Here is a 57,671-nt window from a genome sequence, read left to right as displayed (position 1 = left end):
GTCGATGACTACTGCTGCATTCGCCACCAAAGCTCACGGGAGAGTGTCAGCGTACAACCTCTATTGCCTCGCACCAACCGGCAACTCTCTGAAAGCAGGACCTGTAAACCTTTATACCCATTCATAGCTCGTTTTAAGATATAAAGGTATTATACGGCATTCTATAGAACTGTGTCAACAGGATGGACATGTGAGTTTTGTGAAAACACAGTTTTATCGTTACAATTTGACATTCCCCATGATTTCACGCATAATGTAAATACTCAGTATCAATGATTGGAGGAATTATTATGAGTGGTTCAAGCAAATTTTTCTTTATTTTATCGGGTATTGTAAGCATTATCCTGGGGATATTCTTACTATTAAACCCCTTTACAAATCTCATAGCTTTTGCCTGGCTATTTTCTATTATCTTTTTTGTTAATGCAGTCAGCTCCATTATAAATTATTTTATGTTACCGGCTGAATTACGTAGCGGCTGGTATCTTATCGACGGCATGATCAATGCACTATTCGGTATCTATTTAATATGCGGCGGATTTGCATTCCTACCATTAGTACTCCCAATCACAATCGGCATCTGGATGGTAATTGAAGCCATCTTTATTTTCATTAAATCAAGAAAGTCCGACAGCATGGTATCACTCATGGGACGTAATGCAAAATGGCTTGCACTAATTCTTTTACTATTAGGCCTATTACTTATATTCGAGCCGATCGCTTTTGGTGAAGCATTTATCTATTTCATCGCCTTCGGTTTCTTATTTGACGGAATTTATTCCATCGGTGAGGCTTTTAAAAAATAGAATATAACTAAATAATTACACTATAAGATTGACCATGTACTGCCAAAACAGCTGTCATAAATTACGATGTCTATTTCGTATTTGTGGCAGCTATTTTATTTGAAAGTATCTATCCAAAAGCATACCTCTACGCAATCAATCTAAAAAGCTTATCCACTCTAAATGCTCAAAATTATTTAGTATTCTCTTATCCATTTTTACAACTTGATTAGTAAGTTCTATTCGATTATTAACAAATGAAATATCTGTATACCATTCCTTTAAACTAGCATACACATCATTCTCTAAATCAATAATGATGGTTTCAATAGGATCCCAGGTCTTGCATCTTACAGACTCTACCATAACCATACTACTACCTATGAAAGTAACATCCCTACCATAAATCCAAAACGGCAATGCTTTCCCCTTTATAGAAATAGAATATATAGCATCTCCATGAGGCGGTTCTGTTTCATATTGCGCTTTTATATTGTACTTTTCCATTATCTCATTGCTAGCATTTTCTATATATGGCAACGTTGAAATCTTATAATTATCTGCGTTCATATAAGCTCCGTTATTTTTAATATGAAGCACACCAAAGAGGACTGTATATCGCTATTTGTGTAAAGAGTATTTTGCTATACTTATTACGAAGAGAGTCTGTTGACGTGAGTTAGGTTCATCTCCGCGAGGAGGTGATACTATGACAAATCATGAAGTTACCTATGTAATTATCATAGTTCTGTTATCAGTAGTCACTATCATTGCACTAGTTAAGTAGTACAACGATAAACGCCTAACGTATAGAGGAGTGCAGTCCTCTAACACGTTAGGCGTCATCATAATTTTGTTCAGTTTTAGATGAGCCTAACGCCCTAATCACGTTAATGGGCTCTCTTTATATGTATATTATAAGCTAATCAGGCTTAAAAAGATAGTACAGCAATAAACTTAATTAGTACCTACACTGTTAATCATTTCTCTAGCACGCTCAACAGAAACTGGCTCATTAAATAAGAACACATGATTTTGTCCTTCATGTTCCCAAGATGCTAAGTAAACAGCGTCATCTACCATTCGATAGGTTATCGTCATCCCATTTATAATCTCTGTTTTCTGAGGTACATAATCCTTATAGTCACCTGCGATATTACCTGATACGGTAGATACTCGGTATTTAATATACTGCGGCATATCATCTACACGGTCAAAATATGTTCCTTTTAAAAGCTCATGATAGGCATACACCACCTGTAGCACATCATAATCCACAATGGCTACATGTATAGGGCGGAGTCCCTCTACCCCCATCGGCAACTGAGGATTAAAGTTCAAATGCTGTTTAGCCTCATACACAGTATCAAACACCTCTATTGCCTGCCCCTTACGAATACTTTTATAATCTATATCAGTCATAGTACAACTACCAAGCCCATCGGGACATGGAAACTCATTTCGATCGCCATAAGGCTGATCATAAATAGAATTGCCATTAAGTCGAAACCGTATCAAGTCATCTGCGGAGACAATATTAATAGAACCTATGAAAGCTAACGTGGCCAGTGCACATATAATCTTTTTCATGATACATTCCCCTATAAACAAACAACATGTATTAAGTAAATTATATCAATAAAAGAACAAATGCCTATATAATACTAGTTACAGCATGATTCTAAGTCTATAATAAGCTGATGCCGAAGACACGCCTGAGCAAGATTAACTACTAAAATTTCAATAATCCCTTTTCATCAAACTTAAAGTTTGGACCCCATGCAACTTCCCAGTAATATCCATCTGGATCAGCAAAATATGCATGATAACCACCCCAAAAAATATCTTGTGGTTCTTTTACAATTCTTCCCCCAGCATTTCGTACTAATTCAATGACACTATCAACATCTTCTTTATGTTCAACATTATAAGCTAATGTAATTCCAGCAAATCCATTTCCCGTTGGAGGATTGCTTTCATCAATATCTTTTGCTAATTGTTCCAAAGGAAATAGTTCAAATTTTGTCCCTGCTGTATTGAAAAATATTACTGGCGGATTATTTTCTTTACAGTCAGTCTTATATCCCAAACCGTCTCTATAAAACTTTATTGATCGTTCCATGTCTCTAACGCCTAAGCATATGCAAGTGATCTTATTCATTACTACCTCCATAGTTTACAATTGCATTAATCAGATAAACTTAAATTTGTCAGCTAATAAATTTACTCGCCAATTTGTACACTTGATTTATTTCTTTGCTGTCTAATTTCCAATTATTGAGTTCAGCTCTAATTAATTCAGGAAATTTTTTGCTAATATCCCTTAAAGCATTGCCTACCGATTTTCTGACATATTCACTGGTATCTTCTTTTAGTGCAGCAATTCGTCTAATAGCTTCATTAGGGTTGTCTTTGAAATATGGCCTACTTGTCCATATTCTTAATCCCTCTGTAACGGCTCTCCTCGTATTTGGATTATGATTATCTAACCATTCATCAATAATTGGAAGAGCTTTTTCATACCCTGTCTTTCTGCAAAATTCATCAAATGCCTTTGCTAATACTTCCTGAACTCTCCAATTATCATCTTCAGACACTTCATCTCTCATAAATACCAAAATATCTTTTTGATCTGATAAGTATCCAAAAAGAAATACACCGTACATTCTTACTTGATAGATATCAGATTTATAGGCTAAAAATGCTAACTCCTTGATATATTCAGTATCATTAGATTTATAATCGACCAAGGCTCGTCTTTCTTCCTCTTTGAAGCCATTTTCTATCAAGGAAAACTCTGTTTCTAAACGCCTAATATACGCTTTCAAAGAAACTCACCTCACTTACAAATTCCAATTTGTTTATAACTATCTGATTCTAGCTTTTACAAAATCAATAAAACTATGTTTTCAATACAGCTACATTGCGCCAATTATTGGTATTCGGCTTTCATTATTAAATTGTATCAAAAAATTTATTCTGTAATCATCACAAATCTATCCTATTTGATAGTATCTATCGCAAATCATTCTACTATTCAAAATTATTGTAGGTGCTATAATGAACTCAAGAAAAGGAACATGTGCTCATATAATACTAGTTAGCGCACTGTTCTTATAGTTAGTAGTTTATAAAAGGAGACCATCATGACACATACACAATTAAAAAAACTCGTTCAAGCTTTATTAGATGCACCTACAAGCAATCCAACATTAAAAGAATTCGCTCAATCTTGGATCAATGCAGAAGGCAAACCTGAACAAGAAGCACTTACAAAACAACTCGTATCCGTTGCGGAGCAAAACATTGCACTCATCGATGAAACAATCGGCTTTGCAGGCTCTGAACTTGGTACACAAATTCTTGGTGCAGAAGGCGCAGCTAATCTATTACAACACGCTAAAGACATTAAGGCAAAAGGCGCTGAATTCTGCGACTGCCCGGGATGCACGGCATGTAAACACGTTATCGATTTGAAAGCGGAAATTGAATAGTAATATATTACTTATCGAAAGGTCATCAACACACCGTTGATGACCTTTTTATATACAAAAAAACGGCCCCTCATGGAGGAGCTGTTTTATTTAACAGTATGTCTGTATATCTGTGAAAGCTTTCCATTCACAGTCTAATCAGATGGGTTTTGTAACGTCTGTAATATTTTAAAACTCACCGCAATGTTTACAAGAATAAGCAGCAATGTTATAAACGAATACGCTAAAAGCCAATAGTTTGCCGATACCGCATCATAGATCCGGCAAGCACAATAACTGGCCGTGATGATGCCACTAAGAACACCTGGTACATACTGTCGCAGGAAAATACTTTGGAATATATGCCCAATCACATGGTATATATACGCTATGATAACAGTGATATAAATGTCGAAGCTTTCAAAATATATACTCAAGCCCAGTACAATCAACAGGAGTATGAATTCCTGACAGACGATAGCATTAAATCTGAACGGTGTAAAAGCGCCCTCTAAGAATTGCTGTTGTAGTTTTGGATTTCTTCGCATAAATTTCGGAAATAAAAGAATCTCCTCAAATTCGTGCAACATAAAAATGCTCGGGAATAATAAGAAAAAACTATTCAGATCCATAAGGCGCCTCCTTCATAAATCCGATTAAGTTTAATATGACAGCTTTATACTATCCCTTTTTCACTTGCACGCGCAGCACCGTTTTCAATTTTGCGGGCTCCACCTTTCGTACATCGGACAGGTATATTTCCCGATGCCACTCGTCGTTAACACGTTGCAAGTTATGAGCAGTACATAATTCATCTACTTTCATAAACGATTCCGGTTCATTATCATAAGGCCCGATATGCAATATCTGTACGCAATCCCCATCCTCTATCGATTCGAGCCGCACATCCTTAAATCGAGGCAACGATTTTTTCTTGGACACATTAATAATAGCCGCCTCCAACACGTCAGGGGTCACAAAATCAGGTTGTCTGATCATCACCCGATATTGCAGATTATTCTTATCAAACTGCTCCGTATGCTCAATCTGCTTCCAGAGCGCCTCCAACGGATACACGGTGTAATCAAAGTACCCATCCGGCGTCACACCCTTTTTCGGCAGCATCTTTATCCCATAGGACAACGAATATAGCGTCTCTATATCATCGGCAAAAGCCGCATGATTAGGATTTCCCACGCCATCCAGCACGAGGAACTTCATGCTCGGCACCGTAATCTGCACCGCCTGCTGCTTTGGACAATACAATTCCTTTTCGTGCTTACGCCATTCATGCTTTACTGCTGTCATAAATACCCCCTCTTTCTGAAAGAAAACATGTGATTTCTTTTATCGTAAGGGAGGATTATGAAAGATAATTAAAGAGCCCCTGTTCCAAACAGGGGCTCTTTCGTTTTTACACACTCGCTTCCACCAGTGCTCGTGTATACGGGTGTACCGCTTCTTTCAGTCGGGTTGACTCGATGTTTTCCACGATTTGTCCGTCTTTCATCACCAGGATTCGATCTGTTACGGCTTGTAGCAGTCCGATGTCATGGCTCACAAATACATAGGCGAAGGGTTGTTCTGTATGTAGTTTTTGCAATAGGTCGAGTACGAGTTTCTGGTTCACCGCATCAAGGGCCGATGTAGGTTCATCAAAGAGTACCAGTTTCGGCTTCATCAGCATGATTCGTGCCAGTACAACACGTTGCAACTGACCTCCGCTGACTTCGTGAGGGTATTTCTGGATAATCGATCCCGGTAAGTCCACATGTTGAATCCATTTACGAATATCTTCTTTCGCCTCAGCCATGTCCATAAGACCATAGTTAATGTACGGCTCTAGCAGAAAGGCTTCCAAGTTCATCCGCGGCGGAATGATCGCCAACGGATTTTGAAACATCATCTGCAGCGAGCGATATATTTCCGTATGGTTTTGAATCTGTGATATATCTTCGTCGAAGAGTCGCAATGTACCCGATGTAGGTTTTTCTAGCATCGCCATGAGTCTAAGGAGTGTACTTTTACCGGAACCGCTACCGCCGGCGATGCCTACCCGCTCATATTCAGCAATGGTAAAGAATACATCCTCAACAGCATGCACCGTGTGATTATGGTTCATATAATATTTACATATATGCTCAGCTTGTATCATATTACACCACTTTCATCACGGAATCCAACAATATACGTGTATAGTCATCTTTAGGATGCGCCATTACCTCTTCGGTAACGCCCATTTCAACGAGGCAGCCCTTATTCATCACACCGATGCGGTCCGCGATGCGAGCAGCTGCCTTGATGTTATGGGTCACCAGAATCACGGTTGCTCCGAGGGCCTGTGTTACTTCTTTCAGCAAGTCCAATACCGACGATTGCACCAGCATATCTAAAGCACTGGTCGGCTCATCAGCAAATACAATGTCCGGTTTCAGAATCAGACTCAATGCAATTGCCAAGCGTTGTTGCATACCGCCGCTCAGTTGGAACGGATAGGATTGTAGAATACGTTCCCCTTCCGTCAAGTGGACGAGCTGTAACATATGCAGTACGCGATTCACATCATACGGTTCATCATGGGCGCGCAACAAGTCTTTGAAATGGTTCTCCACGGTACGAGCCGGATTCAAATAGGTACCGGGATTCTGAAAGATCATCGACATACTCATGCCACGCATTTGTCGCCAGTCCTTATCGCTCAACGTCGTAATATCCGCACCGTTCAGCAAAATTTGACCACTTATGGTAGCATTCTTCAGCATACCGAAGGCGGCGCGAATCAACGTCGATTTTCCTGAACCGCTTTCACCAACGATGGCAAATACCTCACCGGTGCACACGGAAAAGGATACATCGCGCACGGCCTGTTCCGCACCGTATGTAATTGATACATTGTCAAATACTATGCAATCAGATTTATTCAATAGTAGAATCCTTTGTTAATAAGTAGTAATCGATTGGATGCACCGGCACATTTTTAACCTTGGATGTGGAAACCACATTCGCAGCAGGGTACAACAAATAGATGTCAGCCACATCATCGAGCAAAATGGACTGTACTTGTTTAGCCACGTTCGTCCGTTCATTTTGATCAAATGTAACTGCCAACTTGTCTATTAATGCATCCACTTGAGGATTGTTATAGCCGCCCACATTGGCTTTAGAACCGGATTTATAGAACAAGCTGAGGAACCAGTACGGATCGTTTGTGGACATGGTTACCACATTGCGTTCCACCAAATCAAATGCGTCTACACCAAGGGTATCCACTTCATTAGGGCTTTGCAATTTTCTGAGTTCTACCGCGATGCCCGCCTGTTTCAATTCTTGTTGAATTTCTTCATACATGCTAGTATCTTTGCCCCAAATAGCGAGGGTCAATTTCAATTCCTTACCATCTTTTGCATAGATACCGTTGCCATTCTTCGCATAGCCCGCTTGGGTCAATAATTCATTTGCTTTTGCAAGGTCAGTAACTGCCTTATTTGAAAGCCCATCATAGCCCAAATTTGCGGAAGGAGGGAATGGAGCACCACCCGCCAATGCACCGCCGCCGATAACTTTTGCCATCGTATCGTAGTTGATGATATGGGCCACAGCGGAACGTACATTTTTATCATGTAGCGGAGATGCTTCCGTATGATTAATTTTTAGCATCATTACACGAACACCGGACACGTCTTGCATGTTGAATCCGTCTTTAAACAAGCTGCGATTAGCGGAGTCCACCTTTTGAATGACATCCACATCTTTAGATTGCAACGCCATGGCGCGTTTATTATTGTCTTCAATATCTTTTACAGTCACAGAATCTAGGCCCGGTTTGCCGCCCCAATAGTCGGCGAACGCCGTTAACTCGATGCTTTCACCCTTTGTGAAAGAAGTGATTTTGTACGGTCCTGTAAGAACCGGTTTAGATGCCACATCTTTGAGATCCGCTGTATCCATGATAACGAAGGCAGGTTCAGTTAAACTGGACAATAAGGAGCCGTTAGGTTCCGTAGTTTTAATGATCAAGTTTTGACCATCGACGGTAATAGATTCGATTTTAACGGCCTTCGCAGAGCGAGGACTTTGTTTCATGGTATACTCGATGGACTCTTTTACCTTTTGGGGTGTCATCGCGGTACCGTTATGGAATTTTACATTTTCTCTGATATGGAATTTCCATGTGGTGGGATCGATGTTTTCCCAAGAATCGGCTAACTGTCCGGTAAATTTCATATCCGGTGTCACCGTAGCCAAGGTTTCACCTGCTCCGATACGTGTCAAGGTCCACGCATCCCATTCATGCGTCGGATCTAATGTTTCACCGAACCAATATAGGCCGACATTCAGATGCTTGCCTTGTTTAGCCGTATCATTGCCGCAGCCCACCAAGAGAGCCACCATACACAGCATGGATACACATGCTAATAACCAACGTTTCATAAATACTCCTTTTCACACCTCATTGTGATGAGGCTTTCACTAAAAACATTCATATTGTATGCGGTCATCGTGATACATCGAGGGCATCACGCAACGCATCGCCAATATAGTTAAAGAGAACAACGGTAATAAAAATCGCAAGCCCCGGATAGATTAATAGCCAAGGCGCGGTTTGCAGAAAATCGCGGGAGCTCAATAGGATTGAGCCCCATTCGGGATCAGGCGGTTGCACGCCGATACCGATAAGCGAGAAACTGGCCACCAGAATGATGGCATCCCCTAAATGTTGAATAATGACAATTAATAGCGGCGGCAGCACATTCGGCAGAATGTAACGCCATAAAATACGAATCCTCGAAGCGCCGGACATGCGAGCAAAGGTAATATACTCGGCATGGCGTTCGATATGAACGAGGCCCCTCGTGATGCGCGCATATTCCGCCCATTTAGTAATGCACAGCGAAATGATCACATTCGTTATGCTTGGCCCCATGATGCCGATGAAAGCAATGGCGATAACCATATTCGGAAATCCCAGTACCAAATCGATCAATCGAGACAGCCAACGGTCGACGCGTGGCGTAGAGAATCCCGCCAGTCCACCGATAACGATGCCTATCGCTCCGCTGATGCCGATGATGGTGAAAGCAATCCACAGCGATGCCTTCCCGCCATAAAGAATGCGAGACCACACATCGCGGCCCAACTGATCAGTTCCGAGCCAATGAGTGCTGCTGATATCCTGCAACCTATCGGCTACATTCGTCGCCTCCGGATTATAAGGCGCTATGTACGGAGCGCAGAGGAAAAATACGATCCACAATGCCGCCAGTACAAGCATGATATATAGGCCGTAAGGCTTTCGTCTATTCATAAGAGCCTCCTTGTATAGCGGCCCTTCGTTTTGGATTAAGCCAAATACTCAATACATCGATGATGATGTTAATCACGATGAACACCAATGTAATCCAGATGATATAGCCCTGCATCAATACATAATCACGAGCGGTTATGCCCTGTACCATCATATAGCCGATGCCTTTGATGGAGAACACCGTTTCAATAACCGCGGAGCCGCCTAACATGGCCCCCATCGTAACGCCCATCATAGGTAATAACATAAGACCTACATGAGGGAAGATATAGCGACAATATACCATCCACTCCGGCAGACCGAGAGCTCTGGCCCCCTGTACAAAGGGCTGTTTCTCAACCTCCAGAATAGCATTGCGCAGACGGCGAATGTATAAGCCGCAAATCCAAAGAGCAATCGTCAAGGCCGGCAGTATATACACGGTAAATCCCTTGGTATTCGTTACCGATACAAGCTGTAGCTTCACGCCGAATAAATATAATAGCAGGAGACCTACCCAGAACCCCGGAATCGCCAAGGCGAAGAACGTAAATAGCCGAATCACATGATCGCCCCAGGAGTCTTGATACCGTGCCGACAACATGCCAAGCGGTATCGTTACGACTACGCCCATCAAAAGCGCCAGTGATACGAGTCCCAATGTATTCGGTAGCGCTCCACCAAGAAGCGTAGCAACAGGCAGGGAATATAATATAGATTCACCGAAGTCGCCTCGCACCAGTTGTCCTAGCCAGCGTATATATTGCTGCCACCAAGGGTCATTGAGGCCCAACTGTTCTCGTATCTGTTCTACTAATACAGGATCAGGTGTAGCCCCTACTAAATTAAACTTCATCGCCACGGGATCAATGGGAGATAGTTTAATCAATACAAATGTACCGATGGTTACGACCAGTAAAATACCAATAATACTCGCCAAACGCTGTAATATTAATCGATACAATACATCACCTGCCTTCTTTTATCATAAATTAGCTATATTTCTATTTTATCAATAGTCTTTATATATATGTATACCCGCAGCGGTATATTAGAGTGGTTCTCATTATGAAAGTTTTGCATACCAACAAAAACGGCCCCTCATATGAGGAGCCGTTCTATATAAAACCCTTACAGTGTCCATGCGAGCGCTTCACCACAACTCGCATGCCTATCCCATTAGGCCTGGACTTGTATATTAATTTGTATATTATTTTGTATGTTGTTTTGGAGCTACTGTATTAGCAACGATTGCTTTCGCCATGTCGCGAGTTATAGGGCGTTCGAAATACATCCCATGAGTTTGGCCGTCTTTGGTCCAACCTATGAGATATACCATTTTATTGCCACCTTTGAAAATAACCTTTGTGCCGTTTACTTTTTCATTAGCTGTTACACGAAAATCGCTATAATCGCCGCTAATATCTTCTTTTATTTCATTAGATACGCGATACACGATGCGTTTGCCTGCAGCTTGATTACGAGTAGCATCTTCACCAGCTTGGTAAACATAAACCACTTGCAATACATCCTTATCAATAGTACTTACAGATTCAATGTTAAAACCTACAGGCAATACCTTAGGCATTTGAGGTGTAATGTTCATATATTTAGCCGCTTCATCTACAGTAGAAAACTCATGAAACGGGCTTGGCATGCCAACCATTGGCGCTTCATGTTCAACTACCACAGACTTAGGTTGATTCGGTTTTACAGCAAGAGTACCTTGAGCACCGGCAACAGTATAAGAACCTACACAAGCACAAGCAACAGCCATCAATACAAATTTCTTCAACATGATTATAATCTCCGCTCTCTTAAAAAAGATCTGTACAAACACAACACACGTATTAAGAATATTATAATTTATAAATATATTTTACAAAATATTCTTTATCAAAACTTATTTTATAATTATACCCTAAATGATAGGGAATTTCAAGTAGTTATTTCCTGTATAAAACCCTGAGTCCTATATTAGCACTATGTAAACACATATATTCAAAATAGATGCTAAGACGCTCATTAAGAGTATCTATTTCTATATATAATCCATCCCTATCTACTATTTGGCAGCAGCTAGGTAATTAAATTTTGGCCCGCTGAGCTTAAACTCAAAGCTAGTTAAATCCACCTCGCCAACACATGCATCGCTATCATAAAGGGTGAGCAAAAAATCTGCGGTCTGTTCACTGCTATGATACTTTTCAAATGAAGCATCGTAATCAAATCCGCTTTTACCTGAAGCTACATCGCAGAACTCGCTTTTAGTAGCAGCAGGCGCTAAGATTTTAGCCTGCATTTTAGCATCTACATCCTGTGCAAGCTCATGATATAAGCCCTCTGTGAAAGCACTTACAAAAAATTTTGTGCCACAATATGGTACTACTCCGGGCGCTAAAAAATATCCACCCACGGAGGAAACATTTATCAACTGTGTTTGTTTACATTTATAATCTCGCACGAATAAACTGGAAAGTATCGCAAGTGCAGTTACATTTAAATCTATCATTTTTACCATTTTTTGAATATCATGATTGCCCATGAATCCAAAATCACCAAAGCCTGCATTATTAATAAGTGCCTTTAACTCATAGCTTTTAAGGTCATCCCAAAGCGCTAAAACGTTTTCGCTACGCGACAGATCACAAGGTTTTACAATAACGTCTGAATCAGGCGAAATGTTAGCAATCTCGCCTTTCAAATTTTCTAATAGTTCTGCTCTACGTGCAATAACGATCAAATTTTCTCCACGGCGTGCAAAAGCTTTTGCCGTAGCTGCTCCTATGCCTGAACTTGCTCCTGTAATAACGATATATTTTTTCATTTTTTATGCCTTTCCTTTATAAATAAGAGTATCCGGCTTTATTGCACTTGCTTTGCCTCCTTAGTTAACATACGAGTCCTTTACTCAGCTTCACATTAAATCATAGGATGTCTTATTTCTTATGCACCATAAACCCAGCTGCTTGTTGGTTCGCCATGATTGTGACATCAGAAATTTGCAAGCGTTTAGGTTGGTTTGTTACGTATAGTACAACATCCGCCACATCCTCAGGTTGGATCGCATCGATGCCTACATAGACAGCTTTAGCTCTTTCAGCATCACCGTGAAAGCGGACTTCACTAAACGGAGTCTCTACGATGCCCGGTTGAATGGTTGTGACCTTAATATCCGTAGCAATCGTATCCATTCGAATACCATCGCTCAACATCTTAACGGCCGCCTTTGTAGCACAGTAAACAGCACCACCAGGATATGCATAAATACCAGCAGTAGAGCCCATATTCACAATATGACCTGCATTTTTATCAATCATATAAGGTAGTACGGCTTTTGTTACATATAAAAGACCTTTCACATTCGTATCGATCATAGTCACCGCATCATCGACAGTACTATCTTGGAAAGGATCTAAGCCTTGTGCAAGACCTGCGTTATTTACGAGGACATCAACGCCACCAAAAGCCTCAATTGCTGCTGGGACCTTACTTTCAACATCCTCACGACTACGCACATCAAGAACCAAAGTCTCAACGCGCACGCCATACTCCTTAGACAAACGAGCCTGCACCTCAGCCAACACCTCAGCACGACGGCCAGAAATCAAAACATTATCACCATACTTTGCATACGCCTCAGCAATACAAAGACCAATACCAGACGTTGCACCAGTAACAAAAACATTACGAGCCATAAAAACCTCCTTATCAATCCGAACTAAATCTATACCCTAATTATACCACTTTAACATATAATGGACTCTAAGCCACTACGCATGCCACGCTCTCCCGCTCCCCAAAATGACATATTGACGCATCTGAAGGTAAAACACATAGAAATGAAAAAGGATTACCGTTCTGGAAGCGACTTTCCCTTTGTATAAATAATATGTCGGAGCATTTGTTTATAATACACTAATATTTGAGCTCTACAGCAGCAGTAAGCCAAATAGGGATACCTATTCGAAACCGCCTTGGGCGCTACGCGTGCCACGCTCTCCTACTCCCCAAAATGACATATTGACGCATTTGAAAGTAAAACGCATAGAAATGAAAAAGGATTACCGTTCTGGAAGCGACTTAGGTCACTATGGAGTCTTTCGGAACGGTAATCCTTTGTAATCAGTTATATAGTTTTATTTCAAATGCGCCAACATATCATTTAACACTTCCATGCAATCCCCCACTATCCCATAGTTAGCGTGTTGGAAGATTTCTGCATTTGGATCATTGTTGATAGCCACGATTGTGTCAGCCCCAGAGATACCGCTCACGTGTTGAATAGCACCGGAGATACCGAATGCCAAGTATAATTTAGGGCTTACAGTTTTACCTGTTTGGCCTACTTGGTATGGCAATTCAATCCAACCCTTTTCAACGAGAGGACGTGTAGCACCTACAACGCCGCCGATAGCATCAGCAAGTTCGTAAAGCTTATCAAAGTTTTCTTTGGACCCCATGCCGCAACCGCCCGCTACGATGATATCCGCTTCTTGAATGTTGTACCCAGCTTTGCTGAACGGAATGAAGTCAAGACGCTTCATGCGAATGTCTTCAGGTTTAAGGTCAAATGGTTCAATTTGAATGCGGCCCCAGCTATCTGCAATGCGTTCAGGCTTTTTAAATACATTAGGACGGACAGAACCCATTTGTGGACGATGATTTGGGGAAATAATTTCAGCTAAAATATTTCCCCCCAAGGCAGGGCGTGTCCATTCTACAAGGCCTTCCTCAGTATCTACTGTCAAAATAGTACAGTCAGCTACGACGCCGTTTTTCATGCGACCAGACATACGAGGTGCTAGGTCACGACCATTATTTGTTGCACCAATCAAAAGAATATTAGGCTTATGATCTTCAAAGAAGTCCGTCAAAACCTTTGTATAGCCGTCTGTTGTATAGTATTTCAAAAGAGGGCTTTCAAAAACGTGAACAATATCGGCACCATGTGCCACAAGTTCCTCCGCTTCAGATTGAACATTCTCACCAAGCAGCATAACTTGAACGAGTTGGCCCAATTCCTTGGCAATACGACGGGCTTGACCGATAAGTTCGTACGTAACCGGATGCACTACGTCATCGATGGTATCCGCTACGACAAAGACGTCTCTATATTCATCAAAATTTGTCACTCCCATTATCGATCACCTCCTTTGGAACCTTCTTCACCTTTAACAGCTGCTAAAACCTTAAACTCACTGGAGGATACACTTTCAACTGTGGCAGCCCGCTGCACAGGATCTTTTACATCTACTCCCTCATCATGGGTATCTACAGGCTCTTCAACCAGTTCTTCGCTGGGCACTAATAGATGAGAAAACTTTTCTGGCTTGATATTATAAGCCAATTCAAGAATTTTCTTAGCCCCTTCGTCCACGGATGAAAGCATTTCTACCTTGCCCCTAAGCGGTGGTTGGTATACCTTGCGCACACGTGTAGGAGAGCCATTTAGCCCAATACGGCTTTCATCAATATGCGGCATATCTCTCAATGTAATATGCGTAATCGTGTATCGTTTAGCATAAATCGAGCTCCAAAGACCGGGTTGGCGAGGCTCATTGAGTTCAGCCGTAGCCGTTACCAATAGAGGTAATGGAACTTCCACAATTTCATAGCCATTTTCATGTTCTCGTTTTACAATCGCCTTTTGGGCTGCTTGATCTACGGATAATTCACAAGCATAGGTAGCTTGCGCCATGCCTAGTTCCTCCGCAATTTGAGGCCCTACCTGAGCCGTATCACCATCGATAGCCTGCTTGCCGCAGAAAATGATTTGGAATTCACGATTCATGGTGCGTTGGATATGACGAATAGCAGAGGCAATTGTATAGCTTGTCGCCAATGTATCAGCACCGCCAAACGCACGATCTGTGATGAGCACCGCATCATCTGCACCGAGGGATAAACACTCGCGCAGTGCCGCCTCGGCTTGTGGAGGCCCCATAGTGACAACGGTTACACGGCTACCTTCATATTGGTCTTTTACCGCAAGAGCTGCCTCTAACGCATGCATATCATAAGGGTTTACAATACTAGGCAGACCTGTGCGGATGAGATTATTCGTTTCCGGATCCAGCTTAATCTCAGATGTATCTGGAACCTGTTTGATACATACTAATAACTCCATACACTCACCCCTGTCTAAATTCTACGCCCTTAGCGTTACGTGGATATTTCCAAGTTTTTACGATGGTTTCGCCACAGAGAACACGGCAGGTACCGCATTCAAGGCAACCAGCGAAATCAAAGGCTAAATCGCCATTCTCTTGTAATGTATATAAACCAGCAGGACAGCCGTTTACGAGTTTCATTTTCTCTTCCAAGCTAAAGCCGGCGCCATCCACAATGATATGAGGAGACGTTTCATCTACATAGTATTTATTGGCGCCCAAGCGCTCTTCTAATTTCATAGGGAACGCACCCCTTTCCAAGCATCACGAATCAAGGTAACTAAACCAACGTCACTTACACTACCCATTAATTTCTTCATCATTGGGACTGCACCATCACCATTTACAGTGAATACATCGCGCATCACATTATTCACAAGAGCTGGATACTCTTTGAATATGCGAGGATTTGATGCGAGGAAGGCAGGCATATTTTTATAAAGCTTCATGTCCCTATATAACCAAGAATTCTTGATTTGACGTTCATACAATTTAGCAACGCGCTCCATGTTTTCATCGCGCAATGCTACGTTAACCGCATCGGCTGCACACATGCCAGATTCGATGGCAAGGTCCATACCACGAATGGTATACCCCAAGTTCATACACATACGCGCTGCATCACCGACGATAACATACCCATTACCGCCCAACTTAGGCAACGCTTTAAATCCGCCTTCTGGCACGAGATGCGCACTATGCTCCTTCAATTGACCATTTTTTAATAATGGTGCAATTCTTGGATGGCTTGTGAAAGCTAATAGCATTTCATCTACCGATTTATTGGCTTTACCGATATCTTCAAGGCCTACAACCATACCTACAGAAAGGCTGTCTTTATTCGTATAAATAAAGCCACCACCTAATAGGCCATCGGTCATATCGCCCAATGTAAGCCACGCCATCCCCTCATCGCCAGATAGCATAAGGCGATTTTCAAGATCCTCTTTTTTGAGTTTATATACTTCTTTCACACCTACAGCCATTGTTCTTGGATCTGTAGGGCCTGTAAGACCAGCCTGTTCCAATAATAATGTATTAGAACCTTCTGCGATGATAACTAATTTTGCATATACTTCGTCATCGTGACAGCGAACCCCTATTACACGGCGACGTTTTCCTTCACCTTCGGTAATAAGCTCAGTTACCTGTACATTAGATACGAGAAGAGCACCTTTTTTCTCCGCCTCTTCTGCTAACCATTTATCAAATTTAGCACGCAATACTACGTAGGATTCTTCATTAGGTTCACCATCTTGGTAACTGTACTCGATAGTGGTCATTTCATTGCCTGTACCAATAGAGATGCGCTCTTTTGTCACCTTTCGTTCCAACGGCGCACGGTCTCTAAAGTCCGGTACAAGACGTTCCAAAGAATGTGTGTAGATGCGTCCCCCCATCATATTCTTAGCACCTGGTGCGGTGCCACGTTCGATAAGTAAAACTTTTACCCTCTGCTCCGCTAAGCGTAATGCTGCCGCAGAACCCGCTGGCCCTGCGCCAACAACGATAACATCAAATGTTTCATTGCGATCAATTGCCATATACTCAGCTCCTTTAAATGAAAGCTTAGACTTACATAAGTTCATATAGTATATATATTTCTCTATTTAGAACCAAAATACCTTTAAAAATTATCACAGAAAGATGAATATATTCTATATTTTTCAGAAATATATTATAAAAGTCTATACATGTTGTATATATACTCATTATATATTAATACTAATGTATACTTTCTGTTCTAGATAAGTGCAATAAAATTCATCAATTCGTGAATTTTATAAGTAAGTCTAGCTTTCACGGTAAAAGTAGCGTATGATAAAGGTAGCAAAAACCCTATACGGAGCAAGACGCGTATAATACGACCGCATAATGCAAGTCCACGGTCAAGGTTAGGAACTCGTTATTTTTTAATTAAGAGGAGGCCCTATGGACCCGTTAAAAATCTTGAAAGCATTATCAAATCCGCATCGGTTAGATATTATATTGTGGCTAAAACACCCGGAAAAAGAATTCGGTGTACAAGTACACTCTAACACTCTTATCGATTTCCCTCATAGTGTGAGCGTTAAGAGTATCCAAAAGCGCTGCGGTGTATCGCAATCTTCTATTTCTACATTTATGAGCATCTTAGAGAATGCTGAACTTGTAGAATCGCGTAAAATCGACCAATATACCTATTTCCGTCGCAACGAAGAGGTTATTCACGAATTTGGCGAATGGTACAACAAAGAAGTATCCATACAGAATAACGACATCGAAAAATTGCTGCAAACCGTGAACCTAGAAGACACATCGTACCCTATTGCAGAAGAATCGGCACTATCTAGTGAATGTCCGGCTATAGAACTGCGTACTAAGGGAACTTGCGATAAAGATGAGAATAGATAAATACAAACTACTACCAGTACTGACTACTGAATATAGATATACAAAAACTGACCCCCTGATGGTAGAATAATCTAACATCGGGAGGTCAGTTTTCTGTTAAATCTGATGCTTTAAATTATAACTGAGCTAATTAAAAATTAATTTTAAACTAATTTAAGGAAATATCTTCATAACTCTGCGCATTTTCAGGATATTCAGCAATTGTCCCTCGCAATGTACCATGCCAACTACATTTTCTACAAACAAAATGACCTTCAATATCATATACCACTTCTTTCCCCATTTGTCTATCATAAAATTGCTTCCCACTAATAAAATTTTCAACATTAAAAGACTGCCCTTCCCCACAATGAGGACATTCTTTATAAATATCGAAAACAGACTTCATTTCAAAGGCCTCCTTTTCAAAACATCAGATTTCAGTTCTATTAAACTATTTATGCATAATTAAAATATCAATTAATTATAAGCTTTTTAAATGCTTAATTGTAGAATGAAATTGAACAACTAAAAAATCCATAGTGAACCTATGTTATGATTTAAGTGACCAAACATAATCTAACCGAGGTAATCACTATGGACTATATTAATCATAACACGACATTACGTACAAACACTTAAACCTAGAAGAACGCTTTTATGTAGAAAAGAGAATCGCCGCCAGCGATTCTGTTACAGCTATTGCAACCGTATTAGGACGCTCTAGAACTACTATTTATACAGAACTAAAACGTGGTTCTGTTGTTCAAATTCGACAAGGTAAAACTCGTCTTGTATATTTAGCAGATTCAGGGCAATTAACATATGCACAACAACGTCTTGGCTCATTTAATACAATGAAATTATGCTTTATAGAGTCTTTCATACTCTGGATTGAAGAAAAAGTATTTAAAGAACATTGGTCCTTTGATGCTGCTGTCGGATATGCTAAACGTCATTGTATATTTACACGTAATGAAATGGTTTGTACTAAAACTTTATATAACTATCTTCATCAAGGACTACTTGGGGTAAAAGCTATTGATCTACCTCTAGTAACACGTCGCTCACTAAGAAAGTCCGTTTCGAGTAAGTATAAACGTGAACTGGGAAAATCAATAGAACTTCGTGATGCTACGATTGAAACTCGAGAAGAGTTTGGTCATTGGGAAATAGACACTGTTCGTGGAGCAAAAGATAAAACAGATGATGTATTGATTTCTTTAATAAAACGAAAAAGTAGATTATATATAGCTTTACGCTGTCCTTCCGCCCGTTCTCATGATGTAATAGAAACATTAGAAACGTGGTTAAGTACATTTAAAAACAATATGGAGTTAGGATTGTTATGTAAGACGATAACAGCTGATAAGTTTTAGAATTTGCGAATATATCTGATCTTGAAGATGAGATACTATCTATCTATTTTGCAAGGCCCTATTCAGCTTGGGAACGAGGCTCTAACGAAAGACATAACGGTTTACTTCGTCGTTTTATTCCGAAAGGAAAACGAATAGAAAGTCTCTCAGAACATACACTACGCCGAACTCTTCACTGGTGTAATAACTTACCACGTAAGATATTACATTACAAAACACCACAAGAAGTCTTTTTAGAGGAAGTTAATAAAATAGTGGATCTAAATACTGTTCAATTTCATATTGCAATTTAAGATTTTTAAAAGAATCTAACTATTCAATATTATCAAATATCGTATATACCGTCATCTCATGTGATTGACGCTTATTTTCCGGAGGCAGTTCCATATAATTTCCATAAAGTCCTTTCAAATAACCATCCCAACAAGAAACCGCTGGAAACTTATAACCTTCAAATTCAACCTCTACATAATTTTCAAAATCCGACTTGAGCATACATTCACCTACACCATACAATCCCCAAGTTATTGCTCCAACATATTCTGCTTCTTCATAAGGAATCCGATGTGCAATATCCACTATTTTTTTTACACATCTTTTTGCTCCATAAAGATGTGATAATGGCTTCAATATATATTTACTATATTTATGAAGTGTAGTTCTTCCAGTACCTAATCGAGAATCGATCAACATCAAAATCCGTCGATAAAAATTACACTTAGAATAAACCTTTTTAATTAAATTTTTTTCTTTCGGTAATCCATCTACAGGAAAAATATCTAGCCACAAATGCTTATTCATTTTTTCAGAATATAATGCCTCTATTTCCGTAGTTTCATCAATAATCCTAGCAAAAGGAAATAAGAAATCCCCTGTTTCATACGATACTAATTTTAAATATGGGTGCCTAAAATTTCTTACCAAATAATCATAATTAGGTCGAGACAAACAAAGATCAATATCATCATCCCACGGAATGAATCCTTTATGACGAATCGCACCTAATAATGACCCTCCAGATAGAGACCACTGTATCTTTTGCTCTCGACAAAACTGTGCAAAAGCCAGTAGCATCTGGACTTCATGTTGTTTTATTTGTGCCGGAGTTAATTTTCTCTTTTTCATTTATTGCCATCCACACTTAATTATTCTATAAAATACATTTTACCATACTCTTCTTAACCACCATCAGAAATAATATTAAAAATCATTTCACAGACTTCATTCGGCATGATACTCTTTAAACATACTCTCTGTTTAGGGCAGTTCACATATTCATTGCTTCCATAGCAATACTGATATTCACACAAACCATAATTCATAATAAAATGTGCATTGTTTGCATAAGCACCATGTGTTAATGGATTTGTTGGTCCAAAGATAGATATAGTTTCTGTACCTGTTGCAGCTGCAATATGTTGCATTCCAGTATCAACACCAACTACCATATCACATATAGATACCAAAGCAATAGATTCCTCTATAGTTGTTTCTCCAACAAAGTTTATAACTTGTGGATGAGAAAGCACACCTTTCTTTTGTAAAATATCAAGTAAATGACTTTCCGCTTTTCCCCCAATAAGAGCAACATTTATATCTTTCTTAATTAAAAGCTCCACCAAAGACGCCATGTGAATAATTCCCCACGAACGAGTATAAACTTTCCCTATTCGTAAAAAACGATTTTTTAAACTATAATCAGCATCTCCAATACAAACGCCTATTAATCTTTTATTTATTTGACCCAGTGATTTTTTTACTTTATCAATATTACTTTGATCAGGATATAGTTGAGGATAAAGTTTATCCTTAGGACGTATGCACAAATTATCAATTGCCAATAAATTTGCCTCAACAAAATGATATTGGTCATTGAGCATATCATAACATAAATTCTGATTTTGAATCCCTATCTGCTGTTTCGGATTTACAGCCTTCATAAACCACTTAGCCTTCTGTACTGGTGTCACTGCACTACTTATCGCATAATCAAATTGTAGACTTCTTAAATACTTTAACATTTTCAAAGATGAAATCAAATTTTTATATATATCTAAAATCAAAATTTGATCAACATCAATATTTGAAGCTTTGATTATTTCACTGGCACCTTTAAATTTTGTCAACACTAGAATATATGCATTTGGATATTGTTCTCGTACTAACTTAATGGTAGGCAGCATACAAACTGTATCTCCTAATCCATGAAGCATCTCAATTAAAATTCTCATTCCAAAATACCTTTTTTATTTTACTGTTACCATTTTCCTCAAGATACTATATCTTTATAAAGAGCAATTGTCTTTTTAATCATAGATTCCGCTTGAAAATACCTCTTAAAATGATCTTCAGCCGAACTCCCCATTTTTTTCAATACAGAAAGGTCTAAGTCATTAAGAATATTTAATAAACTATTCGGATCTTTAAAATCAAAAACATACCCTGTTTCTTTGTCTTTAATAATTTCCGTCAAAGCGCCTCGGCTACTCACAATAACTGGCTTTCCATATTTCATGGCCTCCACAGCCACTAAACCAAAAGCTTCCCAACGCGAAGGCATAATGACAGCATCACAGGTAGCGTAATAACTGCATAAGCTTTCATGTGGTACCCAACCAAGAAATGTAATCCGATTAGTATTTTTCTTTTCTATATTTAGACCCCCAATTACATTATCACCTATGAGAGTCAAATGAATATCCAAACGTTGGCATTTATTGAAAATATCCAATAAATAATCAACACCTTTTTGAGGATCGAAACGGCCAACAAACAGAAGATTTAATGCATTTTTCATCAAATGAATCGAAGGGTCTATCGGTTCTTTATCCACCTCAATACCACTATAAATAATATGCTGTTTTTCTTTTCCTAACCCATAGTGAAGTGCCGCATCGTATTCATATTTTGAAACATCTACTACAGCATCTGTTTTTAAAAGAAGAAATCATTCTACCCAAGCATACACTTTCCGTTTCCATTCTGAAGTATCTCTGAGGAAAGCCCATCCATGAGCATTATAGATCACTCGAAAATTTTTAGATAAGAAAAAAAGCGGCAGTCTCGCTAACACCCCCGCCCAAGTACTATGACAGTAAATCACATCAGGTTGCACTCGTTTAATTTTCCTTTGTATAGCAACCATCGCAGGAAAAATCTGGAGCAAGCTCCGTTCATATGGATAGTAACTTACATGATCTACTGGAATACTCCATTCATACTCCGAGATTTTCTCAGAACAAATGAGAAAATCTTCAATTTCTAAATTATCAGGATGATTTAACAGCGTAGCAATATAAGTAGCTACGCCACCTTGTACATATTCACCAATATGAAGAACTCTCATTACATAACCTCTCTATTTCAAGATTAAATATCACACTCAACAAAACACATCAACCTATATACTTTAAATACTCAATCAACAGTCGATATGCTTCTTTCATACCAACTTCAGCCTTCCACCCCAAAGATTCTAGTTTATCCGTATTCAAAAAATATTTTACAGTTGGTGCATATCCATAATTATTTACCGTTGGAATATCAAATTTAACCGAAATCTCCCCGTTTGCCACTTCATCAGCAACTAAACAGGCAATTTCATATATACTTCTTGTCTCCTTAGCATTACAAATATTATAAGCCTCACAAGATTCACCGGACTTCAACAATACTAAAAGAGCCGTTAACGCATCCATAATATAACAAAAATTTGATAAAGATTCACCCTTTGTGTGTAATACAATGTCTGAACAATTCAAAACACTCTTAGCAAACTGCATAGAAACTCGATTATCTTCAACCGGTATTCCCGGCCCAAATGTCTGAGCCAGTCGTGCAATCGTTACAGGTACACCATATTCTTCAGCATAAGCATTGCAATAGCATTCGCAAATACGTTTTCCTTCAGAATAAGAACTGCGGACATCTAAATGGTTAATATATCCTAAATCCGCTTCTGTCATTTGTTGATTATCGACTAACTGAATCCCATATTGCTCCATAGAAGATAAATAAAGCATTTTTATAACATTTTTCCGTCTACCTAATTCAAGACAATCAACAGTATTACCAATAGAAGCATGCAATGTCTCAACCGGATTTTCAACAAAATATTTAGACTGTGTCGGTGAAGCCGTATGCACAATATAATCAATAGATTCATTTATACATGATAACGCTTCCGTAGTACATGTTAATCGATCATTATTATGCATATCCCAGTATAGTTGTCGTGCCTTATCAATATTCCTTGCATGCCCAATAATTTTTATATCAGTAGAGAGCAACCTATTTGCCATAAGCATCGATTTAATCAGCATCGAACCTATTAATCCGGTCGCCCCGGTTACCAATATTGTCTTATCACTAAAATATCTATATAAATCTACATTTTTACAGACGACACGTTCCAATTCATGGATCAAAACAGTATCCATATCTAAGCCTCTATCCATACCAACTATAACCCGATAACATTCAGACTATCTTTTACATCCAGATAGGCTTTAAATGTATAGAAATCTATAGGAGTTGTAATCTTAATATTTTCAGCCGGGCCTTCAACCAAAAATAAATCGTTATTATAATATTGCATCATAGAGGCAGAATCTATAAATTCCAAAGATTCTTTATTAGCATTTATATGAGCGTTATAAATATCGCGAAGAAAAAAGCATTGCGGAGCCTTAGCTATAACGCATTGTGAACGTTCTAAAATTCTACCGATTTGATTCCTATCATCTTTTCTTATGAAAGTTGTCTCTGTTGCAGGTGCTACTGTTATAGCATTCCCATGATCTTCAACAGAAGTGATACAATTTTTAATTAATGTATCATCGATAATAGGTCGTACGCCATCATGAAGCAATACTATATCGGTTTCCGAAAATAAGCGTCGACACTCGGTCAAGCCTAAAAAGATAGATTCTTGACCCGTATGTCCTCCCGGCACCACAGAAACTACCTTAGTCAAAGAAAACTCTTTGACTAAGGAATTTACTTGCTGAATAGCCCGTTCTAACGACACAATAATAATATGATCAATACTTGCACTCTTTTGAAAATTCTCCAAGGTATGTACTATTATGGGTTTTTGATGCACTTCTAAAAATTGTTTTGGTGTTCCCGAAGAACTCATACGCTGTCCCGTACCGCCGGCAAAAATAACCGCTATATTCATACACCTGTCCCCCTTACAATTATAGGAATCCATCAATCAGTTGCACTGTGAATCATATATGCAAAGGATGCAAACGGAGCAATATCGCTTGGAATGAGACGATGCGATTTAGGAACATAAATCATATCTCCATCCTGCAATGCGATATTTTGTTTAATATCCTGTTTCTTTATGAAGCTTTCCAAATCAACTTCACGTACATATACAGTATCATCAATGACACGAACGACCTGAATATGGCGAGGTCTAGCCTTTCTCGCCGTCCCTTGTGCACTTGAAATCGCCGCAAATACATTCATGTAATCGGCTCCCAATTTGTAAATACCAGGTTTTGGTACTTCCCCCATTACATAAACCTGTCGGCCACCGTATTCCGATACATTGACGGTCACATCCGGTTTATGAATATAATGCGAGAATTTTTCGCTTAATAACGCCGATGCTTCTTGCAATGTTAATCCTGAAAGCTTTACAACCCCTGTATACGGTGTATTAATACGTCCATCCGGACCGATCATTAAGGTAACACCGGAATTACTAGTATTGTCACTAGTCGAGTCAGTAAACCCTAATTCACTGCTAGTGTAACCTAGAACATGTAAATTAATCTTGTCATACTTCGACAAACGATATTCTCCGATATCAGGACGTGCTATGGAGAAGACGCTATCTTTCGGATCGATATACTCACCATTTTCCAAGACCATCTTCAATTTCTGCTCTTTATTCGGATGTTTAACGGCATTTGTTTTAAAAGTAAAAACGTCTCTACCCTTTACACCACTATCAACAACAGAAACATCCTGTACGTTCGGCATATACGGAACAGAAACCTGTCCCATATATTCTCCGGCGCCACTACCACTGCCGTTATTCATATCTGTATTAGTAGCCGCCATAGCCACATTACATGCTAAACACGTGCCTACAAGAGCCATCAATAACTTACGTTTTCTCATGCTTATCTCCTTAGCAACTCTTCTTTATTAATCCTACTTTCAACAAGAATGAATAAAAAAGATTTTTCTCATAAGAATTAAAATTACTAATCCATTGAACACCAAAATAAATGAAGGAATATAACAGCATACTAATTACAAGAATGTAAATAGAACTGTTTAAATCAATATGAGGAATCACATACAGGCCTAGAACCGTTAACAGTATCATAACTACGGATAGGCGCGCAATTTGTTTCCAAAAATGAACAATGTTTAAGTTCATATACCGATGATAATACACGTTCATAATAATACCATTGCCTAAAAGCATGGAAAGACCTGTGGCAACAGCACCCCCCGCTATTCCATACATATCAATCCAATAGTACGCCAATACGACATTAAGAATCCCAACAAATACGTATACAGCGGCCCTCACATGATACACATTACGAGCCTGCATAATCGCAAGGCCCACATTCTGAATGAGATCAATCGTGAAAGGAACGATAATAATCAGCGTAATCCAATATACTAAATCAAATCCATCACCGACCCAGTAATGAAGAAAGCTATGTCCGAACAATATAAATCCGCTCAAAATCAGCGACAATAAATAAAATTGTAATCTACCGACTTTCAAAAATAAATGCTGGAATTCTTCATCACTACATCGATTCGTCACCATAGCCGTAATCTTCGGCAACAATGTACTGGATACGGCTAGCGAAATATTCATATAGTTAATATAAATCTGACTTGCAATAGCATACATGGCAACGGATTCCGCCCCGATTTTTATACCGATCAGTAACTGATTACTTTGCCAGAACACTTGGTCGACTACAGATACTACAAATAAACTGAGTGAAAGGTTTCGCATAGCTAGGAGAATCTCTGAATCCCAGCCACGATAGACAAAGCGAACCTGCAATACACGCCTGCAATATATAACCTTTACGAGAACTAGCAGCAAATTAAATACCGTTTGTACCAGTACTACACTTAACGCTGTGGGATAAAAGATCAGCATACCCACAATAGCGAAGGGCTGTAATAAAATCTGTATCAAACTGATTGACCGATGAAAGATAAACCGCTCTTCAGATATGATAACCGCATCGAAGACTTTAGATGCAAATAACATCAACAGATTCAACAGTAACAACAGAAATATTTTCTTTGCACTATCAATCATATCAGGAGCTAAGCTGTCCTTAAATATGTAAGGAATACAGTAATACACAACGAGTCCGCAAAGGCTCAATATGACGCCTATTCCTACATACAGCAACAACGACATGGTTAACAACTTATCAATTCTAACCTGATCTTTCAGCGTTTTATATTTCACTAAAAAACGGGTAATCGTCGCAGACAGTCCAAAATCCAGCACATTAAAGTACGCGATAATAGACCCCAATAACCTGTAAAGACCGAACTCCGCAACGCCGATAAAGGACAGGAGTATAGGCACGTAAGCTAAATTAATAACTGTATTCCCTAGCAGTAATGCATAAGATAATAATGTGCCCACTTTTCGCTGTGTAGAAGAATTATGAGGCATATCACCAATCTCCTATCTACAACTACTCGAAAATTTTAAAATTAAAATCATATTCTATATTCATACTGGATGGATACGGGTTTCGCCAATTTGAAAAGTAATCATGAGGAATTACCGATATCATGTTCAAAAATAAGACCATATAAAATAATAATATAATATAGCCCCATTTAAAATTATAAATTTTATCTTTTATTTGCAACTTCCATATAGAATTTAAATATTGAATTGTATATGGCATAATTAAAATAATAAAATATTCAAAATACTTAGTTAACCTCGTTATAGGTAACGAAAAAGCAAATAAGAAATGTCCTAAAATTCCTAAAAACCATAAATTCAATATTGGTTTATATTCCGGTTTAGATTTTAAAATTGCCAAACGAGATATAGAAAACAACATAAATTGTCCTACCATATATAATCCGGTCATATTAACAGAATCTACATCAGAAATATAACTCAAATAACGTCCATCAACATGTAACACACTCAATAAAATAGATAAAAGAGACAATATTATATTCAACTTAAATATAATAAATGCCGCTACAAATATAACTGCATAAACACTCCAAGAATATATCTTCTTAGAAATCCAGTATAATACTAGTGCCACAACAGCAGTATAATGAAAAGCCACTGCCACTGCTACAACCAACAGATATTTTAATAATTTTCGCTGTAAACAGTATTGATATCCCCAGAATATCAATACCATACTTACGCCTTGTCGTATACCATTAAGAGAAAAGAAATATTGTAAGCATAAAAATAATGCTAATACCAATACTTGAATTTCGGAATCTTTCGTGTATTGCTGAATCCCTTTCCACAAAAATATCATAATCAATAATTCATAAACAATAAACATTGCTTGATAAGACATATGAAAGTAGCGAAGAGCTTCAACAATAAACAAAAATGACGGTTCAGGATATGCATCAGTAAGTTTTACTTGATGAAATAATACAACATACCAGTCATAGTCCGTGCCGATTTCATATCTAAACATCCCTAAAAACGTCAATACACCAAGAACAATTAAAGGAATGAATTTTTTATATTGAATCGGTACTAGCCGCTCAGCAATAACAGCTATCAATGTAAAAATTGCAAGGCCAATCCAAAATACCATAGGATCACCTATTCTTTCATTGTACTCATACGTCTAGTATATTGAACGTAAATAAACCCACCTGCAATTACTAAATATAATAATCCGCCTACCAACATAACGTATAGTTTACGTGGCCAAGAATGTTTAACCGGATATGTTGGCGGATTAAGAACACGGACATCCATCGCTTCAAGGTTTTCCTTAATTTTTAATTCTTCAAGACTCTTAGTTAAGAGATTATAAGTATCTGTAGAGACTTTAGCATTACGTTGCAGTTCTAAGAATTTAACGGTTTTTCGAGAAAATTGATTAGATTTTTCGACATTCTGCTTACCTAATTCGTCAAGTTTTGCAAGAGCTGCACTTGCTGCTTCAACATTATTTTTGACGACAACGCGTTTCTGTAGTAAATCCATTTGTACAGGACTGATCGTAACATTTTCAGAGGAAATAGATTGTGCTACCGTTTTCGCCAATTGTTTTTCTAAATAGCTGATATTTTCTTTTACCTTAACAACTTCCGGATAATCATCGGTAAATTTAAATTGTAATTTAGCAAGTTGTTCATTAGCACTAAACAATTCTTTTCGTATCGATTGAATTTCAGGATTATCCGCCATCTGAGAATCTATAAGATTTTTATTTTGAGTATCGATCTGAGATTCTATGGAGCTTAAAATTGCGGAGTTAGTATTCAACTTAACCGTTTCATCAGATTTTGCTTTTTCATACCCCGATGCTTGTTCCAAGAGCATTTTTTCTTGTTCACTAGGGGAAAACACACCGTTTTCTTGTTTATATTTTTCAAGTGCCGCTATATCCATATCCATTTTATGCTTAGCATCTTCATTCTTTTTATCAAGGATTTTAAAAAGTGTGGAGTCCTGTGTGAAGCTGACACCAGCAATGGCCTCTTGTAAAGAGTCGACCACATCTTGTGCAATACGCTGAGCATTCTCCGGCGAATCGGCCGTAATCGTAAAGGATAAAATAGACGTCCCTCTCGGATTATCGATTTGCATATATTTCTTTACAAAGTCTTCTGCATCAAATCTTTCATTTTCCGCGTCCGCATTATCCAACTTTTTTATCACAGGATCAATAACTCTATTGCTCTTTAACAACGACATATAATCTAATACAGAGTCCCCCGCAGAAATCCCTGCCAAAGATAATAATGCAGAATTATTAGCCATTGCACTTAATGCGCTATTCTGCGGTTTCACTTGAATCATTACGCCAGACGTATATTTTTTTGGCAATAAAAATGCCAATAAAAGAGAAATAATTAATATACCTGCCATTAAATAAAGCAAAATTCGTCTATGCTCTTGAATAATTTCTTTTATAACTTGATAAGAAATAACTTGCATTCCCATATTAATTCCTTTCAATACGATTAAATAAAAAAATCTTAACTCAACATTTATTCTTAAACCAATAGTATATAGTTACAATCCAATACAATTTAAATATTAACAAATACGTTACTATTCTTTTTTTCCTACTAATTTTCCGGTTCACACTTAAAGGCTTTAATTCTGCCAATTTTTTGATACGTTTATAACTAAATATTATATTATGAACACCATCAAATTTCGTATATTTATTTATCAATTCAATTAACTGATGTATATAAATAACATTAAAATTACCAGAATAATGTTCTCTAATAAAATTATATTCAAGATCCAATTTAAATATATCATCAAGAAATGCTTTCTCTGTAAGTAATGTGCTCAAAGAGTTATTTATATCATGATGATAATACTTATAAACACTTTGTTCCTGAATTTTATAAGACTGAATATAGCAATAATAATTAAAATTAAAGACTTGATCCTCTGCAACAGATAAATTTTTATCAAATCTCAAATTATATTCATCTATAATGCGTTTTCTATATAGCTTTGCAACCGGTCCTCGTATCCAATCTATAAGGTTGTAATATTCATCAAATAGCTTTCCGTATCTAGGCGCCTTATGTTTTCTTATTTTATGTTTATATGTATGTCCAGCTCTGTCAATGTATAAATCTTCTATGGAACCAATTATAATATCCGCATCATCATTCGAATTTATAAAAGACTCTACATAAGTATTAGAAACAGCATCATCACTATCTATAAATAATATAAACTCTCCACGAGCAATATCTAGCCCCTTATTACGAGCAATACTGACCCCTCTATTTTCTATATGAACTACATAAATATTAGTATGGTGTTCTGCAAATCTATCACATAGCTCAGCTGCACCATCAGTACTGCCATCATCAATTAAAAGTATTTCAAGTTGCTTATATGTTTGCTGTACTACAGATTGGATACAGCGCTCCAAATAAGGTTTTGTATTATAAACCGGAATAATAATACTAACAAGCGGTTCCTCAATAATTTTCATCATTAATTATTCCAATATACATTAAAATTATAATAATTTCATTTCTATCCTCAAAAGATGTATCTGCGTAACTATAGTCTAAACTCCTTTCCAACCACAGTAAAAAATATCAATATTATCCTTACTAATAACGTCTAATTCTATCTATGTTAACAATATTTAACTCATTATTAGTAAGCCCCTTTTCCCTTCACAACGGCCAATACCGTTTTTATCAGATATACAATATCAATCCACACGGACCAGTTATGCACATACCAGGAGTCCATTAACACCCGTTCTTCATAGGTGGTATCACTGCGACCGCTGACCTGCCACACACCGGTAATGCCGGGCGGTACAAGATAAAAATCATTGATATAATCGCCGTATTTTACGATTTCATCTCGAACGATAGGACGTGGTCCTACAAGGCTCATATCGCCCATGAGGACATTCCATAATTGTGGAAGCTCATCGAGACTTGTTTTTCGAAGAAATTTACCGATTTTCGTAATGCGCGGATCATCCTTCAACTTGAAGTCCCGTTCCCATTCTTCGCGAGCTTCCGGATGTTCTTTTAAATAAATCTCCAACGCTTCCTGCGCATTGGGAACCATGGATCTGAATTTATAGCAGAAAAATTCCTTGCCGCCCTGACCGACCCGTTTATGGCCGAACACGATAGGTCCCGGAGAGTCGAGGTAAATCAACACCGCCACGATTGCAATAATCGGCAAGATCAAGATGCCGCCGCAGACGGTGGCCACAATGTCAAAAATGCGTTTCATAATGCGGTTGGACTTACGAGCTAAATTATTCTGCACCCGCAATACGACAGCCTGTTCCTCCATCATGGCGCGAGCCGAAATATTGCTGGCCGGCAATCCGAATAATTCCGGTACGAAAGAAACCCTTTTTACAAGCAGCTGTAAGCGGTTGATTAAGGACACCAGTTTTTTAGATTCAAGACCGGGCGCACACACCAATACAGTGGATACTTTATATCTTTTAATGACGTCCTCCACGTCATTGAAACCGCCCAAACGCGAATACTTTTGCGCTAATAATGAGGACTTCGGATTATCATCAACAAAGCCGATAATTTTATAGTAATTAATAAGCATTCTATCATGATACCGATCAACTAATTCCGCTGTTTTTCCCGCTCCGACCAATAAGATGGGAATATATAATAATTTCAGCTTTATCAATATTTGAATCAATATATATCGTATAACGATAACATATAACAATATAAATATATAAGATAAGCCGACAAATAAACGGGATACATTGTCGATAATATGCCCGGCATACATCAGAACGATGGATACAACTATACCGATTGTTATGGAGCGAAATATAATTTTAATCTTATCCCAATAAGCCTTATCCATATTATATGCACTGTTTAATAACAGCACAATAATAAATACTATAGGGGTAATAACATATCCATAGAAAAAATCTACATGTAAACTATTAGTACCATTCCAGAACGGTAATGCAGTTCTGATACTACATGCGGAAATAATGCCACAAATAACAGCAATATAATCGACAATAATCATTAAGGCCTGTACTAATAACGGGGAACCAACCCACTGTTTATTCATAGATTTTTCCTCTCTTAATAAATGTAAGGGGCAAACTAAATTATATCTTTTATAATAACACAGTTTCATTTATTTTTCATGATTCATTTGAAATTTTCTCGTAGATTTCTCTACCGATAATCGACTTTATCTCATACTATAATCATCAACTTAATCTCATGTTATAATAATAGACAGTATTCATATTTTTTTCATCTATGAACACAAATAAATTCTAACATTTACTAATCGAAGTCTCATTTAGACAGTAAAATAAAGTTTAGGTAGCAATATGAAGCTTTCACAAATACATTCAGCCGGTGATTTAAAACAATGTACCGAAGCAGAGTTACTGGAAATAGCGCAGGAAATACGCGAAGCCATCATTCACAGAACATCGATTCGAGGCGGTCACGTAGGTCCGTCATTGGGCGCTACAGACATTATTCTTGCGCTTCACTACGTATTTAACTGCCCCGACGATAAGATCATATTTGATATATCCCACCAGAGTTACGCCCACAAAATATTGACCAACAGGCTCCAAGGGTTCACGCAGGAAAATAAATTCAGCACCGTCTCAGGTTACAGTAATCCACGTGAAAGTAACTGTGATCTGTTTCACCTGGGGCACGCATCCACCGCCCTCAGTCTGGCGTGCGGGCTCATAATCGGTCGCGACCTCAATCAAAGAAAGGAAAACATCATCGCGCTCATCGGGGACGGTGCATTATCCGGCGGCGAGGCCTTTGAGGCCTTAAATCATCTCGCTACGCTGCGGTCCAACTGCATCGTAATCATCAACGATAATGACCAGTCCATCGCCGAAAACCACGGCGGCTTGTACAAGCATTTAAAAGAACTGCGGGACACGAACGGAACTTGTACGAATAATATTTTTAAAGCCCTCGGCTTTAATTACTGCTATATCGAAGAAGGCAACTCGATCTTATCATTAATTGCGGAATTTAAATCAGCAATAAATTATCCGCGCCCCATCATCTTACATATCCGCACGACGAAAGGGTACGATTATAAAGCGGCGGAAATGGCACCGGAAGACTTTCATAATCCGTCATCATTTGACGTCAAGACAGGTATAGTCAATAAAAACTATGATAATACATATGAATCTATCGCCGCAAAGAAATTGATTGCCGAGTTGGAAACAAACAAATCGGCCTGCCTCATCACGGCGGCCACGCCCGGCGGATTTTGTCTGACGCCTGAGGTTCGTCAGAAATTGGGCGCTCAATATATCGATGTGGGCATCGCCGAGGAACATGCCGTGACTCTGTCGGCCGGCATCGCTCGCGCCGATGCAAAGCCGATTTTACCGATATACAGCACGTTCCTGCAACGGGCTTACGATCAGCTGATAAACGACGTATGCATTAACAACAGCAACGCTTTGATTCTCGTATATCGCGCCTCCATTTACGGTACAAAGGACATCACGCATCTGGGATTCAGCGATATTCCTATGCTCACCAACATACCGAATCTGACCTATATTGCACCTGCCACGGCGGAGGAATTGCAGGCATCCATTCAGTTCGGCTTGCAGCATCACGATTATCCTGTCGCCATACGGGTTCCCGTAGGGACACCGAATCACGAGCCTCTTCGGACACAAAGTATTACGGATGTTAGTCTCCGCAGCTGGGAAATCGTCCGGGAGGGCAGTGAAATCGCCATTATAGGTGTCGGTAACTTTTACCGGCGTGCCATTTCCCTGGCCGAGGCGGTGAAAGCAAAACATGCTATCACACCGACCGTGATAAAGCCGCTCTTAATATCGGAATTAGATACAGATCTGCTCGATCGATTACAGGAAAACCATTCTCTCATCATTACGTTGGAGGATGGCGTCATTGACGGCGGCTTCGGACAAAAAGTTGCCGCATACTATGGCAGGCAGAACATCAAAGTCATGAACTACGGCATTCAAAAAGGTTTCTATGACAGATATGATCCCGATGAATTACTGCGAAACAATCATATGGAAATTGATCAGATACTGCAGGATATCATGACTACAGCTCTAAACACAGATACATTCGCTGCAAGCATTTAAACATTCACTACAGGCTTTTAAACAGAAAAGTGCTCTACGTTTACAACACTTGTAAACGTAGAGCACTTTTATTTTCAGTACGATTTATTCAGTTCGTTGTGCTTCATAAGCTCTGAATAATTTAGATAATAGTTCAGGAGCCAATCGCAATAGCTCTGGGTTTTCACAGAAAGACACACGCAATTGTGTTTTACCAGGGTTATTATCGCCATTTTTACCGCTATAGAAGCCATTGAGCGGCGCCATGAGGAGTGTATATTCCTTGCCATCATCAAGGCTTACTGCACCGTGTTCGGCACACCAAGAAGCAAATTCTACACCATCAAAGCCAGGTTTTGCAACCTTTCTCACGTCGATTACAAAGTAAATAGATGCTTCAGGGCGAGACACGATAAAGTCCGGTTCTGCCTCTTTAAAGCCTTTGTGGAGTTCAAAGATCATTTGACGATAGTAGTCGCGTTGTTGCTCATACCAGTTGTGCAATTGCGCGTAGGACTCATGTTTCAATGCGCCAAAGATATATTGGCCCAATGTATTAGCGCTAAGATTTGCCGTATATTCCGCAACAGATTTTTCATAACATAATTTATTATCCGTAATGATAGCTCCAATGCGAAGTCCGCACGCATTCCAAACCTTGCTAGCCGTTTCAAGGCTGATACGGCGGCCTTCGATGCCAGGCACATCTTTATCGGTTAAGGCCCAAATGCTAGATGTTTCTTTCCCTTTTTCATAAGCCAATTCACGGTACGCTTCGTCAGAGATAATCCATAAATTATGTTTAACGCACAATTTAGTATATTCAATAAGCGTTTCTTTGCTAAATAATTGACCTGTAGGATTATCATAAGGAATGATAAGCAACGCTCCAGGTTTTGTCTCGATAATGCGTTGTTCAACAGTCTCTACAGAGGGCAATTCGAACTCACCATTTTCATTGAGCTCCCGTTCTACAGTAACCGTTTTACGACCAATGCGAAGACCTACTGCATCATAGTTTGTATAAGAAGGGTTGAACATCAATAGAGGGCGTTCCTCTTCGCCGGCACCACCACATACGCCGAGCATGATGATTTCCATTGCCATGGATGCCCCATCTGTTACGAGCACATCGAGACCTGTTGTATCAAAGCCTTGGCTGCGCAAAATGTGAAGGAATGCTTCTCGACACTCATCAGTGCCCGTAGTTGGTACGTACGGCACAATGCCATTGTGGAACGGGCTATTGACACCGCCCAAATCAAACAACCTACGCTGCATGGCGGGATGCATAGGACGCATTACATTGCCAATAGAACCATTCACCAAGATAGGCGGGTTCTTACGTTCCAAGAATTTAATTTGTCCTAGGCGAATGCCAGACGGCTTCCGAGCCATCATATACGGCGATAATTCTGGTTGTTTCATTTCGATCCAACTCCTCTAAAAATCAACCTTCTCCATTGGAAGATTTTGATAACTGTGAAAGTAACAAAACACTTACTATACAAGCAAATATACAAGTACATCAGAAAACATAAACTATGAATACCTATAGATAGATACATAATATTATAGAGCTTTTACTATAGAAAATCTATAGTTTTATAATATATACTTATTTACCTATACCTAATTTATCGGTTATTGAAAATAGCTCTCATGGTACTTAGTGCGGTCTCAATATACCATCAAAAACTATAATAAAAATGAAAGAGCCCCACAAGAGGCTCTTTCACCATGATATAGATTACATTTTGAAGCTATACAAATAACTACGATGTAATTGTCAATTATTAGTATAGCTTTATAATCGAACCATTGCAGTAGTTATATCTATTAGATAGTCACTTCTACACCTAGACGGAAGTTGCGACCTTGACCTGGCCACCAGTCACCAGGGTTACCCCAACGAACGCTAGATTGTTCCGCATAGTATGTATCAAAGATATTATTGATACGACCAAATACAGTAACATTTTCGCGTACCCGATAGTTAGCGCTGATATCAGCCAACCAGTATGTTTTACGTGGAAATACATTATCTGCTGTACCAGGACGATTGATAATACCACGAATATCCAAATGAGCATCCCATTTAGCATCGTTGTAATCAAGGCCTGCGTTAACAGCATGTTTTGGTACATATCCATCACGGTTTGCTTTGCGAGTTGGTGTTGCATCGATATGAGTATACGTATAGCCAAGACGTGCGGACAAGTGATTAGTCAATTGTTTACGCACATCCGCATTGATGCCACGAGCTTTTTCAGTGTCAAAATTGCGATATTGACCTGTGAAGTTTGCCGGATCAGTCATAACCCAACCGATCTTATCCTTTGTACTACGGCTAAAGAAGCTGAGATTACCATTCCAAGTTTTACCGAATTTATGGTGTACACCTAAATCAAATTCATGACCTGTTTCAGGTTTCAAGTTGCGGTTGCCATTGAAACCATCAAATAATTGGTATGGTGTAGGTGCCAAGAAGTACTCTTTATACGCAGCATACACATTTGTCTTCTCATTTACATCATAGCCAAGGCTGATGGATGGAGATGTATGTGTACCGAAAGCAGAATGATGGTCTACACGGATACCAGGCGTTACAGTCCACTTAGGAGCGAATTTCCATTCATCTTGAATGAAGTAAGACGCATTCGTAAGCTTGACGCCACCCATGTTAACCACTTTATCTTGACGCCAGTCGAAGCCGCCTACTACAGTATGGTCTTTCGCTTTATACGTAATTTGATCCCCAATACCACGAGTCTTCACATCTGTTAAGTACCCATCGTATGTTGTTTTATAGTGATTGTTCATCAAGTATAATTGATGGCTCCAACGATTGCTGATTTTGTTGTTCCAAATAGCGCGTAAGGAGTCATTTGCTTCATTACCATAACGAATGTGATTAAGGGCACCCAAATGGTCGGAGTACATTACATCACCACGATAAGTGTCGTAAGATATTTTTACATCGTTCTTATCATTGATTTTATTGCCCACCATGAAGGATGCAGTATGGCTGTTGCCATGTTGAGGAACGCGCACGCCATGACCATCTTTGTAGGAGCCAATGATATCTTTTTGTACGCCTACACGCCAGTACCAATCTTTTTTGCTACCTTCGTTTGTAATAGCGTATTGCTCTAAATCATTGCTACCGCCCATCACACGAAGTTTAGTTTGTACACCTTGCTCAGGTTTTGCAGTGATTACGTTTACTACACCACCGATGGCACCGGAACCATACAATGTAGAGCCTGCACCACGTTGAACTTCAATGCGATCAATACTAGACATATCTTTCAAAATAGTCATCGGCGGATTCACACCAGCCGCCCCCATATTGATGCCGTCTACCAAATACAATACTTGGTCAGACCCATTGATGCGGAATGCATTGGAGTTCGTGTAACCTACGCCACCACCATACGTATTAATATCTACGCCTGGTACGATATTCAAGGCTTCGTTCATATTCGTAGCATGGCGCTCACGAATATCGTCGCCTGTTACTACGCCTACACTAGCTGGCACTTCTGAAAGCTGTTGTTCACTACGAGTCGCCGTAACAACAATGGTATGCGCTTCTTTCGCATCATCAGCGTCAACAGCTAACACACTAGGTGCACTCAATGTGCTACCAAATACGAGAGCTAACCCTACATACATGGATAATCGTTGCATTCTTGATACTTTCATAAAAACCTCCACACACACTAAATCACTTGTCAAATATATTTTGTGCCATAGAAACCATTGCACGAGTCATAAATTGAGAATAACTCATGACCTGCGAGGAATCTACGAGGAACACACGACGATTGGCGATGGCCTTAACCCCCTGCAAAGCAGGGTCAGAATAGAGTTGCTCTGCCGTTGCTGGCGTAGTACCATCCGAGGTATAAGCCACCGATGGGATGATGATAATGTCTGGATTCGCTTTAATTAAATCCTCTCGCGTCCCATTATCAAAAGGCCCCAAGCCTAATTGGGCGGCCGCATTGGTAACCTTCAGATATTTAGTCATATCATCAAAGGTTGACCCTTTGCCACCGGTTAAACCAAATTGCGTATAAAATGCTACTACAGGGCGTTCACCGGTATGTTTATTTGCTAACTCTTCGACAGTTTTCAAATCTGCATCCATGCTAGCAATCATCTTTTCATCCGAAGCGTGTAAGAGTCCTGCAATTTCATGGATAACTGCTTTTGCTTCTTCTACCGTAGTCGGAGTCTTATAGACGTAAACGGGAATCTGCATATTCCGCATTTCCCCAATTGCATCTGGAGATATCCAGTTTGGAACTAATACTAAATCAGGTTGTACTGAAAGCATGGATTCAGCAGTTGCTTTCACATGCGTCCCCACCTTAGCAGACTCATCAGGTACATTATTAGGCACGGTGCCAACGGCTACCACTCGGCTCGGATCAACCAAGGATAACACTATATCCTCTGTACTCGCAGCAATAGGGACGATGCGCTTCGGCTCACTAGGCACCGTAACAGTTACACCAGTGCCATCCGTAACTTGATGTGTCGTGCCCGTTGTCCCCGTCTGCGTAGGACCACAACCGACCACTAGAAGTACCATCATTACTATGGTACATATAATAGATATTCTTTGCTTCATACTAACGACCTTCTATAACCCCTTCCATGGAAATAAATAATGATTGCAAATCTTGTAATATCTCTGGGGATGCGTCCCAATAACCACGCTGAGAAGCCTCTAATAAGATTTCTGTAATGCGCTGCAACGCCCAAGGATTTACATTGCGCATCCAGTCTTGTACCGTCTTGTCTAAAGCATACTTATTAGCATACCCTTCATAGACCCAGTCTGGTACGACATCACTCGTAGCATCCCAACCAAAGGTATGGGATACGACATTCGACATATCCGATGCCCCTTTGTAGCCATGTTTCATCATGGCTTGAATAAATTTAGGGTTCTGCGTTTCCCCTTGCACGACGCGGCGAATTTCGTCACCTAAAGGCCTCATCACAACACGACTGCGGTCTGAGCTATCCCCCACATAGGCGCGCGGCGCACTGCCCTTTGCGGTGCGCACCGCTGCAATGAGACCACCATGATAACTATAATAATCATCAGCACTCATAATATGGGTTTCTCGATTATCTTCGTTCTTAATGGTCACATCCATCGTGGTTAATCGACGTTGGAATAGCCTCATGTCCTGAGGAATGTCCTTGTGCAGGTGAAAGCTACTCCACTGGCTATAAACTTGAGCAATATCTTGTAAAGACTCCCAGTTTTTGCCTTCAATCAAGGCACCTACACCCGTGCCATAAGCTTGGGGCGGATCGCCAAAGATGCGGAGTCTAGCCTTTTTAGTAGCCAATAGAGGGTCCTCACCTTGCTCAACGAGCCAGTCTACATCATCGTGAATATGCTTTTTCACGTAGTTGTCTTCCAACGACTCATCTAATTCTGCCACCATTTCAACGGCTTTGTCGAGCCAGCCGATAGCAGTAGGCATCATATCTCGAATGAGGCCACTGATGCGGCCCATCACGTCGATACGAGGGCGTTGTAATTCATCTAGCGGAATAACCTCGAGACCTGAAATACGACCGTTAGATTGCCATTTAGGACGAACCCCCAACAAGTAGAGGAATTCACCTAAACACTGACCATGACTTCTAGAGTTGCTACTAGCCCATAAGATAATCCCTATCGTCTCGGGATAGCGCTGTTCATTTAAAATATAATCAGCCATAACTTGATCTGCAAGCTCTATACCTAATTGGTAGGCTATCTTTGTAGGCAAGGCTCTTTCATCTAAACCATAAAAGTTACGACCCGTAGGTAATACATCGACTTGACCACTCGATGGGGCTCCACCGGGACCAGGTTCAACATAGGTTCCTTGTAACGCTTTAGAGATAGAGCTGAGCTCATTTTGGGTTTGACCTAATTTAGGTATATACTCACGAACTATGGCATCTACCAAAGGCTCTAAACTTTGAGGCGCCTTATAATCTGGTTTATGTATAATATTAGACACAAACGCTCGTAATTCCTGCCAAATTCGATCGATAATCACATTATTACGAATTCCGTCATCATTGACTTCGCCAGCATGTTGCTCTAGATACGACCAATCATACCCTAACTCAGCGGCTAGCGTTTCAAGACCTGATGCAATATCTCCTTGAGGGGTCCGTATGATAGCGGTAATAAATTCTTCTAAATCTGTCCCCTTAGGGCCTTGACCCAAGATATGTAAACCATTGCGCATTTGCATATGCTTTAAGTCGCTTAGCTTTTCGTGAACTTCTGTAATTATATCGTCCACCACCATAGTAGGTCCCTTTTCTTCATCGATAAGGTGACAGGCCAGGGCCTTTTCGCGAATCACTTCACCTATGTCTGCTACACTCTCAGGATGCTCCTGTTCAAAATGACTATGCTCATCTAGTAAAGCTTCTAGCTCTTCAAATTCATCGTAGAGCCCCGCCGTCGTCATCGGTGGCGACAAGTGGCCCACTAAACAGGCTGAACTACGCCGTTTTGCTTGTATACCTTCCCCAATGATGGTTGTCCAGTACGGGTAAATATTTGGCAAACTAGAGATACCGATTTCAGGATAACAGCTAGCGCTAAGACCAGCCCCCTTACCTGGTAACCATTCTAAGGAGCCATGTGTGCCTACATGAATAACCGCATCCGCTTCAAAGACATTCCGAACCCAGTGGTAGAACGCCAAATATTGATGCGGTGGAGGTAAGCAAGGATCGTGATAGATGGCAGATACATTCTCTCCGAAGCCGCGCGGTGGTTGCACCGTAATCCACAGATTGCCATTTGAAAAACCTGGAATGATGACTTCATCATCGTAGACAAATACATCTCCTGGGGCCTCCCCCCAAGATGTAACCATAGCTTGTTGCGTATCTGCTGGCAGTGTTTCAAAGTATGCTTTGTAATCCTTACTGCTCAAGCGACCTTCAGCCGAAGCTAGCAACTCATCGGTAAGCATGGAGCGGTCGTTTGTCATGTGGGATGTAACAATGTCCATTAAATCTGCACTCGTATCAGGCACAGAATCTATCGTATAACCTTCCTCTTTCATCTGTTCTAATAATCGTAGCACCGACTCAGGCGTATCAAGGCCTGCTGCAGAACCAATATTAGAATTCTTAGGCGGATAGTTGTGTAAAATAATGGCTATCTTTCGCTCAGATACAGGAATATACCGCAACTTAGACCATTTAATAGCTCGCTGAACGACGGCCGCAATGCGCTCTTTCACAGGTAAATACACATAGTGACCACGCTCATCAAAGGTCTGACAAGCCACTACACCGCCTTGAATAACACCATCTAACTCAGGCTGTGATATGGATAAATTCACATCTAACGGCGTAACTCCTTGTGGATTCTCAGCCCAGGATTTCTCATCCATGTATATGGTATACCCTTGAACGATAGGTACGTCCTGTAATTTTAACTCCTCCAAGGTTTGAGCCCCTAAGGACTGGAAGGAGAATTTACAAGTATTGATAAGCACGTCAAAGGGGAATATATCCTTCCCAAAAAGATGGTTCATGGACAATTTCATATTCGGAATGCCTACGCGAGGATTCGAACCGTATTGCCCATAAAAAATAATCGGATTGTACTGATGTTTGTAAATCTCTTCAAATAAGGCCTGTTGATACTCAATATCCCCCATGATCCATTCGTCACGGTAAAAGTAGACCGCTATAGATGGCCAATCTCGATGCCCTTCGGCATCCATAAACTCATCATAGGTTTCGTAGATATTGCCTTCTCGACCCATAATGGCTTGCCAAGGAATAGGATCTGGCTCTTCCCATTCAGAGGTAGGTTTTGTACTGAAAGCACCGTTGATTAAGCGTACATAATTCATGACCCCACTGGTTCGGCGGTAGCTTTCAAGAAGGACCCGTTTATCCTCATCCAAATTGCGATATATAATATCTGTTTTCTTAGGTTCTACTACATCAATCCAGTATTTAGGATGATGTGCATATAACCAGCGTTCCAGACGTTCTAAGAAGGGCGAGTCTAAACCAACCCCCATATTCGTTACCAGAACTACATCGGCAGCGCGTAAGCGACTTTCAAAGTCAGCATCCCATTGAGGAGGCTTTTTCATATTGCAAAGGTCCACCTCGCCCTGTAAGAGTTCCGGGTAAGTAGCAACAGCTTTTTCTATATATTGGATTTGTTTTCCTAAATTAGAAATATACAGGAGTCGACTCATGATCTACCTCCGCGATACGCTCAAAATACTATCTGATGTAATGGAATCCATGGCATAATAACTGCCATTCATCAATTTACACAATTCCTTAGCTAGGCCGAGCTTGATAAAGCCCGTTTCCGTATCAATAACGATACAATCTACAGGCAAAGTGCCAAGGATACGAGCCCATTGCTTGGACTCCGCTACAGGGTCCTCAGAATCACCCGACGTAGCTCGACCATCGGTGATACATATAATCTGAATTCGTTCCGCCCGATGGGCACGCAACAATCTATCGCACATAGTATAGGCTACTCGTAAACCTTGAGCTAAAGGGGTCTTTCCCCCTGTTGGCAATTTTGCTAACAATCGCTCTGCTCGCTCTACGCTACGAGTGAAAGGTAATAGTACCTCTGCTGAATCCTTGCGAAATGCAATGAGTCCCACCGAATCACGGTGAATATAGGAGTCTCGCAATAGGCTCAAAATTGCACCTTTTGTCGCCTCCATGCGATGTCGTGCCGCCATAGAGCCACTGGCATCCACTACAAAAAGCTGGTACGCACCGATCCGCTTTTCACGAGCTTTTCGGCGGTAATCTTGGGGTTTTACTACAATAGATAGCCCTTTTAAATCATGACGCTCTGCTTGTGGGGCCCTTTGACATAAGCATTCCGATGTAACAGATCGCTCTACCACATTTAATGGGGTATCTGCCTGTAATGGCGTTACCCTTTCAACGGCTCGCAATCGTTGATACGGTGCGGCTGCACGTAATGTATCAATTAAAGCTAAATCCTCTAAAGCACGTTCATCTTGATAGGCTCGAATCATGCGCCCTCTAATGTCCTTTGTTTTAGTCATGAGGCGCCGACCGGAACCCTTACGGTACTGACGGTCTACTGTTTTAGAAGATTGCAGTTTCCACTGAAAAAATTGGTTAGCTATACGGGCAACAGTATCTGGCAAACATGAAGAAGATATTCTATTAGATAGGTCACCTTGAGTATTCATTGAATCAGAATCCTCTGACTCATTCTGTGTAGAATCCGATGTTTCTAGAGCATTGGACCCACTTGATTTACCATCATCAAAATCTATATCATTTGAGTCATGTCCATCAGCATTTGAATTGTCCTGTCCATTAGAGTTTAGCTCGTTAGAATTGGATTCATCACACTTGGAGTCTCCGGAATCAGCGTTATTCAAGTTATCTCCATCGGAATCATCCGTTGTTTCCGTACTCTTCTGCGACTGATTTTGATCACTTGCACTATTTGATTCCTCTCCTTGTGAGGTCTGAGATTCAGGTATATCATTGCGCTTCATACGGTGCGGCAATACATAAAGAGCTGCTTGTTCTGCATGTAAAGGCTTACAGTAAGAACTGCCATCAAGAACTGCTAGAGATTTCATAACTTGTAACAATACATATTCTGCATCATGACCTACGGTTCGAGCTTGCAATGCATAGGATATAGCCAGTGAAAGCATAGCATCAGAAACAAATATAGATTGAACTCGTTTAGGATCTATTAGGCTTAATATATCCTCAGATGAAGGCTCAATTTCATCTCGCATTCGTTGTAACACCTTCACTTTAGATTGTAGTGTAGGTGCGTCCATAGATACATGCACATCTACGAGTTCCCACTCCGCATCATCTAAGGTTCCATCCTCATGGTTTACGGTCATAATGAGTAGTATTTGACGAAGTTTCGCTTCTACCAATAGTGTATGACGGACTTCAGGCGACAGAACGTGAGCATCATCGACAACCCAGCATCGATTACTCGTATCACCTAATAAGCCAGATGCCATAACCATCTTACCCTGTGCAAGGGATGCTTCAAAATCGATGGACTCTTGTAGTTGTGAAGTATCTATATAAACAGGTATCAAACGATATGGAATTTGCCATTTCTCGAGGCACTGACGAAGTACATAGCTTTTACCAACACCGGTACCTCCAGAAATAACAATGGTATGAATCTGGTCGTTTACAAGGCCTATTTTGAGGGCCTCTTGTACAGATGTTTCCATAACTAGCCCTCAAGCACTGCCGATACCACTGTATCAATGCGCTCCTCATCGTAACCTTGTTCTTCAAATGGCAAGCGACGTAAGCGATGTTTTAAAGCTAATCGTGCCGCCACCTTGAGGTCTTCCGCTGTAATTTGGTTGCGACTGTGAAAGGCTGCATGAGCACGAGCCGTATGCATCATCGTAATGTCTGGGCGATGTCCATCAACGCCGACACCTATGCTGATACTCGCTATTTGCAACAACACATCATCAGATGGGATGATGCCTGGCAATACTTCACGAGCTTGTAATAAACGTTCGTGCAGGCTACGTTCTGATTCCTTGTAAGACGCTACAAAGCTTTCAGCATTGTCGCCAAAGGCGAGGCGACGCTTGATTACCTCCATACGTTGTGCCGGGTCCTGTTCTCCATAGACCATAACAGATAGTCCGAAACGGTCTAACAGCTGAGGTCTAAGGTCGCCTTCTTCAGGATTCATCGTTCCTACGAGGATAAAACGAGATGGATGAGAGTGGCTCACCCCTTCCCGTTCTACCGTATTCACCCCCATAGCTGCCACGTCTAACAAAATATCTACAATGTGGTCATCTAATAGATTAACCTCATCTACGTAGAGAATATTTTGATGGGCTGCATGTAAAATACCCGGTTCAAAGGCTTTTACCCCCTCTTGTAATGCCTTTTCCAAATTTATGGATCCTACAACACGATCTTCCGTAGCATTGATAGGTAGCTCAACAACAGACATCGCTGATGCGCCTGTTTCCATAGGAGGTAACAGATTCGCTAACGCACGTACAGCCGTAGACTTAGCAGTGCCTTTTTCGCCTTCAATTAACACACCGCCGATTGATGGGTTTATGGCATTGAGCAACAAGGCCAATTTCATTTCATCTTGACCAACAATAGCAGTAAATGGATATAGCATACACCTAACCTCACTCAGATTCGCAATACAAAATAATCACCATACATAATAAATCAATAACCCCTAGGAAAACGCTAAGTATCGTAATCCATTCTAACTATTTCAGATTTGGATCAATAGACATTTCTGAAGTAACTTCGGTTTGTTTGAAGTCATCAATCTTTGTAGTTCCTTTTGGGAATACAAAGATACGTTGTTGTTTAAAGTACGGATCGTCATAGACCGCAGCCGATAAACGGAACGCATTTCGTAAATTTTCTGCCGTCAATACATCTCGAGGTGCACCTACATCAACGATGTGACCATCACTCACCAAAACGAGTTTGGTGCAATATTTGGCAGCTAACTCTAAGTCATGAACGACGATTAAAATCGTTTTGCCTTCGTCACATAATCGGCGGCCTTCATGGAAAATATCGTCAGCATACACTAAATCGAGCGCAGCCGTCGGCTCATCTAGTAATAAGACCTCTGTTTGTTGAGCTAATGCCTTTGCTAAGAATACCCGTTGTCGCTCACCGCCACTCAGGTTTTGTACGGAGCGATTACGCAGATGATAAACACCGACCTCTTTCATAGCCTGTTCAACGATAACCTTATCTTCTGGTCCCTCTTGTTGCCACCATTTAAGATACGGATAACGAGCGGTCATCACAATATCGATGGCTTCATAATCGAAGGAAACATTTACGGACTGTTGCATATACGCCACATGATGAGCGATTTCCTTGTCGCTCAAAGAAGCGATGCTTTTACCATCCCACAAAACATCGCCACCAGACGTAGGATAGAGACCACGCAAGGTTTTTAATAACGTCGTTTTACCAGAACCATTAGGCCCGATAATGCCGACAAACTCACCCCTATCAATAGAAAAGGACGCATCCTTTAGAATGGTGGTTTCCCCTAATGTGACGGATAGAGATTGAACATCTAGTTTCATTAGGCCCCTCCTTTACTACGCAAGCGATGAAGTAAATAAAGAAAATACGGTGCCCCTAAGAGAGCCGTCATAATACCAACGCGAATCTCAATTGGTTGAGCAATGACGCGGCCTAATGTATCGCAGAATACGAGGAATAAGGCACCTCCAACAGCCGCCATAGGCAATAGTATTCGATGATCCGGCCCAACCAAAAGCCGTACAATATGAGGTACTACAAGACCTACAAAACCAATGGAACCACTGACGCACACCGCAGTAGCAGTAACGACAGATGCCAAAAACAGGAATAGCATGCGATACACCATAACAGGCAAACCCAAGGCACGCGCCTCTGTATCACCGAGAACGAGTACATTCAGGTGACGACCGAGCATCATTAATATAACGCTGCCCGTCATGATAGGCCCCACCGCTAGTAGAACGTGGTCCCAGCGACGAAAATCAAGTCCACCCACCATCCAAAATAGGAATTCACGCAAGCGGTATTCATTAATCATCGTCAAGATGCCCGATGTGAAAGCACCGAGCAGCATACTAACAGCTACACCAGCAAGCAACAAGGTGGTCGTGTCGAGCTTGTTATTACGCCATGTTAACAATATAGTAATCCCAACGGATACAAAGGCCCCTACGAAGGCAAAGGCAGGCATGTAAAACATGCCAAGAGATGTTACACCAAGGGCGATGGCGATAACCGCACCGAGAGATGCCCCTGCGGATACGCCCATAATACCTGGATCAGCCAACGGATTCGAGAATACCCCTTGCATAACGGCACCAGCGATTGCCAAGGCACCGCCTACGAGTAGTCCAATGATGAGGCGCGGCATGCGGATAAACCACAGTACAGCCTCTTGTTCAGCCGTAATAGGCTCCGTAAAACTCACAGGTATGCCCATGCCATTTAAAATACTTTGCACACCCCCTCCAATAGGAATCATAATGGTCCCTACATGGAGCGCCAATAAGCTCACGATACATAGCAAAACCCCAATCAAAGTTATCGCCATGATGCGTTGTGTCTGTTTAGTCATGAGAATTCCTTTCTAATTGAGGATACACAGTATACATAATGGCTAGCATCGCTTCCCCAATATGCTGATTCATAGTATATAAGTACGCTGCCGGTAAAGGCTTAACACGATTTTCCTTGATAGCCGGCAGATTTTGAAAGGCCGGATTTTTTAAATATCGATCCGCCAAATTCTTGTCCATTCCCTTATAGGATGGAATAAAAATGTAGTCTGGATTCATGGCTAGCACTCTCTCCTCCCCAAAGGGTATGTGCGGTGGTAAGCCAATCCGATCAGGTGCATTATAGATACTCATATAGTGACACATATCATCAAAAAGGCTTCCTGTTCCCGTATATCCGTCCATAGATGATACAAAGAGAACCGTCTTACGCTGCTCAATTGGAATAGATTCTGCTAGGTGCTTTATTTCATCTATTTCACGATGAATCTTCCGAATGTAAAAGCTACCCTTTTCATCTTCGCCGATAATATGAGCAATATCCATCACATTCTGAATCACTCCGTCCACCGTAGAAGGGGTAGGTACCACAACAGTGGCTATACCCATGTGCCGTAAACCATAGATAACATCAGCCGATATATAATCTGGAGCTATAACGAGATCCGGTTTCAAGGCTATGATTTTCTCCAAAGGATACGAACTCAACACTGGTTTTACCAGCTTTGCGCGCTTCGCCTCTAGCGAATATTCCTCATAGGTAGACAATTTATTAATGCCTGCTAAACGTTCTGGTTCTATAAGTCCTAATAAAATTGTGTCGACCGCAGAAGACAGTGATAAAATCCGTTTTGGATGCTCTGGAACAGCAACTTGAACGTCATCATGACTGTCAACATAACGAGTATATGGCGTTACATTTGCCTCCGATTGAGGTCCACAACCCGCTATACATACACAAAGGAGTATCATCAAACATATGAAAAATCCAATTTTCTTGTTCATGATGATACTCCTTGTATAGTTCTAATTAGTGATTACATAAAGACTAGAATTTTTGAGTATAGCTAAGTTGGTAATTAAATGGTTCATCCCAGTATTCCCAGTCGCCGTTGGAAATAACATTATGACGGTTTAACAAGTTACGTGCTTCTAGCCGCAAGGATGAGTTTTCATTGAATTGATAGCCTACGTATGCATTCCAAGCTATAAGATTTGGATTTGTACCACCATCGCGGTTCTTCATCCGTTTTGTGACAAAGTTGATGCTAGTACCTGCAGTCCAGGTTGAGCTATTGTAATGGATACCCCCTGTAAATTGCAATTTAGGGTTAGCTTGTTTCCAATAGGTCTTATCGATTTCTCGTTGTTTTGGATTAGAATACGACGCACCCACAGTCATTTTTAAGTGATCTGTTAATTTACGACCATATTGGGCTTCGATACCGACATTTCTATAGCGACCACCATTTACGCGAATCGTGTTTTTACCATTGCTATCCGGTTTCCAAGAGAAGAAGTTTTTAAAGTCCATATAGAAGAGCGCTACTTTCCAGCTATCTTTGTTAGTAATGTGTTTATAGCCTAATTCGTAATTCCAACCTTCTTCAGGTTTCAAATTACGTCCACTAACAGAGGCATAGCCTTTATTAATTTTCTTGAAAGTATCGCTTAGATTCGGCATTCTAAAAGCTTTACCAACATTTATATACATGGATGATTCCTTGTTGATACGATGTTGTAATTGGAACTGAGGAATTAATACGCGCTGATTTTTCACAGGGTCTTTAATATCCGAATAACGCAAGCCTAAAATACTAGTCCATTTAGGATTGATTTGATAAGAGTATGTACCATAAACGGCATAACTATTGCGATGTGGATTTCCATAGTACGGACCAGATGTGGTGCGATATGTTTCTCGTTTACCAAGTACACCCGCAATAAAATAGTCCTTACCACCGCGGAAATCCCATTCATGTTGTACATCAAAACCATATTGTCGAGCAATATAGTTATTATCACTCAACGTATATGCCTTTTTGCTATGTACGCGACTTTTACCATACAAATCTCTATCGTTGTAGAAGATTGTACCTGTAGTATTGCCATCTTTATAAACTAAAGACGCATTATTTTTAGTATCTTTATAAGCATATGTTGTAGAGTGAAGCTTTTGCTTAATAGGATTCGTTTCTGTACTTAACTGTCCAAAAGAAGAATTACCTTCAAAGCGGCTAAAGTTCAAAGTCAACTTATCATTTAATTTACCGCTCATAAATACACCTAAAGAATTCCCTTTGTTACGAGCTGTATAATATTCATACCCTCTAGCATAACCACCGATATCGGAGCGGATAGGGGTTTCAGGATCTTGAGCGCCAAAAAAGTTACGTTCCACACCTATTAAGAAGCGAGGCGTCCCATAGTTAATTTTATAAGTTTGGCGGCCCATATTACCAAAACCTATCGTAGCAGAGCCCCCTTCTTTACTTGGAGTCTTAGTAATTACATTGATAACACCACTCATAGCATCAGCGCCATATAAAGCAGACGCTGCACCTTTTAATACTTCAATGCGTTCAATAGAGCTAGTCGGAATAGAACTAAGGCCGCCCTTGCCATTGAGGTTCATCGGTACCCCATTCATAAGAATCAAGGATCCCCGTTCAAGGCCACGGATATTCACACGGCTATCCATAGCCCCATATTCAAGACCGGATGCACCATAGGAAAAAGACGTAATGCCTGGTACCATATTAACTGCATCAAATGCATTTTTAGCACCGCTATTAGCTAAGTCCTTTTGAGTAATAACATCCATCGCAGCCGGCGTATCTAAATCTAAAAGAGCCATGCGATTTGCTGTTACATTAATAGTATGGATTTCAGATACTCCATTAGATTCACTCGATGCAGCTGTAGTGGGAGTCTTATCAGCACTTACCTCTGCTGCATATCCATTCACAGACAATCCTATCAATGCTAAACCTACAAGTATAGATATACGATGCTTAATTTGTTGTCTCATACCAAATGCCTCACTTAACACATATATACATTCACACAATTATATAAACTACTTATTTGTATTATTACACATTTATTTGGCCCGCACAAAACCCATACCCCTACCGCTACTGCATTCTCGGGGGATTGTATCGTTAATACATATTAAAATTTTTGTGTATAACTTAATTCATAATTGAATGGTGCATCCCAGTATTCATAATCTCCATTGGATACCACATTATGACGATTCAAAAGATTGCGTGCATCGAGGCGTAATGTAGCATCTTTGTTAAAGTGATACCCAACGTAAGCATTCCAAAGAGCAATGTTAGGATTCAAGCCGCCATCACGATTGCGCAAACGTTTGGTAACAAAGCTAAAGGATGTACCAGCTTCCCAGGTTGGGCTTTTATAATGAATGCCGGTTGTAAACTGTAACTTAGGAGCCGCTTGTTTCCAATAGGTTTCATTCATTTCCTTTTGTTTTGGATTAGAATAAGAACCACTTACACTCATTTTGAGTCGATCTGACAAATGTCTACTATACTCAGCTTCAATCCCAACATTGTGGAATTTACCACCGTTTACGCGAACGGTTGGGCGACCATTTACATCAGGTTGCCATTGGAAGAAGTTCTTGAAGTCCATATAGAACACGTCCACCTTCCAGCTATCCTTCTTATTAAGACGTTTATAACCTAATTCATAGTTCCAACCCTCTTCAGGCTTAAGATTTTTACCACTTACTGCTGTATATTGGCGGTTCACGCTACGGAATGAATCACTCAAGCTAGGCATCGTGTAAGCTTTCCCTATATTTAAGTACATGGAGGAAGCTTTATTGATGGTGTGCAACAATTGGAACTGAGGCGTTAACACATGTTGGTCCTTAATAGGATCACTAATGGCTGTATAACGCAAGCCCAAAATGGCAGTCCATTTGGGATTGATTTCACGAGAATAGCTACTGTACACCGCATAGGTATTACGATGAGGCCGTGTATACACAGGGGCATGTGTGGCACGATAGGTTTCTTGCTTACCTGTAACACCGGCAATCAAATAATCCTTACCGCCTCTAAAGTCCCATTCATGTTGTACATCTATACCATATTGACGAGCTACATAACTGGTTTCGGTCGGCTTGAACTGTTTAGCACTATGAACACGGCTTTCACCACGCATAGTACGGTCATTATAAAACAATGTTCCCGTCGTATTATCATCTTTATAAATCAAAGATGCATTATTACGGTCATCCTTGTAATGATATGTCGTAGAATGACGAGCCTGTCTCACAGGATTTCTTTCTGTACTAATCAAACCAAAGGAGGAACGGCTTTCAGCGCGAGTATAATTTAAGGTTATCTTATCTGAAAGCTTACCGCTCATGAACACACCTAAGGAATTACCTTTATTGCGCGTAGTGTAGTAATCATAACCCTTTCGGCCTGTATAGTCATACCGCACCGGTGTAGATGGATCTTGAGTCCCCCAGTATTTTCTATCGATACCAACGAGGAATCGATCAGTACCATAAGAAATATCAAATCTCTTGGAGCCTCGATTACCTACAGCTACCATAGCAGAACCGCCCTCTTTTGACGGCGTTTTTGTAATAATATTTATAACGCCACCCAAAGCTTCTGCACCATATAAGGTGGAGGCTGCCCCCTTCACGACTTCGATGCGCTCAATCGCACTAGTAGGTATAGAGCCAATTCCGCTCTTACCATTTAAGTTCATAGGTACACCGTTTACAAGAACAAGTGCACCGCGGTCGAGGCCACGAATATTCGTACGGCTATCCATGCCACCAAAATCTGCGCCAGACGCACTAAAGGAATTAATGGTTACACCCGGTACATTGGCGACCGCATCAAAGGCAGTCTTAGCGCCGCTATTTTGTATATCCTCTTGGGTAATAACAGAAGTCGATACCGGTGTATCTAAATCTAATAACGCTGTACGATTAGCTGTTATATTAATAATATTTGCCGCCTCTTGACTTTGATTAGTTGTTACATCTACAGTATAACCATTAGTAGTCACACTAAATAAACCTATCATTGTGGCCGCATATACATATTTATTCATTCCATTTATCATCCTATATCTTCTATTAAAAACTATTTGAAATCTATTAATTTATAGCTTAAATACTGCAACAACGGACAATTTAGTGTAGGGGATACGAGTATCCTCATATCCCCTACATAGTATATTTTCCATATTAAATTTGCTTTTCATTGATTCAATTTCAACTAAATCGAGCTATTCAAATCACTACTCAAAGCTATATCTTATATAAAAAACATCTGATTTAGGTTCGCCAGTTGTATTTATAGCACCACCTGACCTAGCTGCAAGTGCAAGTGCATCATTATCTAGGAGACTAGAGCCACTGCTTTCTTCAATTCTAGCACTTACATAATTACCTTCACCATCAAAATAAACTCTAATAGTAACTACTCCGGTAATACCTCGTCGAACAGCTTGTGGCGGCATTACTTTATTAGCATCTAAGCTAGCTCGGTATTCAGAAACATCAAAGTAACCCGTGCCTTCCGTATTACTAGTACCAGGATTTCCCCCTTCTGAGCCTGGCCCATCATTAGCTTTACCACCATTGCCAGCGTTACCACCACCAGGGCCTGGTACATTGCCACTGCCTGGATTGCCAACAGGATTATCAGTATTACCATTCAAATTGACTGATGCCGTCTCATTACCACCTAAGTAAGGATTCAGATTTTTTAAACCTTCTGTGGGCTTTCCCGATAAATCAGGCAACACACTACCTGCTTTACCACCCCCTGCGACGGGTTTGTCGTCAGGTTGAATCTTTAATTTCTCAGGATCTTTCTTCTCTTGAGGAGGTTCTTGCTGCCCCATATCGAGATTGATAACCAAGTCTTTTTTTGGTGTTTCTGGAGGTTTTATATGACCAAACCAATCACCTACAACACCCCAATACGCAAGATTTAATACCAATGCAGCTACGAAAGGAATTCCATATCGTTTATCTACCATAGAATCACTTCCGTTCTGTAGCTACACTAACAAACCGAGCACCACTAATTTTAAGATTATCTAAAATATTGATAACGTCCTTATACGCAATATCCTCAGAAGCACGCACAATAAATGCCTGTTGAGGTTCTTTTGCAACAATACCTTGAATTTCATTACCTAATTGATCAGGGACAATCTCACGTTCATTCAAATACATCTTATGTGTAGCTGTTAATGAAATTGTGATAGGCTCAATCGTCTTTGCAGAAGAAGAGGAAGCCTTTGGTAAGTTAAGAGGAATTTGTTCCTCTGTATTCATATACAACGTACTCATCATGAAAAATACGAGCAAGAAGAAAACGATATCAATCATAGGTATAATCATGATGGTAGGTTCTTTTTGTATGCCTACTGAACTACGTTTCATCGTTGACTCCTAATATATAAATCCATAATAGAACCTAATTTTTGCTCTAACTTTGCGATATCTGAATTTACTTTATCTGTGCACCAACTATGGATGGCTAATGCTACGATGGCTACTGAAAGCCCTGTTGCAGTGGCAACCAGTGCTTCGGATACGCCGCCTGTAATAACAGTAGGAGCACCAATATCGCCACCAACGGCTGCGAAGGAGCGGATCATGCCAACAACAGTACCCAAAAGGCCAAGTAATGGAGCCATTGTTACCATCATGCTAAGCCAGTTAAGACCACGTTTTAAACGTTCATCCATGTACCCTACCACATCATGTAAACGATTCTCTAAACCTTCCGCACTATATACAGACTCCACGATAGGAGACACAAATCGACTCAATGCGTCATTACTATTTTTTATAGAATTCTCTAGAGTAGACCAATTATTACTATTACGGCCTGCATCAATGCTATCGGACAACTGCTGTAACTCATGATTGATGTTTCTGTACGTACGAATACGTTCAAATAAAATAGTACATGCTGCTAACATGAATAGTACAAGTGGATACATAACGAAACCACCTGCATTAAATAGGTGAATTGTATACTCCATCATAGCCTCCATATAATGTATAAAATTACGTGTTATTTAACAAAAAAATGGTCATCTATATTATTAGATTAACCACCAACATTGACATTATCCTATAAAGCATATATAAGTACAATAACCCTATACCCCCTACCGTTATGATATTTCTATAAGATTCCATTCTAACCACATATTTCATCCACCTTAAATATACATCTATCCACTATATATAGACAATATTAAGTTCTCGCATAAAAGCTTCATAATTATTATAAAAAATATAATAATTATATCTATTAAAACTATGCTCAATAAGATAATCTATCATATTTTATAGTCGAAAATCATTATAATTCACGTTCCACCATCAAAAATCTTTTTGTATTTTTATGAGCTTATTATTACTCCATGAATATAATTTATTCACACATGAATAATACTTATACTCTAAACTATCAATGTCCTTACGGTCCATTAATGACTCCTATAACGCTCAATATATCTTATAAACTTATAAATAATATACTCAAGTCACAAATTGGCAATCTATATAAAAAGAGGACTAAGCCTTAATGGGCTCGGTCCTCTGATTATTCTGATTATAATAGCATAAATCCTTATAGAAAATTATATGCCATGTATAGCTCTTATTTATTTTTTGGCTTTATCAGCTTTTGCCTTTTTATTTTCTTTTACCTTTTTAGGCTTTTCTTGTTTAACCTTTACTGGTTTTTTCGCATTAACAGCAGAACCTGCAGGTTTTACAAATGCATTATTAAGATTTGTTGCCACTTGTAATGCTACGTCCGCATTTGGCGTAGAAACAATGGATTGACCAGCTACCGTTACAGTGTCACCACTATAGGATGCAGAACCTGGTGTCACTTGATTGTTATGATACAATCGTGCCAATTTACCAGCCATGTAATAAGCACGCTCTTCGCCTGTGTAGCGGCCACTACCTGCTGGAGTATAGATATTATCACCGTTTACGTACACAGTACCATTCGATACGTTTACATGATTCCCAGAATATGTGTACATACGAGAAATATTATTGTTCACCCGATCGGACAACTTTGGATGGTTATTAGGTGCTACCACCTGTGAAAGCCCTTCACGGTAGTGTTCCCCCACTTTGTTGCGCAGTACTGCCATAGAACCAGCTGCACCACCCACATTGTATGGAGATTCACTTAAAATCTTAAAGCCTAACTCATCAGCGGCTTTTTCTTGGCTCATCGTAAACACTTGATTGGATAAGTAATTACCTGCCACATTAGATAAAATAGCCGCACCTTCACTACCGCCAGCAGCAATGCCAACCGCTGTAGAAAGACCGATTTGCTTCTTAGCACCATTAATAATATCTTTATGCTCACCATGAGAGATTTCATGAGCCATTACATAGGCCAATTGATCATCATCCAGTGTATCTAGAGCACCCTTGTTAATAGACATAACACGACCAAGTGTGGCAAACGCATTAAACTCCTCATCAGGATTTGCATATACAACATAAGAACGCTTTACACTAGGTGTCGCCTCTAATGTCTTCATGATTCGATTTACACGCTCTTGGGCTGCACTATCGTTTAAGTAACCAGTTTTCTCTTTTGTGCGCGCCAAACTCTCCTGTTGCCCCTCTGCAGAATTATCCATTTTATTTAATGCAGTAGATACGTAAGCCATAGCAATAGCACCACCAGCTAAGGATTGTACCGCAGCAGATGCAGCATTAACAGAAGCCGTTTGCATCATAGTAGGTGCCATTGTCACTGCCATAGCAATAGATAAAGTAGCCGCTGTAAGTTTCTTATTCATTCTCTCAACCTCTCAAAATGATAAATATATCACTCATAATTTACATACTATCTATATAATATAAGTTTAGTGTAAATATAAAATGAATAATGGAACAATCATTCATCTATCATAAGATGTTGCAAACTGTTATAGTTAATTCAAGCATTGTTGACTATTGATCTGTCGTTACTGGTTTAGCTGAAAGTACTATCGCTTCTTTACCATCTTTAGAAACAGCACCACCATGTGTATAGCCTACTACATCAAAACCCGCCTCAGCACACTGCTCTGCGATGCTTTCATAATTTTCATTCTTACCACGCGTACATGTAGAAAGATGTACCGCAGTAACACCTTTTTTCTTGAAAGACTCAATCTTCTTGGCTAGATCCCCACCGCTATGTGTGAACCCCACCAACTCAATATCCTCATCAGCATAACGCTCAAAAGAATCCGCTTTATTCATAAATGCTTTCAAACAACCGCCACAAGAACAGCGCTGCATTGTATCCTCATTCACGAGAACCGCAATTTTCTTAGCCATATGACCTCCTATAAATATGATATAAGCCTAAGTATACCATATCCATGAGAAAAATATGTGCTTCAAAGCACGATAATTAATACTAATTATATAAGTAACTCCTTCAACGTCTACTGCTTTGCTCATTAGTTCCCTTAAAAGAATAAAAATCCATACAAAAAAAGACACACCCTTCGGTGTGCCTTTAATTAATCAGCGGCTTCCTATCCTCCCAGGCCGTCTCCAGCCAAGTACTTTCGGCGTTTATGAGCTTAACTACTGTGTTCGAGATGGGAACAGGTGGATCCTCATAGCCATCGCCACTGAATCTGTCAGAGTTTGTACTCTGAAAACCACATAGAAGGTATATATATTTGTTGCACATTCTGCTTAATGTTTTATTATATGTTGCGTCCCATGCTCAAAGTACACGTCTGGAGGATTGCGTCGAAGCCTGTGGATTTCACATCGTGAAATCTTACGTTTCGACGTAAGCGACTCCACGCAACTTGTGCGTCACGTTGCTCCTTCAAGTTGGTTACGCTGCTTAAGTAAAGCCCTCGATCGATTAGTACCAGTCAGCTCCAAACCTCACGGCTCTTCCACACCTGGCCTATCTACCATGTCGTCTACATGGGATCTTACTAGCTTATGCTATGAGAAACCTCATCTCAAGGCTGGTTTCACGCTTAGATGCTTTCAGCATTTATCCGTCCCGAACGTAGCTACCCAACTGTACCCTTGGCAGGATAATTGGTACACCAGCGGTTCGTCCACTCCGGTCCTCTCGTACTAGGAGCAGCCCCCTTCAAGTTTCTTCCGCCCGCGATGGATAGGGACCGA

The 57,671-nt window shown here is 40.0% G+C and carries 52 protein-coding genes, 2 rRNA genes, 1 pseudogene and 1 other annotated feature (2 of these 56 cut by a window edge); of the genes and pseudogenes, 6 read left to right on the top strand and 49 right to left on the bottom strand.

The features are described 5' to 3' along the window. Positions 1 to 134 (bottom strand) — a binding site (T-box leader); it reaches 70 nt to the left of the window's first position. 156 nt (positions 135 to 290) lie between these two features. Continuing rightward, positions 291 to 806 carry a DUF308 domain-containing protein gene (locus ACGHIY_RS00485; protein ID WP_390525565.1) on the top strand — a complete coding sequence of 172 codons (516 nt, stop codon included), beginning with the start codon at positions 291 to 293 and terminating at the stop codon, positions 804 to 806. A gap of 135 nt (positions 807 to 941) precedes the next feature. Here ACGHIY_RS00485 and ACGHIY_RS00480 read toward each other — a convergent pair whose 3' ends face one another. The 4 genes from ACGHIY_RS00480 to ACGHIY_RS00465 all read right to left on the bottom strand — a co-directional run bounded on the left by ACGHIY_RS00480 (position 942) and on the right by ACGHIY_RS00465 (position 3,613). Further along, positions 942 to 1,355 carry a hypothetical protein gene (locus ACGHIY_RS00480; RefSeq protein ID WP_024062104.1) on the bottom strand — a complete coding sequence of 138 codons (414 nt, stop codon included), beginning with the start codon at positions 1,353 to 1,355 and terminating at the stop codon, positions 942 to 944. Between the two features lie 387 nt (positions 1,356 to 1,742). Next, positions 1,743 to 2,375, bottom strand: a complete 633-nt coding sequence (locus ACGHIY_RS00475) for a hypothetical protein (RefSeq protein WP_390525564.1) — start codon at positions 2,373 to 2,375, stop codon at positions 1,743 to 1,745. A 142-nt stretch (positions 2,376 to 2,517) separates the two neighbouring features. Continuing rightward, the gene (locus ACGHIY_RS00470) at positions 2,518 to 2,946 is read right to left on the bottom strand and encodes a VOC family protein (RefSeq protein ID WP_105086807.1); all 429 of its coding nucleotides are present in this window, start codon (positions 2,944 to 2,946) and stop codon (positions 2,518 to 2,520) included. A 49-nt stretch (positions 2,947 to 2,995) separates the two neighbouring features. Further along, positions 2,996 to 3,613: a DNA alkylation repair protein gene (locus ACGHIY_RS00465; RefSeq protein ID WP_105086806.1), complete on the bottom strand. Its 618-nt coding sequence runs from the start codon at positions 3,611 to 3,613 to the stop codon at positions 2,996 to 2,998. Between the two features lie 318 nt (positions 3,614 to 3,931). Between ACGHIY_RS00465 and ACGHIY_RS00460 the strand changes: the two genes are divergently transcribed. Beyond that, positions 3,932 to 4,279 (top strand): hypothetical protein, encoded by a 348-nt coding sequence (locus ACGHIY_RS00460; RefSeq protein ID WP_390525563.1) that lies wholly within the window; start codon positions 3,932 to 3,934, stop codon positions 4,277 to 4,279. A gap of 134 nt (positions 4,280 to 4,413) precedes the next feature. Here the strand turns inward: ACGHIY_RS00460 and ACGHIY_RS00455 are convergent, their stop codons facing one another. From ACGHIY_RS00455 to ACGHIY_RS00390, 14 genes are all read right to left on the bottom strand, one after another. Beyond that, positions 4,414 to 4,890, bottom strand: coding sequence for an HXXEE domain-containing protein (locus ACGHIY_RS00455; protein WP_390525562.1), 477 nt, complete (start codon positions 4,888 to 4,890; stop codon positions 4,414 to 4,416). A gap of 49 nt (positions 4,891 to 4,939) precedes the next feature. Continuing rightward, positions 4,940 to 5,566 carry a GyrI-like domain-containing protein gene (locus tag ACGHIY_RS00450; protein WP_390525561.1) on the bottom strand — a complete coding sequence of 209 codons (627 nt, stop codon included), beginning with the start codon at positions 5,564 to 5,566 and terminating at the stop codon, positions 4,940 to 4,942. A gap of 106 nt (positions 5,567 to 5,672) precedes the next feature. Further along, positions 5,673 to 6,413, bottom strand: a complete 741-nt coding sequence (locus ACGHIY_RS00445) for an ABC transporter ATP-binding protein (protein ID WP_390525560.1) — start codon at positions 6,411 to 6,413, stop codon at positions 5,673 to 5,675. A gap of 1 nt (position 6,414) precedes the next feature. Next, a complete protein-coding gene (locus tag ACGHIY_RS00440) occupies positions 6,415 to 7,182 on the bottom strand; it encodes an ABC transporter ATP-binding protein (RefSeq protein ID WP_390525559.1) in 768 nt (255 codons plus the stop codon). Continuing rightward, positions 7,175 to 8,689, bottom strand: coding sequence for an ABC transporter substrate-binding protein (locus tag ACGHIY_RS00435; protein WP_390525558.1), 1,515 nt, complete (start codon positions 8,687 to 8,689; stop codon positions 7,175 to 7,177). The genes ACGHIY_RS00440 and ACGHIY_RS00435 overlap by 8 nt, the downstream gene beginning before the upstream one ends. Positions 8,690 to 8,753: 64 nt before the next feature. After that, positions 8,754 to 9,563: an ABC transporter permease gene (locus ACGHIY_RS00430; RefSeq protein WP_390525557.1), complete on the bottom strand. Its 810-nt coding sequence runs from the start codon at positions 9,561 to 9,563 to the stop codon at positions 8,754 to 8,756. Continuing rightward, positions 9,556 to 10,506 carry an ABC transporter permease gene (locus tag ACGHIY_RS00425; protein WP_390525556.1) on the bottom strand — a complete coding sequence of 317 codons (951 nt, stop codon included), beginning with the start codon at positions 10,504 to 10,506 and terminating at the stop codon, positions 9,556 to 9,558. Before ACGHIY_RS00425 ends, ACGHIY_RS00430 begins: the two co-directional genes overlap by 8 nt. 246 nt (positions 10,507 to 10,752) lie before the next feature. Further along, positions 10,753 to 11,340, bottom strand: coding sequence for a hypothetical protein (locus tag ACGHIY_RS00420; protein ID WP_390525555.1), 588 nt, complete (start codon positions 11,338 to 11,340; stop codon positions 10,753 to 10,755). Positions 11,341 to 11,607: 267 nt separating this feature from the next. After that, a complete protein-coding gene (locus tag ACGHIY_RS00415; protein ID WP_004694325.1) occupies positions 11,608 to 12,369 on the bottom strand; it encodes an SDR family oxidoreductase in 762 nt (253 codons plus the stop codon). A 112-nt stretch (positions 12,370 to 12,481) separates the two neighbouring features. Then, positions 12,482 to 13,240 carry an SDR family NAD(P)-dependent oxidoreductase gene (locus ACGHIY_RS00410; protein WP_390525554.1) on the bottom strand — a complete coding sequence of 253 codons (759 nt, stop codon included), beginning with the start codon at positions 13,238 to 13,240 and terminating at the stop codon, positions 12,482 to 12,484. 441 nt (positions 13,241 to 13,681) lie between these two features. Further along, positions 13,682 to 14,683: an electron transfer flavoprotein subunit alpha/FixB family protein gene (locus ACGHIY_RS00405; protein ID WP_390525553.1), complete on the bottom strand. Its 1,002-nt coding sequence runs from the start codon at positions 14,681 to 14,683 to the stop codon at positions 13,682 to 13,684. Next, positions 14,683 to 15,672, bottom strand: a complete 990-nt coding sequence (locus ACGHIY_RS00400) for an electron transfer flavoprotein subunit beta/FixA family protein (protein WP_278618652.1) — start codon at positions 15,670 to 15,672, stop codon at positions 14,683 to 14,685. The genes ACGHIY_RS00405 and ACGHIY_RS00400 overlap by 1 nt, the downstream gene beginning before the upstream one ends. 4 nt (positions 15,673 to 15,676) lie before the next feature. Continuing rightward, on the bottom strand, positions 15,677 to 15,955 hold the full coding sequence (locus ACGHIY_RS00395; RefSeq protein ID WP_004694335.1) for a ferredoxin family protein: 279 nt from the start codon (positions 15,953 to 15,955) through the stop codon (positions 15,677 to 15,679). Further along, positions 15,952 to 17,259: an FAD-dependent oxidoreductase gene (locus ACGHIY_RS00390; RefSeq protein WP_390525552.1), complete on the bottom strand. Its 1,308-nt coding sequence runs from the start codon at positions 17,257 to 17,259 to the stop codon at positions 15,952 to 15,954. Before ACGHIY_RS00390 ends, ACGHIY_RS00395 begins: the two co-directional genes overlap by 4 nt. 388 nt (positions 17,260 to 17,647) lie before the next feature. Here ACGHIY_RS00390 and ACGHIY_RS00385 point away from each other — a divergent pair, with 388 nt between their 5' ends. Then, complete coding sequence (locus ACGHIY_RS00385) at positions 17,648 to 18,109, top strand: helix-turn-helix domain-containing protein (RefSeq protein WP_316066714.1); 462 nt, start codon at positions 17,648 to 17,650, stop codon at positions 18,107 to 18,109. 148 nt (positions 18,110 to 18,257) lie between these two features. Here the strand turns inward: ACGHIY_RS00385 and ACGHIY_RS00380 are convergent, their stop codons facing one another. Continuing rightward, positions 18,258 to 18,497 carry a hypothetical protein gene (locus tag ACGHIY_RS00380; protein WP_316066715.1) on the bottom strand — a complete coding sequence of 80 codons (240 nt, stop codon included), beginning with the start codon at positions 18,495 to 18,497 and terminating at the stop codon, positions 18,258 to 18,260. A gap of 214 nt (positions 18,498 to 18,711) precedes the next feature. Here ACGHIY_RS00380 and ACGHIY_RS00375 point away from each other — a divergent pair, with 214 nt between their 5' ends. Continuing rightward, positions 18,712 to 19,467: an IS30 family transposase gene (locus tag ACGHIY_RS00375; RefSeq protein ID WP_390525761.1), complete on the top strand. Its 756-nt coding sequence runs from the start codon at positions 18,712 to 18,714 to the stop codon at positions 19,465 to 19,467. 11 nt (positions 19,468 to 19,478) lie between these two features. Continuing rightward, entirely contained in the window at positions 19,479 to 19,760 is a 282-nt protein-coding gene (locus ACGHIY_RS00370) for a transposase (RefSeq protein WP_390525760.1), read from the top strand. Positions 19,761 to 19,779: 19 nt separating this feature from the next. Here ACGHIY_RS00370 and ACGHIY_RS00365 read toward each other — a convergent pair whose 3' ends face one another. The 12 genes and pseudogenes from ACGHIY_RS00365 to wbaP form a co-directional block, all read right to left on the bottom strand. Beyond that, entirely contained in the window at positions 19,780 to 20,592 is an 813-nt protein-coding gene (locus ACGHIY_RS00365) for a LicD family protein (protein ID WP_316066716.1), read from the bottom strand. A 53-nt stretch (positions 20,593 to 20,645) separates the two neighbouring features. Beyond that, positions 20,646 to 21,698: a glycosyltransferase family 9 protein gene (locus ACGHIY_RS00360; RefSeq protein WP_316066717.1), complete on the bottom strand. Its 1,053-nt coding sequence runs from the start codon at positions 21,696 to 21,698 to the stop codon at positions 20,646 to 20,648. Positions 21,699 to 21,736: 38 nt separating this feature from the next. After that, positions 21,737 to 22,354 (bottom strand): annotated as a pseudogene (locus ACGHIY_RS00355) (glycosyltransferase family 4 protein); the annotation flags it as partial. Positions 22,355 to 22,414: 60 nt separating this feature from the next. Continuing rightward, positions 22,415 to 22,813: a glycosyltransferase gene (locus ACGHIY_RS00350; RefSeq protein ID WP_390525551.1), complete on the bottom strand. Its 399-nt coding sequence runs from the start codon at positions 22,811 to 22,813 to the stop codon at positions 22,415 to 22,417. A 49-nt stretch (positions 22,814 to 22,862) separates the two neighbouring features. Further along, a complete protein-coding gene (locus tag ACGHIY_RS00345) occupies positions 22,863 to 23,906 on the bottom strand; it encodes an NAD-dependent epimerase/dehydratase family protein (RefSeq protein ID WP_390525550.1) in 1,044 nt (347 codons plus the stop codon). A gap of 23 nt (positions 23,907 to 23,929) precedes the next feature. Then, complete coding sequence (locus tag ACGHIY_RS00340) at positions 23,930 to 24,649, bottom strand: IspD/TarI family cytidylyltransferase (RefSeq protein ID WP_316066720.1); 720 nt, start codon at positions 24,647 to 24,649, stop codon at positions 23,930 to 23,932. Between the two features lie 32 nt (positions 24,650 to 24,681). Then, on the bottom strand, positions 24,682 to 25,608 hold the full coding sequence (locus ACGHIY_RS00335; protein WP_316066721.1) for a polysaccharide biosynthesis/export family protein: 927 nt from the start codon (positions 25,606 to 25,608) through the stop codon (positions 24,682 to 24,684). A 10-nt stretch (positions 25,609 to 25,618) separates the two neighbouring features. Then, positions 25,619 to 27,157, bottom strand: a complete 1,539-nt coding sequence (locus ACGHIY_RS00330; RefSeq protein ID WP_390525549.1) for a lipopolysaccharide biosynthesis protein — start codon at positions 27,155 to 27,157, stop codon at positions 25,619 to 25,621. A gap of 22 nt (positions 27,158 to 27,179) precedes the next feature. Next, positions 27,180 to 28,295 (bottom strand): EpsG family protein, encoded by a 1,116-nt coding sequence (locus ACGHIY_RS00325; RefSeq protein ID WP_390525548.1) that lies wholly within the window; start codon positions 28,293 to 28,295, stop codon positions 27,180 to 27,182. A gap of 8 nt (positions 28,296 to 28,303) precedes the next feature. After that, complete coding sequence (locus ACGHIY_RS00320; protein ID WP_316066725.1) at positions 28,304 to 29,656, bottom strand: GNVR domain-containing protein; 1,353 nt, start codon at positions 29,654 to 29,656, stop codon at positions 28,304 to 28,306. 40 nt (positions 29,657 to 29,696) lie between these two features. Next, complete coding sequence (locus ACGHIY_RS00315; protein WP_316066726.1) at positions 29,697 to 30,683, bottom strand: glycosyltransferase family 2 protein; 987 nt, start codon at positions 30,681 to 30,683, stop codon at positions 29,697 to 29,699. Positions 30,684 to 30,850: 167 nt separating this feature from the next. Beyond that, positions 30,851 to 32,278, bottom strand: coding sequence for an undecaprenyl-phosphate galactose phosphotransferase WbaP (gene wbaP / locus ACGHIY_RS00310; RefSeq protein WP_390525547.1), 1,428 nt, complete (start codon positions 32,276 to 32,278; stop codon positions 30,851 to 30,853). Between the two features lie 271 nt (positions 32,279 to 32,549). On the opposite strand from wbaP, the gene ACGHIY_RS00305 reads away from it, so the two are divergent. Further along, the gene (locus ACGHIY_RS00305) at positions 32,550 to 34,334 is read left to right on the top strand and encodes a 1-deoxy-D-xylulose-5-phosphate synthase (protein WP_390525546.1); all 1,785 of its coding nucleotides are present in this window, start codon (positions 32,550 to 32,552) and stop codon (positions 34,332 to 34,334) included. An 84-nt stretch (positions 34,335 to 34,418) separates the two neighbouring features. Here the strand turns inward: ACGHIY_RS00305 and ACGHIY_RS00300 are convergent, their stop codons facing one another. The 18 genes from ACGHIY_RS00300 to ACGHIY_RS00215 all read right to left on the bottom strand — a co-directional run. Beyond that, positions 34,419 to 35,741 (bottom strand): pyridoxal phosphate-dependent aminotransferase, encoded by a 1,323-nt coding sequence (locus tag ACGHIY_RS00300; protein WP_390525545.1) that lies wholly within the window; start codon positions 35,739 to 35,741, stop codon positions 34,419 to 34,421. A 411-nt stretch (positions 35,742 to 36,152) separates the two neighbouring features. Continuing rightward, the gene (locus ACGHIY_RS00295) at positions 36,153 to 38,021 is read right to left on the bottom strand and encodes a TonB-dependent receptor plug domain-containing protein (protein WP_390525544.1); all 1,869 of its coding nucleotides are present in this window, start codon (positions 38,019 to 38,021) and stop codon (positions 36,153 to 36,155) included. Between the two features lie 22 nt (positions 38,022 to 38,043). Then, entirely contained in the window at positions 38,044 to 38,955 is a 912-nt protein-coding gene (locus ACGHIY_RS00290; protein ID WP_390525543.1) for an ABC transporter substrate-binding protein, read from the bottom strand. A gap of 1 nt (position 38,956) precedes the next feature. Further along, entirely contained in the window at positions 38,957 to 42,580 is a 3,624-nt protein-coding gene (gene cobN, locus ACGHIY_RS00285; RefSeq protein WP_390525542.1) for a cobaltochelatase subunit CobN, read from the bottom strand. 3 nt (positions 42,581 to 42,583) lie between these two features. After that, the gene (locus tag ACGHIY_RS00280) at positions 42,584 to 44,605 is read right to left on the bottom strand and encodes a VWA domain-containing protein (protein WP_278470892.1); all 2,022 of its coding nucleotides are present in this window, start codon (positions 44,603 to 44,605) and stop codon (positions 42,584 to 42,586) included. Positions 44,606 to 44,607: 2 nt separating this feature from the next. Beyond that, positions 44,608 to 45,537, bottom strand: coding sequence for an ATP-binding protein (locus ACGHIY_RS00275; RefSeq protein WP_008715104.1), 930 nt, complete (start codon positions 45,535 to 45,537; stop codon positions 44,608 to 44,610). A gap of 97 nt (positions 45,538 to 45,634) precedes the next feature. Then, a complete protein-coding gene (locus ACGHIY_RS00270; protein WP_278452080.1) occupies positions 45,635 to 46,480 on the bottom strand; it encodes an ABC transporter ATP-binding protein in 846 nt (281 codons plus the stop codon). Then, positions 46,480 to 47,517 carry a FecCD family ABC transporter permease gene (locus ACGHIY_RS00265; protein ID WP_390525541.1) on the bottom strand — a complete coding sequence of 346 codons (1,038 nt, stop codon included), beginning with the start codon at positions 47,515 to 47,517 and terminating at the stop codon, positions 46,480 to 46,482. Before ACGHIY_RS00265 ends, ACGHIY_RS00270 begins: the two co-directional genes overlap by 1 nt. Beyond that, positions 47,510 to 48,463: an ABC transporter substrate-binding protein gene (locus ACGHIY_RS00260; protein ID WP_390525540.1), complete on the bottom strand. Its 954-nt coding sequence runs from the start codon at positions 48,461 to 48,463 to the stop codon at positions 47,510 to 47,512. Before ACGHIY_RS00260 ends, ACGHIY_RS00265 begins: the two co-directional genes overlap by 8 nt. A 43-nt stretch (positions 48,464 to 48,506) precedes the next feature. Further along, a complete protein-coding gene (locus ACGHIY_RS00255; RefSeq protein WP_390525539.1) occupies positions 48,507 to 50,489 on the bottom strand; it encodes a TonB-dependent receptor plug domain-containing protein in 1,983 nt (660 codons plus the stop codon). A gap of 143 nt (positions 50,490 to 50,632) precedes the next feature. Beyond that, on the bottom strand, positions 50,633 to 52,579 hold the full coding sequence (locus tag ACGHIY_RS00250; RefSeq protein ID WP_390525538.1) for a TonB-dependent receptor: 1,947 nt from the start codon (positions 52,577 to 52,579) through the stop codon (positions 50,633 to 50,635). A gap of 177 nt (positions 52,580 to 52,756) precedes the next feature. After that, positions 52,757 to 53,503, bottom strand: a complete 747-nt coding sequence (locus ACGHIY_RS00245; RefSeq protein WP_278452075.1) for an energy transducer TonB — start codon at positions 53,501 to 53,503, stop codon at positions 52,757 to 52,759. A gap of 4 nt (positions 53,504 to 53,507) precedes the next feature. After that, on the bottom strand, positions 53,508 to 53,912 hold the full coding sequence (locus tag ACGHIY_RS00240; RefSeq protein WP_004694375.1) for a biopolymer transporter ExbD: 405 nt from the start codon (positions 53,910 to 53,912) through the stop codon (positions 53,508 to 53,510). Further along, on the bottom strand, positions 53,909 to 54,520 hold the full coding sequence (locus ACGHIY_RS00235) for a MotA/TolQ/ExbB proton channel family protein (protein ID WP_118091152.1): 612 nt from the start codon (positions 54,518 to 54,520) through the stop codon (positions 53,909 to 53,911). The genes ACGHIY_RS00240 and ACGHIY_RS00235 overlap by 4 nt, the downstream gene beginning before the upstream one ends. 630 nt (positions 54,521 to 55,150) lie before the next feature. Further along, the gene (locus ACGHIY_RS00230; RefSeq protein ID WP_315296460.1) at positions 55,151 to 56,323 is read right to left on the bottom strand and encodes a M48 family metallopeptidase; all 1,173 of its coding nucleotides are present in this window, start codon (positions 56,321 to 56,323) and stop codon (positions 55,151 to 55,153) included. 154 nt (positions 56,324 to 56,477) lie between these two features. Next, a complete protein-coding gene (locus ACGHIY_RS00225) occupies positions 56,478 to 56,849 on the bottom strand; it encodes a CGGC domain-containing protein (protein WP_004694380.1) in 372 nt (123 codons plus the stop codon). A gap of 190 nt (positions 56,850 to 57,039) precedes the next feature. Next, positions 57,040 to 57,156 (bottom strand): 5S ribosomal RNA (gene rrf / locus ACGHIY_RS00220). A 220-nt stretch (positions 57,157 to 57,376) separates the two neighbouring features. Then, a 23S ribosomal RNA gene (locus tag ACGHIY_RS00215) occupies positions 57,377 to 57,671 on the bottom strand (it continues 2,640 nt past the right edge of the window).

The sequence above is a fragment of the Veillonella parvula genome (genome assembly GCF_042850485.1).
Taxonomy (GTDB): Bacteria; Bacillota; Negativicutes; order Veillonellales; family Veillonellaceae; genus Veillonella; species Veillonella parvula_Q.
This window is presented reverse-complemented; position numbering and strand designations above follow the sequence as displayed.

Coding starts and splice junctions, on each gene's coding strand:
- ACGHIY_RS00485 (WP_390525565.1), top strand. CDS start 291: ATGAGTGGTTCAAGCAAATTTTTCTTTATTTTATCGGGTATTGTAAGC.
- ACGHIY_RS00480 (WP_024062104.1), bottom strand. CDS start 1,355: ATGAACGCAGATAATTATAAGATTTCAACGTTGCCATATATAGAAAAT.
- ACGHIY_RS00475 (WP_390525564.1), bottom strand. CDS start 2,375: ATGAAAAAGATTATATGTGCACTGGCCACGTTAGCTTTCATAGGTTCT.
- ACGHIY_RS00470 (WP_105086807.1), bottom strand. CDS start 2,946: ATGAATAAGATCACTTGCATATGCTTAGGCGTTAGAGACATGGAACGA.
- ACGHIY_RS00460 (WP_390525563.1), top strand. CDS start 3,932: ATGACACATACACAATTAAAAAAACTCGTTCAAGCTTTATTAGATGCA.
- ACGHIY_RS00455 (WP_390525562.1), bottom strand. CDS start 4,890: ATGGATCTGAATAGTTTTTTCTTATTATTCCCGAGCATTTTTATGTTG.
- ACGHIY_RS00450 (WP_390525561.1), bottom strand. CDS start 5,566: ATGACAGCAGTAAAGCATGAATGGCGTAAGCACGAAAAGGAATTGTAT.
- ACGHIY_RS00445 (WP_390525560.1), bottom strand. CDS start 6,413: ATGATACAAGCTGAGCATATATGTAAATATTATATGAACCATAATCAC.
- ACGHIY_RS00435 (WP_390525558.1), bottom strand. CDS start 8,689: ATGAAACGTTGGTTATTAGCATGTGTATCCATGCTGTGTATGGTGGCT.
- ACGHIY_RS00430 (WP_390525557.1), bottom strand. CDS start 9,563: ATGAATAGACGAAAGCCTTACGGCCTATATATCATGCTTGTACTGGCG.
- ACGHIY_RS00420 (WP_390525555.1), bottom strand. CDS start 11,340: ATGTTGAAGAAATTTGTATTGATGGCTGTTGCTTGTGCTTGTGTAGGT.
- ACGHIY_RS00415 (WP_004694325.1), bottom strand. CDS start 12,369: ATGAAAAAATATATCGTTATTACAGGAGCAAGTTCAGGCATAGGAGCA.
- ACGHIY_RS00410 (WP_390525554.1), bottom strand. CDS start 13,240: ATGGCTCGTAATGTTTTTGTTACTGGTGCAACGTCTGGTATTGGTCTT.
- ACGHIY_RS00405 (WP_390525553.1), bottom strand. CDS start 14,683: ATGGGAGTGACAAATTTTGATGAATATAGAGACGTCTTTGTCGTAGCG.
- ACGHIY_RS00400 (WP_278618652.1), bottom strand. CDS start 15,672: ATGGAGTTATTAGTATGTATCAAACAGGTTCCAGATACATCTGAGATT.
- ACGHIY_RS00395 (WP_004694335.1), bottom strand. CDS start 15,955: ATGAAATTAGAAGAGCGCTTGGGCGCCAATAAATACTATGTAGATGAA.
- ACGHIY_RS00390 (WP_390525552.1), bottom strand. CDS start 17,259: ATGGCAATTGATCGCAATGAAACATTTGATGTTATCGTTGTTGGCGCA.
- ACGHIY_RS00385 (WP_316066714.1), top strand. CDS start 17,648: ATGGACCCGTTAAAAATCTTGAAAGCATTATCAAATCCGCATCGGTTA.
- ACGHIY_RS00380 (WP_316066715.1), bottom strand. CDS start 18,497: ATGAAGTCTGTTTTCGATATTTATAAAGAATGTCCTCATTGTGGGGAA.
- ACGHIY_RS00365 (WP_316066716.1), bottom strand. CDS start 20,592: ATGAAAAAGAGAAAATTAACTCCGGCACAAATAAAACAACATGAAGTC.
- ACGHIY_RS00360 (WP_316066717.1), bottom strand. CDS start 21,698: ATGAGAATTTTAATTGAGATGCTTCATGGATTAGGAGATACAGTTTGT.
- ACGHIY_RS00350 (WP_390525551.1), bottom strand. CDS start 22,813: ATGAGAGTTCTTCATATTGGTGAATATGTACAAGGTGGCGTAGCTACT.
- ACGHIY_RS00345 (WP_390525550.1), bottom strand. CDS start 23,906: ATGGATACTGTTTTGATCCATGAATTGGAACGTGTCGTCTGTAAAAAT.
- ACGHIY_RS00340 (WP_316066720.1), bottom strand. CDS start 24,649: ATGAATATAGCGGTTATTTTTGCCGGCGGTACGGGACAGCGTATGAGT.
- ACGHIY_RS00335 (WP_316066721.1), bottom strand. CDS start 25,608: ATGAGAAAACGTAAGTTATTGATGGCTCTTGTAGGCACGTGTTTAGCA.
- ACGHIY_RS00330 (WP_390525549.1), bottom strand. CDS start 27,157: ATGCCTCATAATTCTTCTACACAGCGAAAAGTGGGCACATTATTATCT.
- ACGHIY_RS00325 (WP_390525548.1), bottom strand. CDS start 28,295: ATGGTATTTTGGATTGGCCTTGCAATTTTTACATTGATAGCTGTTATT.
- ACGHIY_RS00320 (WP_316066725.1), bottom strand. CDS start 29,656: ATGGGAATGCAAGTTATTTCTTATCAAGTTATAAAAGAAATTATTCAA.
- ACGHIY_RS00315 (WP_316066726.1), bottom strand. CDS start 30,683: ATGATGAAAATTATTGAGGAACCGCTTGTTAGTATTATTATTCCGGTT.
- wbaP (WP_390525547.1), bottom strand. CDS start 32,278: ATGAATAAACAGTGGGTTGGTTCCCCGTTATTAGTACAGGCCTTAATG.
- ACGHIY_RS00305 (WP_390525546.1), top strand. CDS start 32,550: ATGAAGCTTTCACAAATACATTCAGCCGGTGATTTAAAACAATGTACC.
- ACGHIY_RS00300 (WP_390525545.1), bottom strand. CDS start 35,741: ATGAAACAACCAGAATTATCGCCGTATATGATGGCTCGGAAGCCGTCT.
- ACGHIY_RS00295 (WP_390525544.1), bottom strand. CDS start 38,021: ATGAAAGTATCAAGAATGCAACGATTATCCATGTATGTAGGGTTAGCT.
- ACGHIY_RS00290 (WP_390525543.1), bottom strand. CDS start 38,955: ATGAAGCAAAGAATATCTATTATATGTACCATAGTAATGATGGTACTT.
- cobN (WP_390525542.1), bottom strand. CDS start 42,580: ATGAGTCGACTCCTGTATATTTCTAATTTAGGAAAACAAATCCAATAT.
- ACGHIY_RS00280 (WP_278470892.1), bottom strand. CDS start 44,605: ATGGAAACATCTGTACAAGAGGCCCTCAAAATAGGCCTTGTAAACGAC.
- ACGHIY_RS00275 (WP_008715104.1), bottom strand. CDS start 45,537: ATGCTATATCCATTTACTGCTATTGTTGGTCAAGATGAAATGAAATTG.
- ACGHIY_RS00270 (WP_278452080.1), bottom strand. CDS start 46,480: ATGAAACTAGATGTTCAATCTCTATCCGTCACATTAGGGGAAACCACC.
- ACGHIY_RS00265 (WP_390525541.1), bottom strand. CDS start 47,517: ATGACTAAACAGACACAACGCATCATGGCGATAACTTTGATTGGGGTT.
- ACGHIY_RS00260 (WP_390525540.1), bottom strand. CDS start 48,463: ATGAACAAGAAAATTGGATTTTTCATATGTTTGATGATACTCCTTTGT.
- ACGHIY_RS00255 (WP_390525539.1), bottom strand. CDS start 50,489: ATGAGACAACAAATTAAGCATCGTATATCTATACTTGTAGGTTTAGCA.
- ACGHIY_RS00250 (WP_390525538.1), bottom strand. CDS start 52,579: ATGATAAATGGAATGAATAAATATGTATATGCGGCCACAATGATAGGT.
- ACGHIY_RS00245 (WP_278452075.1), bottom strand. CDS start 53,503: ATGGTAGATAAACGATATGGAATTCCTTTCGTAGCTGCATTGGTATTA.
- ACGHIY_RS00240 (WP_004694375.1), bottom strand. CDS start 53,912: ATGAAACGTAGTTCAGTAGGCATACAAAAAGAACCTACCATCATGATT.
- ACGHIY_RS00235 (WP_118091152.1), bottom strand. CDS start 54,520: ATGGAGTATACAATTCACCTATTTAATGCAGGTGGTTTCGTTATGTAT.
- ACGHIY_RS00230 (WP_315296460.1), bottom strand. CDS start 56,323: ATGAATAAGAAACTTACAGCGGCTACTTTATCTATTGCTATGGCAGTG.
- ACGHIY_RS00225 (WP_004694380.1), bottom strand. CDS start 56,849: ATGGCTAAGAAAATTGCGGTTCTCGTGAATGAGGATACAATGCAGCGC.